54 protein-coding genes and 1 pseudogene (2 of these 55 running past the window's edge) are annotated in these 56,411 nt (G+C 72.8%); 28 read left to right on the top strand and 27 right to left on the bottom strand.

Annotated elements, in window-relative coordinates:
* On the top strand, positions 1-181 hold the 3' portion of the coding sequence (locus tag C1729_RS09160) for a helix-turn-helix domain-containing protein (protein ID WP_102509666.1). The gene continues 83 nt to the left of window position 1, outside the view; 181 of the gene's 264 nt are visible here — the last part of the coding sequence; its start codon lies beyond the left edge, outside the window; it ends in the stop codon at positions 179-181.
* Between the two features lie 86 nt (positions 182-267).
* On the opposite strand, the gene C1729_RS09165 is transcribed toward C1729_RS09160, so the two are convergent.
* The 5 genes from C1729_RS09165 to C1729_RS09185 all read right to left on the bottom strand — a co-directional run bounded on the left by C1729_RS09165 (position 268) and on the right by C1729_RS09185 (position 5,698).
* On the bottom strand, positions 268-684 hold the full coding sequence (locus C1729_RS09165; protein ID WP_129590712.1) for a CBS domain-containing protein: 417 nt from the start codon (positions 682-684) through the stop codon (positions 268-270).
* 123 nt (positions 685-807) lie between these two features.
* Positions 808-3,093, bottom strand: coding sequence for an ABC transporter permease (locus C1729_RS09170; RefSeq protein ID WP_102509668.1), 2,286 nt, complete (start codon positions 3,091-3,093; stop codon positions 808-810).
* A complete protein-coding gene (locus C1729_RS09175; RefSeq protein WP_102509669.1) occupies positions 3,090-3,791 on the bottom strand; it encodes an ABC transporter ATP-binding protein in 702 nt (233 codons plus the stop codon). The genes C1729_RS09170 and C1729_RS09175 overlap by 4 nt, the downstream gene beginning before the upstream one ends.
* A 49-nt stretch (positions 3,792-3,840) precedes the next feature.
* The gene (locus C1729_RS09180; protein ID WP_102509670.1) at positions 3,841-4,644 is read right to left on the bottom strand and encodes an AvrD family protein; all 804 of its coding nucleotides are present in this window, start codon (positions 4,642-4,644) and stop codon (positions 3,841-3,843) included.
* 559 nt (positions 4,645-5,203) lie between these two features.
* Positions 5,204-5,698: a CBS domain-containing protein gene (locus tag C1729_RS09185; RefSeq protein WP_102509671.1), complete on the bottom strand. Its 495-nt coding sequence runs from the start codon at positions 5,696-5,698 to the stop codon at positions 5,204-5,206.
* Between the two features lie 212 nt (positions 5,699-5,910).
* Here C1729_RS09185 and C1729_RS09190 point away from each other — a divergent pair, with 212 nt between their 5' ends.
* From C1729_RS09190 to C1729_RS09205, 4 genes are all read left to right on the top strand, one after another.
* Positions 5,911-6,387, top strand: a complete 477-nt coding sequence (locus C1729_RS09190) for an NfeD family protein (protein ID WP_102509672.1) — start codon at positions 5,911-5,913, stop codon at positions 6,385-6,387.
* A 135-nt stretch (positions 6,388-6,522) separates the two neighbouring features.
* On the top strand, positions 6,523-8,007 hold the full coding sequence (locus tag C1729_RS09195; protein WP_102509673.1) for a flotillin family protein: 1,485 nt from the start codon (positions 6,523-6,525) through the stop codon (positions 8,005-8,007).
* A 117-nt stretch (positions 8,008-8,124) separates the two neighbouring features.
* Positions 8,125-8,241 carry a DivIVA domain-containing protein gene (locus C1729_RS09200; protein ID WP_102509674.1) on the top strand — a complete coding sequence of 39 codons (117 nt, stop codon included), beginning with the start codon at positions 8,125-8,127 and terminating at the stop codon, positions 8,239-8,241.
* Positions 8,242-8,336: 95 nt separating this feature from the next.
* Complete coding sequence (locus C1729_RS09205) at positions 8,337-10,361, top strand: DivIVA domain-containing protein (protein WP_102510616.1); 2,025 nt, start codon at positions 8,337-8,339, stop codon at positions 10,359-10,361.
* A 59-nt stretch (positions 10,362-10,420) separates the two neighbouring features.
* Here the strand turns inward: C1729_RS09205 and C1729_RS09210 are convergent, their stop codons facing one another.
* Positions 10,421-11,386 (bottom strand): DUF5692 family protein, encoded by a 966-nt coding sequence (locus tag C1729_RS09210; protein WP_102509675.1) that lies wholly within the window; start codon positions 11,384-11,386, stop codon positions 10,421-10,423.
* A gap of 135 nt (positions 11,387-11,521) precedes the next feature.
* Positions 11,522-12,217 carry a TetR/AcrR family transcriptional regulator gene (locus C1729_RS09215; RefSeq protein ID WP_102509676.1) on the bottom strand — a complete coding sequence of 232 codons (696 nt, stop codon included), beginning with the start codon at positions 12,215-12,217 and terminating at the stop codon, positions 11,522-11,524.
* A gap of 162 nt (positions 12,218-12,379) precedes the next feature.
* Between C1729_RS09215 and C1729_RS09220 the strand changes: the two genes are divergently transcribed.
* The 3 genes from C1729_RS09220 to C1729_RS09230 all read left to right on the top strand — a co-directional run bounded on the left by C1729_RS09220 (position 12,380) and on the right by C1729_RS09230 (position 15,177).
* Positions 12,380-13,039 (top strand): hypothetical protein, encoded by a 660-nt coding sequence (locus C1729_RS09220; RefSeq protein WP_102509677.1) that lies wholly within the window; start codon positions 12,380-12,382, stop codon positions 13,037-13,039.
* 232 nt (positions 13,040-13,271) lie between these two features.
* The gene (locus C1729_RS09225) at positions 13,272-14,681 is read left to right on the top strand and encodes a hypothetical protein (protein WP_102509678.1); all 1,410 of its coding nucleotides are present in this window, start codon (positions 13,272-13,274) and stop codon (positions 14,679-14,681) included.
* 109 nt (positions 14,682-14,790) lie between these two features.
* Positions 14,791-15,177 (top strand): AAC(3) family N-acetyltransferase, encoded by a 387-nt coding sequence (locus C1729_RS09230; RefSeq protein WP_102509679.1) that lies wholly within the window; start codon positions 14,791-14,793, stop codon positions 15,175-15,177.
* 67 nt (positions 15,178-15,244) lie between these two features.
* Here C1729_RS09230 and C1729_RS09235 read toward each other — a convergent pair whose 3' ends face one another.
* The gene (locus C1729_RS09235) at positions 15,245-15,673 is read right to left on the bottom strand and encodes a hypothetical protein (RefSeq protein ID WP_129590714.1); all 429 of its coding nucleotides are present in this window, start codon (positions 15,671-15,673) and stop codon (positions 15,245-15,247) included.
* Positions 15,674-15,788: 115 nt separating this feature from the next.
* On the opposite strand from C1729_RS09235, the gene C1729_RS09240 reads away from it, so the two are divergent.
* The 4 genes from C1729_RS09240 (at position 15,789) to C1729_RS09255 (ending at position 18,370) form a co-directional block, all read left to right on the top strand.
* Positions 15,789-16,223: a hypothetical protein gene (locus tag C1729_RS09240; protein ID WP_129590715.1), complete on the top strand. Its 435-nt coding sequence runs from the start codon at positions 15,789-15,791 to the stop codon at positions 16,221-16,223.
* A gap of 13 nt (positions 16,224-16,236) precedes the next feature.
* A complete protein-coding gene (locus C1729_RS09245; protein WP_102509682.1) occupies positions 16,237-16,689 on the top strand; it encodes a hypothetical protein in 453 nt (150 codons plus the stop codon).
* Between the two features lie 326 nt (positions 16,690-17,015).
* Positions 17,016-17,456 (top strand): DUF6318 family protein, encoded by a 441-nt coding sequence (locus tag C1729_RS14340; protein ID WP_129590716.1) that lies wholly within the window; start codon positions 17,016-17,018, stop codon positions 17,454-17,456.
* The gene (locus C1729_RS09255) at positions 17,453-18,370 is read left to right on the top strand and encodes a PKD domain-containing protein (RefSeq protein WP_165375470.1); all 918 of its coding nucleotides are present in this window, start codon (positions 17,453-17,455) and stop codon (positions 18,368-18,370) included. Before C1729_RS14340 ends, C1729_RS09255 begins: the two co-directional genes overlap by 4 nt.
* Positions 18,371-18,464: 94 nt before the next feature.
* Here C1729_RS09255 and C1729_RS09260 read toward each other — a convergent pair whose 3' ends face one another.
* A complete protein-coding gene (locus C1729_RS09260; RefSeq protein ID WP_102509685.1) occupies positions 18,465-19,730 on the bottom strand; it encodes a VIT1/CCC1 transporter family protein in 1,266 nt (421 codons plus the stop codon).
* A gap of 224 nt (positions 19,731-19,954) precedes the next feature.
* Between C1729_RS09260 and C1729_RS09265 the strand changes: the two genes are divergently transcribed.
* From C1729_RS09265 to C1729_RS09295, 7 genes are all read left to right on the top strand, one after another.
* A complete protein-coding gene (locus C1729_RS09265; protein ID WP_102509686.1) occupies positions 19,955-20,392 on the top strand; it encodes a hypothetical protein in 438 nt (145 codons plus the stop codon).
* Positions 20,393-20,488: 96 nt separating this feature from the next.
* Positions 20,489-21,232, top strand: a complete 744-nt coding sequence (locus C1729_RS09270; RefSeq protein WP_207204593.1) for an HNH endonuclease family protein — start codon at positions 20,489-20,491, stop codon at positions 21,230-21,232.
* A 225-nt stretch (positions 21,233-21,457) separates the two neighbouring features.
* Positions 21,458-23,065 (top strand): ABC transporter substrate-binding protein, encoded by a 1,608-nt coding sequence (locus tag C1729_RS09275; protein ID WP_102509687.1) that lies wholly within the window; start codon positions 21,458-21,460, stop codon positions 23,063-23,065.
* Between the two features lie 137 nt (positions 23,066-23,202).
* Positions 23,203-24,300: an ABC transporter permease gene (locus C1729_RS09280; protein WP_242493776.1), complete on the top strand. Its 1,098-nt coding sequence runs from the start codon at positions 23,203-23,205 to the stop codon at positions 24,298-24,300.
* Positions 24,297-25,166, top strand: coding sequence for an ABC transporter permease (locus tag C1729_RS09285; RefSeq protein ID WP_102509688.1), 870 nt, complete (start codon positions 24,297-24,299; stop codon positions 25,164-25,166). Before C1729_RS09280 ends, C1729_RS09285 begins: the two co-directional genes overlap by 4 nt.
* Positions 25,163-26,857 carry an ABC transporter ATP-binding protein gene (locus C1729_RS15210; RefSeq protein ID WP_102509689.1) on the top strand — a complete coding sequence of 565 codons (1,695 nt, stop codon included), beginning with the start codon at positions 25,163-25,165 and terminating at the stop codon, positions 26,855-26,857. Before C1729_RS09285 ends, C1729_RS15210 begins: the two co-directional genes overlap by 4 nt.
* A 220-nt stretch (positions 26,858-27,077) precedes the next feature.
* On the top strand, positions 27,078-28,787 hold the full coding sequence (locus tag C1729_RS09295) for an amidohydrolase (protein WP_102509690.1): 1,710 nt from the start codon (positions 27,078-27,080) through the stop codon (positions 28,785-28,787).
* A gap of 115 nt (positions 28,788-28,902) precedes the next feature.
* Here the strand turns inward: C1729_RS09295 and C1729_RS09300 are convergent, their stop codons facing one another.
* Positions 28,903-29,460, bottom strand: coding sequence for a hypothetical protein (locus C1729_RS09300; RefSeq protein WP_102509691.1), 558 nt, complete (start codon positions 29,458-29,460; stop codon positions 28,903-28,905).
* A gap of 157 nt (positions 29,461-29,617) precedes the next feature.
* Here C1729_RS09300 and C1729_RS09305 point away from each other — a divergent pair, with 157 nt between their 5' ends.
* Entirely contained in the window at positions 29,618-30,262 is a 645-nt protein-coding gene (locus C1729_RS09305) for a 3'-5' exonuclease (RefSeq protein WP_165375471.1), read from the top strand.
* 75 nt (positions 30,263-30,337) lie between these two features.
* Here C1729_RS09305 and C1729_RS09310 read toward each other — a convergent pair whose 3' ends face one another.
* The 8 genes from C1729_RS09310 to C1729_RS09345 all read right to left on the bottom strand — a co-directional run bounded on the left by C1729_RS09310 (position 30,338) and on the right by C1729_RS09345 (position 38,638).
* Positions 30,338-30,826 carry a M15 family metallopeptidase gene (locus C1729_RS09310; protein ID WP_102509693.1) on the bottom strand — a complete coding sequence of 163 codons (489 nt, stop codon included), beginning with the start codon at positions 30,824-30,826 and terminating at the stop codon, positions 30,338-30,340.
* Positions 30,827-30,980: 154 nt separating this feature from the next.
* The gene (locus tag C1729_RS09315) at positions 30,981-31,361 is read right to left on the bottom strand and encodes a hypothetical protein (RefSeq protein ID WP_102509694.1); all 381 of its coding nucleotides are present in this window, start codon (positions 31,359-31,361) and stop codon (positions 30,981-30,983) included.
* Between the two features lie 2 nt (positions 31,362-31,363).
* Positions 31,364-34,453 (bottom strand): AAA family ATPase, encoded by a 3,090-nt coding sequence (locus tag C1729_RS09320; protein WP_102509695.1) that lies wholly within the window; start codon positions 34,451-34,453, stop codon positions 31,364-31,366.
* A complete protein-coding gene (locus C1729_RS09325; RefSeq protein ID WP_102510618.1) occupies positions 34,453-35,652 on the bottom strand; it encodes an exonuclease SbcCD subunit D in 1,200 nt (399 codons plus the stop codon). The genes C1729_RS09320 and C1729_RS09325 overlap by 1 nt, the downstream gene beginning before the upstream one ends.
* A 131-nt stretch (positions 35,653-35,783) precedes the next feature.
* Complete coding sequence (locus C1729_RS09330; protein WP_102509696.1) at positions 35,784-36,584, bottom strand: NYN domain-containing protein; 801 nt, start codon at positions 36,582-36,584, stop codon at positions 35,784-35,786.
* 177 nt (positions 36,585-36,761) lie between these two features.
* Positions 36,762-37,238 (bottom strand): aminoacyl-tRNA deacylase, encoded by a 477-nt coding sequence (locus C1729_RS09335; RefSeq protein ID WP_102509697.1) that lies wholly within the window; start codon positions 37,236-37,238, stop codon positions 36,762-36,764.
* Positions 37,235-37,930 carry a hypothetical protein gene (locus C1729_RS09340; RefSeq protein ID WP_102509698.1) on the bottom strand — a complete coding sequence of 232 codons (696 nt, stop codon included), beginning with the start codon at positions 37,928-37,930 and terminating at the stop codon, positions 37,235-37,237. The genes C1729_RS09335 and C1729_RS09340 overlap by 4 nt, the downstream gene beginning before the upstream one ends.
* A gap of 9 nt (positions 37,931-37,939) precedes the next feature.
* Entirely contained in the window at positions 37,940-38,638 is a 699-nt protein-coding gene (locus C1729_RS09345) for a SanA/YdcF family protein (RefSeq protein ID WP_102509699.1), read from the bottom strand.
* Positions 38,639-38,780: 142 nt separating this feature from the next.
* Between C1729_RS09345 and C1729_RS09350 the strand changes: the two genes are divergently transcribed.
* The 4 genes from C1729_RS09350 to C1729_RS09360 all read left to right on the top strand — a co-directional run bounded on the left by C1729_RS09350 (position 38,781) and on the right by C1729_RS09360 (position 44,718).
* Entirely contained in the window at positions 38,781-39,254 is a 474-nt protein-coding gene (locus tag C1729_RS09350) for a hypothetical protein (RefSeq protein WP_102509700.1), read from the top strand.
* A gap of 51 nt (positions 39,255-39,305) precedes the next feature.
* Positions 39,306-44,024, top strand: coding sequence for an ATP-dependent RNA helicase HrpA (gene hrpA / locus C1729_RS09355; RefSeq protein ID WP_102509701.1), 4,719 nt, complete (start codon positions 39,306-39,308; stop codon positions 44,022-44,024).
* 119 nt (positions 44,025-44,143) lie between these two features.
* Entirely contained in the window at positions 44,144-44,287 is a 144-nt protein-coding gene (locus C1729_RS14620) for a hypothetical protein (protein WP_165375472.1), read from the top strand.
* 26 nt (positions 44,288-44,313) lie between these two features.
* On the top strand, positions 44,314-44,718 hold the full coding sequence (locus tag C1729_RS09360; protein ID WP_102509702.1) for a hypothetical protein: 405 nt from the start codon (positions 44,314-44,316) through the stop codon (positions 44,716-44,718).
* Between the two features lie 18 nt (positions 44,719-44,736).
* On the opposite strand, the gene C1729_RS09365 is transcribed toward C1729_RS09360, so the two are convergent.
* The 3 genes from C1729_RS09365 to C1729_RS15040 form a co-directional block, all read right to left on the bottom strand.
* Positions 44,737-45,708, bottom strand: coding sequence for a hypothetical protein (locus tag C1729_RS09365; RefSeq protein WP_102509703.1), 972 nt, complete (start codon positions 45,706-45,708; stop codon positions 44,737-44,739).
* Positions 45,705-46,067: a GntR family transcriptional regulator gene (locus C1729_RS09370; protein WP_102509704.1), complete on the bottom strand. Its 363-nt coding sequence runs from the start codon at positions 46,065-46,067 to the stop codon at positions 45,705-45,707. Before C1729_RS09370 ends, C1729_RS09365 begins: the two co-directional genes overlap by 4 nt.
* A gap of 163 nt (positions 46,068-46,230) precedes the next feature.
* Entirely contained in the window at positions 46,231-47,040 is an 810-nt protein-coding gene (locus C1729_RS15040; protein WP_102509705.1) for a MerR family transcriptional regulator, read from the bottom strand.
* 72 nt (positions 47,041-47,112) lie between these two features.
* On the opposite strand from C1729_RS15040, the pseudogene C1729_RS15045 reads away from it, so the two are divergent.
* A pseudogene (locus tag C1729_RS15045) lies at positions 47,113-47,508 on the top strand (alpha/beta hydrolase family protein); the annotation flags it as partial.
* An 88-nt stretch (positions 47,509-47,596) separates the two neighbouring features.
* Here C1729_RS15045 and C1729_RS09385 read toward each other — a convergent pair.
* From C1729_RS09385 to C1729_RS09395, 3 genes are all read right to left on the bottom strand, one after another.
* Positions 47,597-48,496, bottom strand: a complete 900-nt coding sequence (locus C1729_RS09385; RefSeq protein ID WP_102509706.1) for a protein NO VEIN domain-containing protein — start codon at positions 48,494-48,496, stop codon at positions 47,597-47,599.
* A gap of 206 nt (positions 48,497-48,702) precedes the next feature.
* On the bottom strand, positions 48,703-49,329 hold the full coding sequence (locus C1729_RS09390) for a response regulator (protein ID WP_102509707.1): 627 nt from the start codon (positions 49,327-49,329) through the stop codon (positions 48,703-48,705).
* Positions 49,326-50,618, bottom strand: coding sequence for a sensor histidine kinase (locus C1729_RS09395; protein ID WP_102509708.1), 1,293 nt, complete (start codon positions 50,616-50,618; stop codon positions 49,326-49,328). Before C1729_RS09395 ends, C1729_RS09390 begins: the two co-directional genes overlap by 4 nt.
* A gap of 145 nt (positions 50,619-50,763) precedes the next feature.
* Between C1729_RS09395 and C1729_RS09400 the strand changes: the two genes are divergently transcribed.
* Complete coding sequence (locus C1729_RS09400; protein ID WP_102509709.1) at positions 50,764-51,828, top strand: ABC transporter permease; 1,065 nt, start codon at positions 50,764-50,766, stop codon at positions 51,826-51,828.
* Positions 51,825-52,538: an ABC transporter ATP-binding protein gene (locus C1729_RS09405; RefSeq protein ID WP_102509710.1), complete on the top strand. Its 714-nt coding sequence runs from the start codon at positions 51,825-51,827 to the stop codon at positions 52,536-52,538. The genes C1729_RS09400 and C1729_RS09405 overlap by 4 nt, the downstream gene beginning before the upstream one ends.
* A 271-nt stretch (positions 52,539-52,809) precedes the next feature.
* Here C1729_RS09405 and C1729_RS09410 read toward each other — a convergent pair whose 3' ends face one another.
* Positions 52,810-54,342: an APC family permease gene (locus tag C1729_RS09410; RefSeq protein ID WP_102509711.1), complete on the bottom strand. Its 1,533-nt coding sequence runs from the start codon at positions 54,340-54,342 to the stop codon at positions 52,810-52,812.
* 133 nt (positions 54,343-54,475) lie between these two features.
* Here C1729_RS09410 and C1729_RS09415 point away from each other — a divergent pair, with 133 nt between their 5' ends.
* On the top strand, positions 54,476-55,084 hold the full coding sequence (locus C1729_RS09415; RefSeq protein WP_102509712.1) for a thymidine kinase: 609 nt from the start codon (positions 54,476-54,478) through the stop codon (positions 55,082-55,084).
* Positions 55,085-55,121: 37 nt separating this feature from the next.
* Here the strand turns inward: C1729_RS09415 and C1729_RS09420 are convergent, their stop codons facing one another.
* Complete coding sequence (locus C1729_RS09420) at positions 55,122-55,949, bottom strand: AAC(3) family N-acetyltransferase (protein WP_102509713.1); 828 nt, start codon at positions 55,947-55,949, stop codon at positions 55,122-55,124.
* A 440-nt stretch (positions 55,950-56,389) separates the two neighbouring features.
* On the bottom strand, positions 56,390-56,411 hold the final stretch of the coding sequence (gene nagB, locus C1729_RS09430; protein WP_102509715.1) for a glucosamine-6-phosphate deaminase. It continues 761 nt past the right edge of the window; only the last 22 of its 783 coding nucleotides appear in the window; its start codon lies off the right edge, out of view — the gene reads right to left on this strand; it ends in the stop codon at positions 56,390-56,392.

Raw genomic sequence — 56,411 nt, forward strand, 5'->3', positions numbered from 1 at the left:
CGCCCGCGGCATGACGCTCCAGGAGCTCGCCGCTCGCACCGGCATCACGCGCGCCAACCTCTCCGTCCTCAAGAACGACCGCGCGCGGGCCATCCGGTTCAGCACGCTCGTCGCCCTGTGCGACGCACTCGCGTGCGACGTCGGCGACCTCCTCGTCGTCGAGCGCGACGGCGCCGCCTGACCAGTCACCACCCTGAAGCGACTCGTAGGGTCCCGGCACACTCACGCAGTGTGCTGACGCGCTACCAGTTCCGGGGGGTGCGGGGGTCAGGCCCGCCAGCGGGTCGTCACCGCGTCCGCGAGCGCCCGCACGAGCGTCGGCACGGTCACCACCTGCCACACCGCGCCGTACACGACGACGTCGTCGAACCGCCGAGCCTCCGGACGCGCCATCGCCAGCCGCACGACCTCGACGACAGGCATCGTCTGCGGCACCGCGAGCGGACTGCGGTCGACGACCTCCCCCACCTGCCGGCGCGCGAGCAGCGCGCGACCATAGCCGAGGGTCCCTGCGCTCACAGCCGTGTGCCGCTCCCGCGAGATGAGGCCGATCCACCGCGGGTCGTCGCTGTCGCACACGGCGACCGACGTGACGCTCTCCGGTCTGAAGAGCTCGGCGACGACGGGGTAGAGGGTCGTCGCCTCGACGACCTCGATGGGCACGGCGAGCCGGCCGACGGGCACGTGCGGCACCCGCGGGCCCGCGCGGCGAGCCCTCCGACGCTCGCCGAGACGGTGAGGGTCCGCCCATGAGCGGGCCCTCACCGTCTGAGCGAGCGTGCGTGAGGAGGGCCGTCGGCCGCGAGCTCACTCGACGCCCTTGAGCGCCCCCACCATGTCGACGCGCGCGATCCGACGGCCCAGGAGGAACGTCGTGAGCAGCGAGAACCCGGCGGCGATCGCCATCGCGACGGCGACGCTCACGAGCGTGATCTGCGCCGTGTACTCGATCCGCGGCGTCGAGAACGTCCCGACGTACTCCCCGAGGAACCACAGCCCCGCAGGGATGCCGACGGCCAGCCCGAGCACCGTCGCCGTGACGTTCTCGCGCGCCGCGAGCCGCCGCAGATCCCCCGTGCCGAAGCCCAGCACCTTGAGCGTCGCGTAGTCGCGCACTCGCTCAGTGAACGCGAGCGACCCGAGGCTGTAGAGCACGATGACGGTGAGGAGGATCGCGAACACCCGGATGAGCATGAAGATGCCTCCGAGGTCCGTCACCATGTCCGACGCGACGGTCTCCTGGTGCGACCGTTCGAGGACGCGTGTGACGTCCGCGTCGGCCGCGAGCACGTCGAGCGGGGCGTCGTCGCCGACGAGCAACGTCGTCGGCGCGAACGTCTGACCGAGCCGCTCCCACGCCGCGCGCGTGAGCGTCACGCCCTGCGGGGCGCTCGACGCGAGGAGCTCGTCAACGACGACGTCGACCGTGCCGCCCCCTGCGGGCATCGTGAGCGTGAGCGTGTCGCCCGCACGGACGCCGAGGCGTTCCGCGGTCGCCTCGCTCACGGCGGCACCCGTGAGCCGTGCCGGCTCGCCGTCGACCGCCGTGAGGTGCACGAACGTCCCCTCGTCGAGGACGGTGAGGACGCGGTCGAAGGCGTCGGACGGCGCCGTACGGACGACGGTCTCCTGGACGACCTGAACCCGTCCCGCGGTCGCGGCCAGGGCCGCGACGTCCGCGCCCGGCGCGAGGGAGAGCCGCGCCGTGTAGCGGGCCTCGTCGACGAACGCCGACGTCACCTGCCCGTTCATGCTGTCAGCCATGCCGAAGCCCGCGAAGAGCAGCATGAGGCTGCCGCCGACACCGACGACCCCCATGACGAACCGCGTGACATTCGTGCCGCTGTCGCGCCACGCCCAGCGCGAGCCGTAGCTCGTGCGGGACCACCAGGCGGTCGCCCGCTCGAGCAGGATGCGGCGGCCCTGCGCGACGCCGGGGCGCATCTGGTCGGCAGGCGCGCCCGGGAGCGAGGGACGGGCCGCGAGGTAAGCGCCGAGCACGCAGACGCCGACGACGATCGCCGCGACGACGAGCGGCACGGGCGTGTACGCGACGCGCCACGTGGGCGCGGAAAGCATGGCGCGCTGCGTCCCGAGGACGTACGTCGACATGGCCGGAGCGATCGCGAGACCCGCGACGGTACCGAGGCCGCCCGCGACGAGCCCGTACGACGCGAAGTGCGCTCCGATGCTCGCGGCGGGAAAGCCGAGGGCCTTGAGGACGGCGATCTCGCGACGCTGCATGTCGACGAGCCGTCGCGTCGACGTGTACATCGCGAGGATCGCGAGGAGGACGAAGATGAACGAGAAGAGCACCGAGAGCTCGCGGATCTGGTCGACCCGGTCGAACGCGGTCGACACCGCGTCGGCCGTCGTGCGGTCGGTGACGCGCAACGACGTCGTGGCGGTCGCGTCGGCGACACGTGCGGCGAGCCCGTCGGCCGCCTCCGGTCGCGCGGCGACGCGCACGACGTTCGGCGCGGGCACCACCCCGACGAGCTCGGTGACGAGGTCCTCGGGGACGAGCGCGTAGGACTCGGTCGCGGGATCCGGTGCGACGAGCGCGGGCGTGCCCGTGTAGTAGAGGTGCTCGGGCGAGAGGATCGTCCCGAGGATCGCGACGTCACGCGTCGTGCCGCCGATCGTCAGCGGCAGAGTGTCACCGACCTCGAGCCCGCGCACGTCCGCGAACGGCTCGGCGACCCAGACGCCGTCGGCCGTCGCGGACGGGGCGAGGCCGGTGCGCACGACGGGACGCGAGAGCGTCCTCGCCGTGGCGCCGACGACCTCGAGCTCGAGGTGCGTGCCGCCGGTCGTCGCCGCGAGAAGGGTCGCAGGCTCGGCGTGCGCGACACCGTCGACGGCGGCGACCGCGGCGACCCCCGCCGGGCTCGCATCGGTCGTCCTCACCCACACGTCGGCAAGATCGGTTTCGGCGGCGTACGCGTCGAGCTGCGTGCGCAGGCCGTTCCATGCTCCTTCGAGCCCGGTGTAGACGAGCACGGACAGCGCGGACATGAGGAGGACCGCGACGAACTGCGACCAGTGGCGGCGGACGTCGCGGCGGAGCTTGAGGCGCAGGTGGTGGCTCACCAGTCGATCTCCTCGGGCGAGGCGGGCGACTCGTTGCGCCGGTCCTCGCGGACCGAGCCGTCGTGCAGGGTGATGACATGGTCGGCGATCCGTGCGATCTCCGCGTTGTGCGTGACGACGACGACGGCGGTGCCGCTGCCGTCGGCGATCGAGCGCAGCAGCGTGATGACGGAGCGTCCGGTCTCCGAGTCGAGCGCGCCGGTCGGCTCGTCGCACAGGAGCAGCGGCGGACGCTTGGCGAGCGCTCGAGCGATCGCGACACGCTGCATCTGACCGCCCGACAGTTCGGCGGGGAAGGACTGCTCGCGGCCGCCGAGGCCGACCGACGCGAGGGCGTCGGCCGGCGCGACCGCGTCGCGCGCGAACTGTGAGCCGAGCCCGACGTTCTCCGCAGCCGTGAGGTTGGGCACGAGGTTGTAGTGCTGGAAGACGAAGCCCACCTTGTCGCGCCGGTACGCGGTGAGGCCGCGGTCGTCGAGCGCGGTGAGGTCCGTCCCGGCGGCGTCGATGCGCCCCGAGGTCGGGGTGTCCATGCCACCGAGGAGGTTGAGCGCGGTGGACTTGCCGGAGCCGGACGGTCCGAGGACGACGGTGAACGCACCCGCCTCGATGCTGAGGTCCACGCCGTCGAGCGCACGGACCTCCTGCTCACCGACGGGGTAGACCTTGCTGACGTTCTGCAGCGTGACGAGACTCATGGTGCCTTTCGGGGGTGGGGCTGGCGTGGTGGGGCGGTACGGCGCCGTGTCAGAGGCGGGTGAGGAGCGCCGCGCGTTCGCGCAGCGGCAGCCCGAGCCGCGTCATCTCGTCGAGGAGATCGCGGTCGGAGAGGACGCGATAGCGCTCGGAGACGGGCCGATGGCCGTCGGGGTCCATGGGAACCTCGGGCCTCAGGTGGATGACCTGGTCGTACGCGTCACGCGTGTGGAGCCGTGCCAGGGCACCGTAGGCCGCGACGTAGCGGCGCAGGAACGGGAGTGCCGGGAGCGTGAGGACCGGCTTGGAGACCTGCTGGAGCAGCGGGGCATCGGGATTGAGGCCGATGCGCGCCCGGACGGCCGCGTAGGCCCACTCGCTGAGGACCGAGCCGTCGGAGACGAACCCGCTCGTGCCGGCGAGCCGTTCCTCGGCGCGCAGCCGGACGCGCATGGAGCCGACCGTGCCGCTGCACGTGAACCGCGCGTCCGTCGGGTCCCAGCTGACGGCGACCGCCACCGGGACGTCGGCGAGGTCCTCGGGGCCGCCTGCGGCCGCGCGGATCTCGACGTGCGTGACGTCGAGGTGCCGGACGTCGACCGGCCCGCTCTCGAGCGCGCGCTCGAGCGCAAGTGCCGTGAGGCAGACGGCGTCGACGGTGCTGAGGTGCCGCTCGACGGTTTCGTGGGCCTTGTGGGACCAGGCGCCGTCATGGACGACGCTGCCCCGGCAGCGCGCGCCGCTGAGGTCGACGTGCTCGGCGCGGACCTCGTAGCGGGACCGGCGGTGTCCGTCCCCGAAGTGTCGCTGGGTGCGTTCGCCCAGGGCATGGTCGATCGTCGCGTAGTGCGTCACAGCTCCCCCTAGCGTGTGTCCGCCGCGCGGGAGCACATGGTGCTCGCGGTGCGCGCGGTGCGCGCGACAGGATCTCGATGCTATGTCGGGAGGAGGTGCTTTTCCCCTGAGCAACGGATAATGAGACGGTTAATCCTTCAACTTCATATCGTCGTAGGTGGGACCGATATTCCGATTCACCACGGGGGTCGCTCGGCGCGCGTCGACGACGTCCCCAGGGAGGCCAGCGCCGTCCGGGTCCGCCCACGGGCGGACCCGCACACTCCCACCACGGTCGCAGGCCGCGAGCGCGCACCCCACCGCGGCCCGACGCGGCGCGCACCCCGCGACGCGCACGATCGGAGCATGAACGCTCGCAGCTCCGACCGTCTCGTCGCCCGCGGTCTCACCCAGGTCTACGGCGACGGCCCCTTCTGAGGCTCACTCCCTGCCCACTCGTAGGTCCGGAGCACCGTTCGATGGTGCTCCGGACCTACGAGTCGCCCCCCTCGGGCGACTCGTCGCGGCCCTGCACCTTTCGATAGTGCTCCGGACCTACGGGTCGCGGAGGGCGGGGCCGTCAGGCTCGCCAGTGACGCGTCACCACGTCCGCGAGCGCACGCACGAGCATCGGCACGGTCACCACCTGCCACACCGCACCATGAACGACGACGTCGTCGAACCGCCGCGCCTCCGGGCGCGCCATCGCGAGCCGCACGACCTCAACGACAGCCATCGTCTGCGGCACCGCGAGCGGATCCCAGTCGACGACCTCACCGACCGGCCGCCGGGCGAGCAGCGCCCGCCCGTACCCGAGCGTCCCTGCGCTCACCGCCGTATGGCGGTCGCGCGAGACGATCCCGACGCGGCCCGGCTCCGCCGCGTCGCACACGGCGACCGACGAGACGTTCTCCGAGCGGAAGAGCGCGGCGACGACCGGGTAGAGGGTCGACGCGTCGACGACCTCGATGGGGACGGCCAGGCGGCCGACGGGCACGAACGGGTCGTCGATCCGGTCGATCGCAGTCTCACGACGGCGGCCGCCGACGTGCGGGGCGATGGTGCGAGTGATCACGCGACGATCCTGCCGCCCGCGCCCGCACCGAACACCCGGTTCGACAGCATCTCGCGGTCCCGTTCACCGTTCCGCCGGGCACCTGTCACCCTGACCACAGGTCGTCGTCGCCGCTCGTCGTCCACGAAGATCGCCGGGTCCCGCGCGCCCCGCTCCCGCCTCCGCTATCGTTCGGGCCCTAGGGGAGTTTCACCCAGGGGGAAGAGAGTTTCATGACGGCCTTCATCATCATTGGCGCCATCGGGCTGCTGCTCGTCGTCGGTTCCATGCTCCTCGGCGAGTTCATCGAGCTCGGCGACGGCGCGCTCTCGAGCACGGGGCTCGGCGTCGGCGCGATCGTCTTCGGCGCGATCGGCATCATGACGACCGCCAACGACCTGCCGACCGCGCTCGTCTACGGCGGCTCCGCCGTCGCCGGCGTCGCCGCCGTCTGGCTCTCACAGCTCGTCATCAAGCGGCTCCAGGCGACCGAGGACGGACAGCCGCTCCAGCTCGTCGGCATGACCGGCGTCGCGAAGTCGGACATCACCCCGCAGCGCGGCGAGGTCTTCCTCGACGCCCCGCAGGAGATCGAACGCCGCATGGCCTGGTCCGACGCACTCATCCCCGAAGGCACGCGCATCGTCGTCGTCGCCCAGGAGGGCTCCCGCGTCAAGGTCACCCCCGGCGACAGCGCCACCACCGCTTGACCTCCCCGCGACGGCTCGCCGTCGCACGTCGGGCACGCCCGACGCCGCCGCACCCGCGCGCCTCCCGGCGTGCACGAGCACCGCCCCGGCCGACGTCCGTCAGCCGGACCGCACCGCCACGGAAGGACTCCCCGCATGCCCGCCAGCAGCACCGACTCCAACTTCTGGACAGTCGTCGGGGTCGCGCTCCTCGCGATCGCGTTCCTCGCGATCGTCACCTTCATCGCCAAGCGCATCCGACGGGTCCCACCGAACGAGGCACTCGTCATCGTCGGCCGCGGCGCGGGCAAGAACCAGCCCGACATGATCGGCGGCCAGCGCGTCGTCGTCGGCGGCCGCGTCTTCGTGTGGCCGATCCTCCAGCAGGGCTTCCCGATCTCCCTCGAGCAGCGCCAGATCGGTATCACCGTCGAGGGCGTCGACAAGAACCGCGTGAAGATCGCCATCAAGGCGTCCATCAACTTCAAGGTCCGCGGCGACGACGACGGCGTGCGCCGTGCCGCCCAGCGCTTCCTCTCCCAGCAGGACGCGCTCACCGAGATCATCAAGGAGTCCCTCGAGGGCTCGCTGCGCTCCATCGTCGGGGACATGACGATCGAGCAGATCATCTCCGACCGCAAGGGCCTCTCCGACCGCGTCGTCGACTCGACGAAGACGGACCTCGCCGAGCAGGGCCTCCAGGTCGACCTCCTCAACATCTCCGACATCTCCACCCCCGGCTCCGACTACCTCGCGAACCTCGGACGTGCCGAGAACGCGCGCGCCCGCCAGGTCGCCGAGGTCTCGGAGGCCGAGGCCCGCCGCATCGCCGAGTTCGCGGTCATCGAGGCCGCCGAGCAGATCGCCGAGCGTCAGAAGGCGCTCGACCTCAAGAAGGCGACGATCAAGGCCGAGACCGACCGCGCCAACGCCGAGGCCGACGCCGCCGGCCAGCTCGCGCGCGTCGAGCAGGAGCGACTCGTCGCTCTCCAGCAGCGCGAGGCCCTCACCGAGCAGGCGAAGGTCACGGAGGAGGAGCTCGACATCTCCGTCCGCAAGCCCGCCGAGGCCGACGCGTACGCCGCCGTCCAGAAGGCCAACGCCGAGCGTGACGCCGCGAACGCCGCGACCGAGGCCGACGCGTTCAAACGCACGACGATCGCCCAGGCCAACAAGACCGCCGCGATCCAGGACGCCGAGGCCGCCGCCGAGTCCGTGCGCCGCGCCGGTGAGGCCGAGCGGGACCGCCAGGTCGCGCTCGCCGCCGGTATCCGCGCCGAGGGCGAGGCCCGCGCGGCCGCGACCGAGGCCGAGGGCCGCGCCGAGGCCGCCGCGACCGACGCCAAGGCCGAGGCGCTCAAGAAGTACGGCGAGGCGGCGCTCGCCCAGGAGCTCATCACGCGCCTGCCCGAGATCATCCGTGCTGCGGCCGAGCCCATGGGTTCCGTCGACTCGATGACCGTCATCTCGACCGACGGCGCCTCCGCGCTCACGAAGAACGTCACGAACGTCCTCGGCGAGGGCCAGCAGATCGTCAAGGACCTGCTCGGCATCGACCTGTCGGCGCTCATCGGTGGCGTCGCGGGCAGCGCGCTCGCCCACACCAAGGGCGACACGAAGGACACGGCGCCCAGCGCCTGACGCTCGAGCGACGGCGCCCGACCCCCCGCGCGGGGTCGGGCGCCGCCGTCATTCCCGATGTCGGTGCCGGGCGCTACGCTCGCCCCACCGACATCGGCGACGACCTGAGGAGCTCACGTGCTGACGTCCGACGACCTCATCAGTAGGAAGTTCACGGCGACGAAGTTCCGCGAGGGCTACGACATCGTCGAGGTCGACGACTTCCTCCGCAAGACTGCGGGCGTGCTCGGCTGATTCCACCCGCCTTCGACCCGGCCCGTCCTACGCGGGACCGCATCCCGTCGGTACTATCGCTTGACCACACGGTCCACGACGTCAGGGGACACCGCATGCTTACCGCCGCAGATGTGCGCTCTGCGCGCTTCACCGCGACCAAGTTCCGGTCGGGCTACGAGATCGCCGAGGTCGACGCACTCCTCGCGCGTGCGGCCCGCACCCTCGAGCACCTCGAGCAGGGCCTCACGGTCGAGAGCGACGGCACGCCGCTGCTCACGCCCGACGACCTGCTCCACGCGCGCTTCAGCCCGACCGAACTCACCGAGGGCTACTTCGTCGACGAGGTCGACGACCTGCTCGACGGGATCATCGACTCGCTCAACACGTACATCGGCCGTGCCACGCGCGGCGAGCCCCTCGTCCAGCCCGCGCCGTCCGCCGCCGCGGACGACATCGAGGCCAACGATGGCCGCGGTGACGCTCATGAGGGTGACGCCGGCGACGCAGCCGACGCCGGTGAGGTCGTCCAAGACCACGCCAGCGCCGAGGCCGTGCACGAGGCGTCCGCCGGCTCGACGGCCACCGTCGACGCCTGGGCCGTCGCCCTCCAGGAGACCGCGCCCGCAGCCGCTCACGAGACCTCAGTGGATCCCACTCCAGTCGACACGGTCGCCGAGGACGAGCCGTTCCCGTCGGCTCCCGTGTGGAGCCCGCCCGCGAGCACCGACGTCACTCCGGCGTGGGACGCACCGGCCGCACCCGTCGCGGAGCCGCAGTCCCCGCCCCCGGCCGACACCGCAGGGCCATTCGACACGACGCGGTCGTTCGCGACCGCCGAGCGGCCCGAGGACCTCGCGCTCAGCGCGAACGTCACCCCCGTGACGCCCGCCGAGGACCTCGATCCTGTCGCATCGCTCGCAGACACGACGGAACCGGGGGCGTCCGAGGACCTCGCCGACGGGTCGGCCGTGGCTCCGGACGACGCCTGGGCCCAGCCCGCCGAGCCTTCGTCCGCATGGGCGGCACCCGAGCCCGTCCGCTGGACCGCACCGGAGTCCGACGACGCACCCGAGTCCGACACGGCGCCCGACGCCACGGCCGAGACCCGCGCCGACGACCTCGTCGCCGCGGACGACGCCACGGCCGAGGTGGGCACCCCCAGCGACCCGTGGGCCCCTCCTGCCGCCAACGCCCCCGGCGCCGACGTCAACGCCAACGACGACGCACCCGCTCCCTGGGAGCCGGGCTTCGTGGCTCCCGCAGCCCCGGTAGCCACTCCCGACTGGGGCTTCAACGCGCCTGCGGCGCCGGTCGCCGACGAGTGGTCGAGCGCACCGGCCGCACCGCTCGCAGAGGCCAGCGCCGACGAGGCCAGCGCCGCCGGGGCGCTCGCCCCGCACACGACGACCCCGCTCGAGCCTGCCGCCGAGCCTCACGACGAAGACCTCGTCGACGACTCCCTGCTCGCGTCGACCGACGAGTCGCCGTGGGCGAGCCTCGACGGCGACGAGCCGATCGCGCTCGACCTCGACTCCGAGGTGCGTGACGCGGAGAGCGCCGACGCCGAGTTGCCGGCATGGCTCACGGACGCCCAGCCCGAGATGGCGTCGGCCCCCGAGCCGGTCCTCGAGGCACCCGTCGTCGACGAGCCCGCGACCGACACGCCCGCCGCGGACGCTCCAACGCGCGTCTCCGCGTTCGCGTTTGCCGCCCAGCCCGCGGACACCGACCCGGACCTCGACGCCCCGACGGTCCTCATGGACGCGGTCCAGGCACCGGACGCCACGGCGGTCGCGCCGGAGCACGAGCCAGCGGCCGTCTCCGCACCGGTCGACATCACGTCGGCCCCCGTCGCCGCGCCGACGTTCGACGCGCCGACGTTCGACGCGCCGACGTTCGACGCGCCGAACACGTCGGTCGAGGCCCCGGACGCACCCGCGGTCGCCGAGCACGCGCCGTACGTCGCCCCGGCCGAGGCTCTCGACTCGCAGGGCTTCCTGCGCCAGCTGACGTTCGCACGTGCGACGTCGACCGGCTCCGCGAAGGACTCGATCACGCTTGTCGGCCCTGACGGCCGCGTGTTCTCCGCGGTGGGCGTCCGCAAGACGCCCGAGGGTCTCGTCGTCGACCTCGGCTGAGGTCACCCGCGCCCGCGCCGTCGGACGCACCACGCACGCGGGACATGACCCGCGCGGGATCAACCCACCGGAGCCGCCTCAACCTCCTCGGGCTGCGAGCCCTCGGGCGCGGGACGCTCCGACGCGACCGCCTGGTACGCGGCGAGGTGCGTGTACAGCTCGTCACGGAGCGGGTGGCGACGCTTCACGACGATCGTGCGGACCTGGTAGACGACGACGGCGATGTTCGCGAGGAGCGAGAGCAGGCTCACCGTGAAGAGCGCGGTCGGGTCGTGCGACGCGTCGACCGCGAACTTCGAGTCGGAGACGAACGACGGCACAGCCATCGTGAACATCATCCAGAACGCGAGCGTGTGAGCGCGGTGCTGGAGCCAGCCGCCCTTGCGGAGGAAGAACGCTGGGATGGTGCACGAGATGAGCAGCGCAGCGCCCGCGTAGAACGCGTGGTCGCCGACGCAGTTGTAGACGTACGCGAAGTTCCACAGGTCGTACGCGATGATCCAGAACCACAGCATGTCGGGCCACACCATGTCCTGGAAGCGGTCCTTGGTGACGAAGATGCCGACCCAGCCGCAGATCGTCACGAGGTTGAGGATGCCGGCGATGCCGTTCATGTAGTTCCACGGACCGCCGACCATGAAGACGCCGTCGTGCATGCCCTGGAGCCCGGCGACCTCGAAGTCGCGGACAACGGCCTCGGCGATGTTGAGCGCGAGGATCGCGGGCGGGAACCACAGCGCGTACTTGTTCGCCGCGATGCGCTTGTTGTAGCGGATGAGCATGAAGCCGATGCAGCCGGCGAGCGCCGAGTACACCTTGACCCAGTGGAACCACGTGCCGGTCGAGGAGCCGGCTGCAGCGGTCGTCGGCCACACGAAGATCGTGAGGATGATCGGCAGGACAATGAAGATCGCGTAGGCCGCGACCTTCGACCAGCGGACGAGCTCGTTGAGCCCGATGAGCACCCCGAGGACGAGCAGCCACATGAGGGCCGAGTACCAGGGGATCGAGTCGAACAGGAACACCTGTCACCACTCCTTGGGACGGGGCGGCGTCGGCGCCGCCGTGAGGGTGGTGCGCCGCCCCTCGCGCGTCGTGGTCCAGGCGCACCCTGGGTGGACCTCGCGCTCATCGGCGCCGGCATGCCGGCGCGCTGCGTGTCAGTCGTCGGTCGCGGCCTCCGGCTGGGTGCGTGCGTCTGCGGTGAGCGCGGTGCCGTCGGGAACTTCGCCGTCGGGGACGTTGCCGTGCCCGACCCTCGCCTCGGGCTCGAGGCGGAGCGCCTGGCGGACGAGCGCGACGAGGAGCGCGTCGTCAATGCCGGGCGTGTTGCGGGCGAGCCCGACGAGACCGTAGACGAGGACGTAGAACGTCTCGCGGACGTGGTCGATGCGGATGCGGTGCCGTGCGGCGTAGGCGCGGACCGTCGTCTCCTCGAGGCAGTCGACGATCGCGCGGACCGCGCGGTCGAGGAACGCGTTGTACATGCCGGTGGCCTCGACGCGTTCGAGATCGGGGCGGATGGGGTCCATCGCGCGCAGGTGGGTGCGGAAGAGTGCGATCGCGGTGACGAGGGAGCCCTCGACGTCGCCGGTCGTGCGGGCGGCGTCCCAGGCGCGGACGGACGTGACGAAGTGGTCGACGTAGCCGTCGAGCACCGCGTCGACGAGGTCGTCCTTGCTGGGGAAGTAGTGGTAGACGAGCGTGCGGGCGACGCCGACGCGGCGGGCGACGTCGGCGAGCGTCGTGCGGGTGAGGCCCTGCTCGGCGAAGAGCTCGCGGGCCGCGGCGACGAGCTCGTCGGAGCGGACGTCGGGCGCGGTGCGGGGGCTGCGCGGGGCCTTCTCGGTCGTCATGCCGACGACGCTAGCGGCGTTATTGACGGTGCGTCAATAGCGTTGTCGCAGGTGGGGACGTTGGTCCCACCAGTCAGGGCGCGCTTCGCCCCCTCTCGACGGATTGACAGGTGAGGACCTCCGGACCTCGTGCCGGACGCAGCGTTGTGATGCGATAGGGGCATGGTCCGACGCCCCTCCCTCCGTGCGGCGCTCACGACGGGCGCCATCCTCTCGTCCCTCGCCGTGCTCCCCGTCCTGCGGACGTGGGCGATGCAATGGGGCTCGACCGAGGCCGAGCTCGACGCGACGCTCCCCGGCGACGAGCTCACCCCGGCCGCCGACCACGTCGTCACGCGCGCGGTGACGATCGACGCTCCCCCCGACGCCGTGTGGCCGTGGCTCGTGCAGCTCGGCGAGGGCCGCGGCGGCTTCTACTCCTACGACGTCCTCGAGAACCTCGTCGGCCTCGGCATCCGCTCGACCGACCGCATCGAGTCGCACCTCCAGGACCTCGCCGTCGGGGACCGCGTGCACCTCGCCGAGGACCTCGCGCTGCGTGTCGCCACGCTCGAGCCGGGGCGCGCGCTCGTGCTGGCCGGACTTCCGGAAGACGACGACCCGGGTGCCGAGATGCCGTTCCGGTTCACGTGGGCGTTCGTGCTCGACGAGCCGGCGGCCGGGACGAGCAGGCTCGTCGTCCGCGAGCGCTACGAGTACGTGCGTCGCAGCGCGGCGCTCGTCGTCGAGCCGGTGACGTTCGCGAGCTGGCTCATGACGCAGCAGATGCTCCGCGGCATCCGCGCGCGGGCGGAGCGCCCGCTCCCGACCCCCGCGAGATAGCGCTCCCCCGACGAGATAGCGCGAGACGCACGCTATCTCGACCGACAAGCGCTATCTCGCGAGGGGGACCGGGGGGTTAGGGGGTGGGGTTGAGNCCCCCGGGCCGCACGCCCCGGCCGTGCCGGCACCCTGCGCACCCTCGCCCCACGGCGGGCCTCCGCCGGCACCCCCCGGCGCAGCCTCCCCCGGTGCTGCTGCCGGTGCCGCGTCCAGCGTGGCCACCGCTGCTCCCATGGCGGCCTGGCAGGTCGCGGTCGCAGTCCTCGCCGGCCTCATGCTCGTCGGCGGCACCACCTGGGCCGGCCTCGCCGCGTCCGGCGCGCTCACGGACGGCGCACCGAGCACGGCGCCCACGTCGCCCGTCGTCCCCACGAACCCGACGACGACGCCGCAACCGGACGCGACCCTGGCACCCGACCCCGCGCCGACGGCCGAGCCCGAGGCGCCCACCGTCCGCGTCGACCACACCGCGACGCCGACGACGTGGCGCCTCACGTCGCGCCACGTCGCAGGCGAGGACGTGCAGGCACCCGTCCTGTCCGCGCTGCCCCCGGCCGACCCCGCCGTCCCGCTGCCCGCCCGGACGGTCCTCACGGTCTCGACGGACGTCGCGTACCTCGCAGGCGTTGACCTAGCGACGGGCGACGTCGCGTGGCGTCGGTCCCTCGACCGCGGCGTCGCACGGTGCTTCCTCGTCGACGACGCACGTGCCGGCTGCATCGGCTGGAACGACGACGGCGTGTCGACCGTCACGCTCCTGTCCCTCGCCGACGGGACCGTGCTCGGCGAGTCACCGGTCGACGCATACGCCGTCCTCGGGCTCGCGGCTCACCCCGACGGCGTGCTCGTCGCGGGTCAGAAGGAGTGCGAGGCGCTCCTTGCCGTCGTGCCCGACGCTGGCGGGCCCGCCCTGCGCAGCGAGCTGACGCGCATCGCAGGTGAGGACGGCTGCGGGTCGGACATGATCGGCGGGATCGAGGTCAACGACAGCCTGGTCCACGTCGGCACCTACCCGGGCGGTGTCATCGCCGACCGGATCACTCTCGAGACCCTCGACGTCGCGTTCGGCCACAACGCTCCCCTGCAGCTCGAGGGCGCCGACGGGTGGACGCACGACGATGGCACCTCGGTCGTCCTGACGACCGGGGCCGTCGACGAGGTGAAGCTCTCGGGGGCACGCCTCTCTCACTACCGCTGCACGACCGCGCCGAGCTTCGTCGCCGTCGGTACGGAACGCGTACCGCTCGATGGCTCGCCGCGGACGCCCCTGCCGCCGGCCGCGATCGAGCACGACGGGATCACCGTGGCAGCATGCGACTGGGGCTTCGTCGTCGACTCCCAGTCGAGCGAGATGACGACGCCGTCGCGCGTCATCGACGCCGCGGGCACCGAGCTCTGGAGCGCCGACCTCCACGGTGCACAGACGCTCGTAGCCGGTCCGGACGCGCTCGTCATGTGGAGCTGGTCGAAGCTCATCGGCGTCTCGACGAAGGACGGCACGGAGCTCTGGTCCGTGGACGTGCCGGAGTCTTCCGTCCCCGACGGCCCGATGGACGCGCCGCTCTCCCTGCCGATCGGCCAGGCGGTCCTCATGCAGGGCGGGTCAACGATCGAGGCCCTCGTCTTCCCGGCGGTTCCCTGACCGGAGAGGCACGCGGGACGGCGCCGATCGACCGCGTGCGTCTCGCGGACGACCTGCGCGTCCTCGGCCTGCACCCCGGCGACGACGTGCACGCTAACTCGCTCACGCCGTGCGACGCGGCGAGCCGCTACGGGCGGCTCGCCGACGCGTCCTCCTGCTCGGCGGCGTCACGCACGCGTCGTCGACGTCGCTCCACGGCGTCGAGGAGCGGGCGGGCGTGCCGCACCACCTCCAGGACGCGCCGACCGAGGGCGTCGTCGTGCTGCCCGACGGCACGGAGGTCATCGTCCGCGGGCGCCTCCCCCTGTGGGGCTGGAACCGCGACTTCGAGCGCGTCGCGGACCCGCTGCTGGCCGCGGGCGTGCAGCGCAACGGACGCGTCGGCGACGGGACGGCCGTGCTCGTCGAGGCGCACGGGTACCTCGACGTGCTCGTGCCGCTGCTGCGCGCGGACCCGACGTACCTGCTTGCGGAACACGAGCGGGCGCGTGCGTGAGCCTCCGAGGAGACGTTCGATAGCCGATCCGCCCATCGCACATGTGCGGATCGGCTATGGAGGACCCTCAGTCCCTCTCGAACCCGGACTGCCCGAACCGCAACTGCGTCGCGTTCTCCCTCACGGTTCGCACCTGTTGCTCGGAGAAGCCCTCGGGTGCGCGCGCGCTGATCTCGATGCGCACCTCGAGCTCGACGCCGTCGACGACGGCGAGGTGCTGGATGACCTCCTGCGTGAGGTTCGCGAAGTCGGCGGCGTAGCGCTGTGGGTTGAGCGTCTTGACGCCGAAGAAGCGGCGCAGGACGTCGACGGGCTGCGGCACAGGCGTGGCCCGCGGTTCGGTCCTTGGTGCGCCCGCGTGGTCAGGCCCGTCCTGCGACGGATGCGGCAGGGGCACGTCGCCGATGTCGTCCGACGACGGTTCCGCGGGCGTCGCGTTCTCGGCGACCTCCTCACGGCGTCGGGCGAGCGCAAGATCCGGCCGGACGATCATCATGTCGTCTGGGATGTGCGACGGCTCCGGCTAGTCCCCGGGGAGCCACAACCACTCGGGGTGCCCCTCCTCGTTGCGGCCGCGCGCGAGCGCGAAGCCCGAGCCGGTCGCACCCGACGTGCCGCCCGCACCGCTGCCGGGCGTCGACGACCGCTCGACGACGGCCCACGTCGAGGACGTCGAGGTACATCTCGCACTCGTTGACGCACTCACGTCAACCCTCGGGACCGACGAGGTGTCCGTCGCTGCGATCGAGCTCCTGCGCGAGACCGCCGCCGAGGCCGTGGCGCTCCAGGCCGCCGTTGACCGCAAGACGGTCCAGTACGAGCAGGTGTCAGCCAGCCTCGCGTCGCTCCGGGAGCAGCGGGCCGAGGACCGCAAGCGGCTCGAGGACGAGCAGGTCGAGCACGCCGACCTACGAGCTCCTCGAGAGGGAGCGCGCGGCGGTCAAGGCGCTCCGCAACAGGCTCAGCGCCGACGGCCGAGCCGAGGACGCATGGCGCGACGTCGCTCCGTCCAAAGCCAGCACGCCGACCTTCTCCGGCTTCGCTGACCTCCTGGAGCAGATGGGCACCCTCGACGCACTCGTCTGGACGGGCGACGAGAAGGCCACGATCGACCTCGACGTCCACGATCCCGTCGCGCGTTGGGCGGGCAAGACCTGGGAGATCCTGCTCGCGCTGCAGGACTACGCCGTCGAACGCGTGGCGGGGCGCGCGCTCAACGTCGACCAATACCTGAACCACACCCCTCCCCACCTCCACGGGTACTCCGCCAACCGGCATGCCGTCGACGAGAGCAAGTCGGTGCAGGCCAGCGCCAAGCACAGCGCAGCGCGGATGCTGCGCGTGCCTAGGCACGTCGACGCGAGCGGGCGCATCTTCATGGGTGCCCACTTCGAGATCGCGCAGTCCGGCCTCATCAGCCCCCGCATGCACTACCTCGACAACGTCCACCGCGACGGCAGGCTCTACATCGGCTACATCGGCCCCCACCTGCCCACCGACCAGACGAACTGAGGCGCACCGAGCAGCCGTTATCCACAGGCCGCGCCACAGGTCGCGACCATCCGATTCCTCACCTACGTTCGGGATGATTCTGCTCCCCCGTGAGGATGACGATGCGCACACCCTTCCAACATGCCGAACGCTGCCCTTCACGCCGGACGACGTTCATGGCCCCGTCAGACTGGCGGCCGCGCCGCCCCGCGCCCCTCACCGTCGGGATCGCCGTCGTTTCTGCCATGCTGCTCGGGGCCTGCTCCTCCCAGGCACCCGTCACCGAGCAGACCTCGACGACGCCAACGCGAACCGCTCCATCCAACGCACCGCCCACGTCCCCGCCTTTGGAACCCGCTCCAGAGCCGACGAGCACCCTGCCCACACGTCGCAGCGAGTCCTCGTGGGAGGTCGTCGAGAGCTTCTTCGACGCGTACACCTACGGCCTCCAGACCGGGGACTCGTCGCGACTGAAGGCGTTGTCGTCCGCCACCTGTGCGTCGTGCGCGAACTTCATCGAGGACATCGAGGCCCTTGGCGCCCGCGAGGTCGTCGGCACCGGTGGCGCTTTCTCATTCCCGCAATCCATCGGGCATCAGAGCAAGTACGCGGAGAGGTTCGTCTGGGAGGTCCACTACCGCCAGGCGCCCATCATCTACACCCTGTCCCATCCTGACGAGAAGACTTCTGCGCCAGCTGCCTCGCACGTTCTCTTCGTCGAGCTCACCGAGACCGCGGACGGATGGGTAGTTTCTGGTGTCGCCCGAGAGGTCAACGACGAGTCATGAAGCGCACACTCGCGGCCCATCGGCACCAGGCCGCTGCCTTCTCCGTCGCGATCTGTCTCGTCGCTCTCATGAATGCAAGCAGGCCCGTGGCCGCGTCGGCCGTGGTCCCGGTTACGGAGGTGCCGGACATGTCGGCACGCTCGACCGACGACGAGATCCAGGTACGGGGTGAGCGCCACCCAGTGACGGACGCGCCAGCCACGGACCCGGGTCCGCCGGAGAGCGAGCGTCAGGCCGAGGTTTGGGAGCCCGCCGACTGCGTGCTCCTCGCGGGCGCCGACCCAATCCTCGACACCTGGTGCTCCGGCCCCCAGGACGTCGACCTCTACGAAATCGGCTGCCCCAACGGGACCGCCTTCGCCTGGCCCCTGAAGATTCGCACCCGTCCCGACAGCAACGCCGCATGGGGGCCCTGGCGCCTCATCAACTCCCCGTGCATCGAAGCCGACCCGGACGACGTGGCGACCGCGGACCCGATCGCCGACGAGCTCGCCCGCGATATCGTCACGCTGAAGATCCCCGCCAAGCACGCCCGCATCGCGCCCATCACCGACTGGTTCGCCGTCCAGACGCCCATGACCTACTACACCGACGCGGGCACGGAACAGCTCAATGTCACGGTCCTCGGGACCGCCGTCGAGCTCGAGCTCACCCCGACGTCCTACGCCTGGGACCCCGGCGACGGCTGCAAGCCCGTCCACGCCACCAAGCCCGGCAAGCGCTACCCGGACCAGACGACCACGCACACCTACACGAAGGTCGGGACCTACCGCGTCACCCTCACGACCACGTGGCACGGCCGATTCCGCATCGCCGGCACCACGACGTGGCACGACATCGAGGGCACCGGCACGACGACGCACACGACGGCGCCGTTCGAGACCCGCGAGATCCGCTCGGTCCTCACCAGCTGACAACCGTCGATAGCCGATCCACACACATGGAGCGTGCGGATCGGCTATCGAGAGGCCGGGTCAGCGGAGCGGCCAAGTCAGCGGAGCGGCCCCGTCAGCCGAGCGTCGTCCCGAACGCCAGGCCCAGCAGGTACGTCACCGCGGCGGCGCCGTAGCCGATGGCGATCTGGCGGAGCGCGCGCGTCCAGGGCGACGCCCCGGAGAGCACGCCGACGGTCGCCCCGGTGCCGAGGAGGACGATGCCGACGAGCACGGCCGCGACGATCATCGCCGCGCCGCCGGTGAGGCCGAAGAAGTACGGCAGCAGGGGCACGATCGCACCGCTCGCGAAGAGACAGAAGCTTGAGATTGCCGCACCCCACGCGCTGCCGAGCAGCTCGGCGTCGGGCCCGACGGTCTCGACGTCGTCGACCGTCGGGTCGTCGGGCGCTGCGTCGACGGCTGCGCTGTCGGCGGCCCGCGAGACATCGGCGATGCTCGCGGCCGCGCCGGGTGCGACGGCGTCGTCGGCCGCACCGTCCGCTGCGGGCGCCTCGGCGCGCGCCACGAGCTCCGCCGCGTCGGCGCGCGCGACGAGCGCGAGCGTGCGCCGCGCCTTTGCGTCCGCGGACGCGGGGTCGAGGCCCCGCGCCCGGTAGACGAGCGCAAGCTCGTTCGCGTCGACGTCGAGGTGCACGAGTGCCTCGCGCGCGTGCGGCGACGGCTGCGACGCTTTGGCGAGCTCGACCTGCGAGCGCACGGACACGAACTCGCCGGCGCCCATCGACATGGCGCCCGCGAGCAGTCCCGCGACGCCGGTCGCGAGGACCGTGCCCGTGCCGACGCCGGTCGCGCCGATGCCGAGGATGAGCGCGAGGTTCGAGACGAGGCCGTCGTTGAGGCCGAAGACGGCGGCCCGGAAGTTGCCGGACATCTCGATGCGACCGCGGGTCGCGAGCGAGCGGACGACCTCCTCGTGGATGCGTTCGTCCGCGGCCATCTGCGGGGTCGCGTCACGGTCGAGCTCGTACGCGGAGCGCGACTCGGCGTGCTGCGCGAGGGCGAGCGTGAAGACGGAGCCGAAGCGTCGTGCGCCGAACCCGAGGAGCCGTGAGTACGTCGAGCGACGCACGGACGCGGACCGCTCGGGGCCGAGGAGGGTGCGCCAGTGCTCGGCGTGCCGACCCTCGGCGTCGGCGAGGTCGAGGAGGATGTCGCGCTCGACGCCGGTACGCGCGGCCGCGAGGTCGCGGTAGATCGCGGCCTCGGCGAGCTCGTCGGCGAGGTGGTGGCGCCAGCGGCGCACGTCACGCGCCGAAGGTTCGGCAGGCGCAGGGGGCCCCTCGGGCGCGAACGTGGGGTCGGGGAGGGCGTCAGGCATGCCTCCATGGTCGCAAGCGGCCCGCACCCGGCGGCCGCACGCAGAGATCCGGGCGCCCGCACTTGAGGACGCGGCCCGGCGACGCCGTCCCACGATACGAGCGGGGACGTTGGTCCCCGTGACGTTTCTGTCCGAAAGGAGGAAGATCGCTACGTGCGCGTCCTGCGCACCTCTGCCGCGCCCGGACGGCGCGGCACCGCCATGACGACGGCAGGGGGCCGCACGTGAGCGAGGTACTCGTCCGTCCACCATCCGGGGCGCAGAGAGCGAAACCCGTCCTCTGGATCGCGATCGCGGTCCTCGGCCTCGAGGTCAGCGCCGGCCTCGTCGCCGTCTCCGTGCTCTCGTACCGCGCGGTGACAATCGCCGGGTTCAGCCAGAGCCCCGGAAGCGACGCACTCAGCCGGACTGCGGTCATCGTCGTCATGCTCGCGCTCGTCAGCGCGGCCGGCGCGATGGCGGCGGCGATCCTCCGCCACCGCATCCGTGGCGGGCCCCCCTCGCGCCTACTCGTCGGTGCGGCCGCGGCGGTTCTCGTCGCGCACGTGCTCGTTGCGCTCGGGTGCCTCGTCCGCGCGGAGTGGGCGACGGCGACGGCGGTCGTCGTCGCAGGGGTGACCCTCGGCGGTGCGTGGGCGCACTGCCTGCGCCACCGTCGCTGACAGAACCACCTGTCCACAGGCTGCGCACGGCGACGCTCGTCCACGGATCTCGACGTCACGGTCGCGCGGGCGGCGGCGACGCGCTTGGCTCACGTCGTGCCCACCGTCCCGGCCGCCGTCCGGCCTGCTCTCCGCGCTCCACGCCCCGTCGTGCTCGTCGCGGTGTGCGTCGCGCTGCTCGCGCTCGCTTGGTGGGTCTCGGTGCCGTGGCGCGCACCCGCCCGCACCTACCCCGTGACCGGGGCGGAGCTCGCCGCGGCGCGCGCGTCGCTCGCGGCCCTGCCGGAGCTCACCGCGGAGCCTCCCGAACCGTATGCGCGCACGCGCTTCGGCACCCCGTGGGCGGACGTCGACGGCAACGGCTGCAGCACGCGTGAGGACATGCTCGCGCGCGACCTAGTTGATGCGGTGAGGGACGACGACGACTGCACGGTCCTCACCGGCACGCTCACCGACCGGTACACGGGCCAGGTCCTGCCGTTCCGGAGGGGCCCGACAACGAGCGCGCGCGTGCAGATCGACCACGTCGTCGCTCTCGCCGACGCGTGGCGCACGGGCGCCTGGGCGTGGGACGACGCTCAGCGCGCCCGGCTCGCGAACGACCCGACGAACCTCCTGGCGGTCGACGGCCCGACGAACGAGGACAAGGGTGCGCAGGACGCCTCGACGTGGCTGCCGCCGTACGCGCCGTTCCGGTGCCAGTACGCGGTCCTGCGCGTGCGGGTCCGTGCCGGGTACGGGCTCGCGCTCGCGCCCGGCGAGCGCGAGGCGCTCGGGCGGGCGCTCGGGACGTGCGACGTCGCGGAGATCACGGTGACGGAGGAGGCGGCGCGGCACTAGAGTCTCCGTCCGTCACACCTTGCGTGTCGCACATCCCCGCCCGCCTTCTGGACTGTTCCAGTAGAGATTGGGTCGGGAGCCCGCGCCTCGCTACTTTTCCGCCGACGCGCGGGCCCGTCCACCCCGACGGCCAGAGAGTCTCACCGGCCCGCCCGGAACCCGCGCACGCCCCCCACCACCCGGAGCAGGGACACCCTGACCGTCACGAAAGGACTCGACACCTCGATGTCCACGACCCGCCGCCGCACCCGCGGCGCCCTCGCGACGACGCTCGCGCTCGGCCTCCTGGCGCTCGCTGCCTGCGCCCCGTCCGGCCCCGCCCCGGGCTCCACGACCACGCCCGCACCCGTGACGACCGACGCGTCGAAGGAACTCGACCAGCTCACCGTCGGCCTCGCCGCGAGCGCCGAGACCCTCGACGTCTCGACGTCCGGCCTCATGGTCGCCTACACGATCGCCGCCGTCGCCCAGGAGGGCCTCGTCGCGATCGACGACACCGGCGCGATCGTCCCCGCGCTCGCCGAGACGTGGAACACCGACGACAACACGTCGTTCGTCTACACGCTGCGCGACGCAACGTTCTCCGACGGCACGCCCGTGACGACGGACGACGTCATCGCGTCGATCAACCACTACCGCGACGGCGAGAAGGCCCCGTCGACCGCCTACTACTGGCCCGCGGTGAAGAGCGTCGAGGCCACGGGCGAGCGCGAGGTGACCATCACCCTCGAGGCACCGTCCGCGACGTTCGCGTGGACGCCGTCCGCCGCCGCAGGGCTCTTCGTCGCACCCAAGAAGTGGCTCGAGTCCGCCGGCACGATCGGCTCCCCCACCGACCTCCTCGTCGGCACCGGGCCCTACACCATCACCGAGTTCGTCCCCGGCTCTCACGTCGCCGCCGAGCGCAACGAGAAGTACTGGGGCTCCAAGGGCCGCGCCAAGACGCTCCGCCTCGACTTCATCACCGACGACAACACGCGCCTGCTCGCCTTCCAGGACGGCTCGCTCGACATCGCGTTCAACGTGCCCGTCGACCAGGCCGACCAGTGGTCGAAGGTCGAGGGCGCGCGCCTCGAGACCGTCGACGACAACTCGTGGCAGGGCCTCATGTTCAACCCGGCCACCAAGCCGTTCGACGAGCCAGAGGTCCGCCGCGCCTTCGCCCACGCGATCGACCGCGACGCGATCACAACGGGCCTCCTCAAGGGCAAGGCCACCCCCGCGACAGGCATCACCGCGCCCGGCCAGCTCGCGATCGGCACGAGCGCCGCCGACGCCGAGGCCGCGGTCGCCCAGCTGCCCGTCGCCACGTTCGACCTCGACGCCGCACGCGCCGAGCTCGCGAAGTCGTCGGTCCCCTCGGGCTTCACGACGACCCTCGCGTACCCCGACTCGATTCCGGCGCTCGGCCGCGCCTCGCTCGCGATCGCCGAGCAGCTCAAGCAGATCGGCATCACGCTCGAGGTCAAGCAGATCCCCGTGAGCGAGTGGTCGAATTCCTTCGGCAACGGCGAGGGCGTCCAGTGGATGAGCTACACGCCGCCCGTCCCCACCGACTGGCCCACCGACTGGCTGCTCGGCGAGGACAACCCCGAGGGCTTCGCCGACGAGACGATCACCGGCCTCCAGGCCGAGGCCGCCGCCGCGACGACGCCCGCCGAGCGACTCGCGAAGGTCACCGAGGCCACGAAGCTCGCGCTCGAGCAGCAGCTCTTCGCGCCCGTCTACTGGGGCACGTCGACGACCGCCGTCGGCAAGCGCGTCGCCACCGAGGGCTTCTCGCAGTACTTCTTCCAGACGCCCTGGCCGACGCGCGTCGTGCCGACCGCCTGACGCACCCGCTGGACACAGCACGTCACGCACAATGGGGGTGGCCCGCCTGCGGGCCACCCCCATTGTGCGNCGCGCACCCGGCCCCCGGGATCGCACCCCGCCGCCCTCCACCCTCACCGGAGCCGAGAACCGTCACCGTGCCCGTCGCCCGCTTCCTGCTGCGCCGCCTCGCAGCGCTGACCGCCCTCCTGGTCACGCTGTCGTTCATCGTGTTCTCGCTCCTGCACGTCGCACCGGGCAACCTCGTGAAGAACCTCCTCGGCCCGCGGCCGGCCACCCCGGAGGCCGTCGCGGCGATCCGCGAGCGCTACCACCTCGACGAGCCGTTCCTCGCGCAGTACGCCCACTGGCTCGGCGGGGTCCTGCGCGGGGACCTCGGCGTCTCGGCACGTTCGGGCACGGACATCACGACGGTCCTCGGCGACCGCGTCGGTCTCACGCTCCTCCTCGCGGGCCTCGCGGCACTCCTCGCGATCGGGGTCGGCGTGCCGCTCGGCATCCGCGCGGCGCAGCGCACCGGCTCGCTCACCGACCGGCTCATCACGGGTTCCGCGGTCGTCGGCGTCTCGGCGCCGGGCTTCGCCGTCGGCCTCCTGCTCCTCTACGTCTTCGCGGTGATGCTCAGCTGGTTCCCTATCTACGGCACGGGTGAGCCCGGCCTCGACCGGCTGCGGCACCTCGCGCTGCCGGCCGTCGCGCTCGCGCTCGGCACGGGCGCGATGGTCGTCAAGGTGACGCGCACCGCGGTCGCGCGAGAGCTCCAGCAGGACTACGTGACGTTCGCGCGCTCGCGCGGCGTGCCGGAGCGCGTCGTGCGCCGCACGTACCTGCGCAACGCGTCCGTGCCGGTCGTCACGAGCGCAGGGCTTGTCGTCGCGGGGCTCGTCGGTGGGTCGGTGCTCGTCGAGAGCGTCTTCGCGATCCCGGGGCTCGGTGTCCTCCTTGCCGACTCCATCACGTACAAGGACGTGCCCGTCGTCCAGGCGATCACGCTGCTCGTCGCGGCGACGATCGGCGTGACGACGGCGCTCGTCGACCTCTACACGGCCGTCGCCGACCCGCGCGTGCGCCGCGCGACCGTCGGGCACGGCCGCGGTCGCGGCGCCGTGGGCGCCGTCGCCGACCCGACGCTGCCCGATGCCGCCCTGCCGACGTCCGCCCAGCCCGACGGTTCCCTGCCCGGCGGCTCCCTGCCCGGCGGGACGCCCGGACCCGGCGCGGGAGGTGCCGCATGACGACGACGCTCCCCACCGAGACCGGCCTCCGCGCCCGCCTCGCCCGCGCGACCCGGCGCCTGCGCCGCGTCCCTGGCACGGTCACCGTCGCCGCGCTGCTGCTCCTCGCCGTCGCGGTCCTCGTCATCGTGCCCGTCGCGCCTCACGCATTCGACCAGGACGTCCTCCTCGGCGCGACACCCGCCGGGACGCCCGGGCACCCGCTCGGAACCGACAGCCTCGGGCGCGATGTCCTCGCGCTCACCCTCGCGGGCGCGCGCTCGGCGATCGTCGGACCCGTCGTCGTCGCGCTCGGCTCGATGCTCCTCGGGATCGTCCTCGGCACGCTCGCCGGGTACCGCGGCGGCTGGATCGACGCGGTCGTCTCCCGGTACGTCGACCTCACGCTCGCGATGCCCGCGCTGCTCCTCGCGATCGTCGTCGCGGGCGTCGTCGGCGGCGGCTACTGGATCACGGTGCTCGTCCTCGTCGTGCTCTTCTCGCCGAGCGACATCCGCATCGTCCGTGGCGCCGTCCTCCAGCACGCGCACCGGCCCTACATCGAGTCGACCCGCGTCCTCGGGCTGCCCGCGTGGCGCGTCATGTGGCGGCACCTCCTGCCGAACGTGCGCCCGCTCGTCCTCACGACGATGTTCCTCAACGTCGCGTACGCGCTCGTGTCGATGTCCGGCCTCACCTACCTCGGGCTCGGTGCCAGCCCCAGTGCCGCCGACTGGGGGCTGCAGCTCTCCGACGGCCGCGACCTGCTGTGGACAAACCCCGCCGCGTCCGTCGTCCCCGGGCTCGCGATCATCCTCGTCGCCACGGCCGTCAACCTCGTCGGCGACCACCTCTCCGAACGCCTCGACCGCGGGGAGGACGCATGACCGACGCCGCCCTCACGCTCACGGGCCTCCACGTCACCGCGGGTGCCCGCACGATCATCGACGGCCTCGACCTCACGGTGCTGCACGGTCGGACGCTCGGCGTCGTCGGCGAGTCGGGCTCGGGCAAGACCATGCTCGTCCGCGCCCTCACGGGACTCCTGCCCGCGGGCGTCGCCGCAACCGGCACGTACGAACTCGCCGGCGCACGCGTCGACCTCGCGGGCAGTCCGCGCGCGTGGGCGCGCGTGCGAGGCCGTCGCATCGTCCTCGTGCTCCAGGACCCGTTCACGTCGCTCGACCCCATGCAGCGCTGCGGCACGCAGATCCTCGCCGGACGCTCCGGGGAGCACGGGTTCCGCGCTGTGCGCGGGCGACGCGCGGACCGCGACGCCGAGGTCGCCCGGCGCCTCGCCGAGGTCGGCCTGCCCGCGCACGTCGGCCGTCAGTACCCGCACGAGCTCTCGGGCGGCATGCGGCAGCGCGTCGCGCTCGCCGCGGCGCTCGCCGCGGACCCCGACGTCCTCCTCGCCGACGAGCCGACGACCGCGCTCGACGTCACGACGCAGCGCGAGATCCTCGACCTCCTCGCGCGCATCCAGGCGGCGCGCGGCATGACCGTCGTCCTCATCACGCACGACCTCGCGCTCGCCCGCGAACGGTGCGACGACCTCGTCGTCGTCCGCGCGGGCGAGATCGTCGAGCGCGGGCCGGCCCGCGAGGTCTTCGAGAACCCGCAGCACCCGTACACGCGCCAGCTCCACGAGGCCGCCGCGGGGAGGCTCCGCGAGGGTGCGGCCGTCGGCGACGGAGCGCTCCTGCGGGTCGAGGGGCTGCGCAAGACGTTCCACGGGGCGACGGCGCCCGCGGTCGACGACGTGTCGCTCACCGTCGCGCCCGGCGAGTGCGTCGGCGTCGTCGGCGAGTCCGGTTCCGGCAAGACGACGGTCGCGCGCATCGTCGTCGGGCTCGAGACCGCGGACGCGGGACGGATCGTGTTCGCGGGCGACGGTGGCGCGTCAGGTGCTGAGCGCGTCGCGTCGCATGCGTCGGGCACAGGTGCGTCAGACACGTCGTCGTCGGGCACGTCGTCGTCGGCACGCGCCGAGCGCCGGCGCGCGAAGCGCCGGAGCGGCCTCCGCGGCACGGGCCGCGACCCGCGCGACGTGCAGATCGTCTTCCAGGACCCGTACTCCGCGCTCAACCCTGCGCTGACGGTCGGCGCGATGCTCGACGAGGCTCTCGCGGTCGGGCCGCGGACGCGGACCGTCAGCGAGCTGCTGACGATGGTCGGCCTGCCGACGTCCTACGCGCGGAGGCTGCCCGCACGGCTCTCGGGCGGTGAGCGGCAGCGTGTCGCGATCGCGCGCGCCCTCGCGCCGGAGCCGCGGCTGCTCGTGTGCGACGAGTCCGTCTCGGCGCTCGACGTCTCGGTGCAGGAGCAGATCCTCGACCTGCTGGCTGCGCTGCGGCGGGACCTCGGGCTGACGATCCTCTTCATCTCGCACGACCTCACGGTCATGCAGCAGGTGACGGACCGGGTGTACGTCATGCGGTCGGGGCGGGTCGTCGAGTCCGGGCCCACGTCGCGAGTCCTCGCGGAGCCCGAGCATCCGTACACGCGGTCGCTGCTCGCGGCGGTCCCCGGGGCTCCCATCCGCTCGACGCCGTTACCCCCGCCGTCCGATAGCTGATCCGTACACGTCACATGTCCCGATCCGCTATCGATCGCCGCGCCCAGGCTCCCGATCGCCTCGCGTAGTGGTCCGATAGCCGATCCACATACCTGAGCCGCCCCGATCGGCTATCGAGCCACATTCCCGTCCGATCCCTCTCCCGACGGGTTGACGCGTTCCCCCGTTCCATGGGTGGATCGCATCAATCCGCCGAGGAACTTCAGTCCTGGAGAGCGCCTTGACCAGCCAGCCCGCGCCCGACGTCCTCCTCGTCGGCGGCCACGTCTTCACCGCGACCCCCGGCGACGACGCACCCGCCGCCGCCGCGGTCGCCCTCACCGGCGAGCGCATCACGGCCGTCGGACCCGACGACGAGCTCCGGGCCCTCGCAGGCCCCGCGACACGCATCGTCGACGTTACCGGCCGCCTCGTGCTGCCCGGCTTCCAGGACACGCACGTCCACCCGATTCTCGCCGCGGGCATGGACGCGCGGCTCAACGTCCTCGACCAGCCCGACCTCGCCGGCACGCTCGACGCGATCGGCGCGTGGGCGGCCGCGCACCCCGAACTCGAGTGGGTGACGGGCTGGGGTTGGCAGGCCGACCACTTCGACGGCGGCTTCCCGACGCGGCAGCAGCTCGACGCGCTCGTCCCGGACCGCCCCGCGTTCCTCCACCGCTCCGACGGTCACGCGTCATGGGTCAACACGCGCGCGATCGAACTTGCAGGCCTCGACGACGATGGCTCGGGCCGCCCGCCCGCGGACCCGCCGGGCGGCTACGTGCAGCGCGACGCCGACGGCCGCGCGACCGGCGTGCTCATCGAGTGGGCGACGGGCCTCGTCGAGAAGCACGTGCCCGACGCGCCGCTCGACGACCGCCTCGCGCACCTCCTCGCGGGCCAGCGCGCGCTGCTCGCGCAGGGCATCACCGCGTGGCAGGACGCCTCCGTGCGGCCCGCCGAGCAGGAGGTCTACGAGCTTGCCGACTCCCGCGGCGAGCTCGTCGCGACCGTCGTCGGAGCGCTGCGCTGGGAGCACGAGCGCGGCTTCGAGCAGGTCGCGGAGCTCGTCGAGCGTCGGGCGGCGATCGAGGAGCGCGCCGCAGCGCGCGGCGCCCCGTCCCGCTTCCGGCCGACGAGCGTGAAGATCATGCACGACGGCGTCGTCGACGGCTCCCTCACGGCCGCGATGCTCGACCCCTACCTCGACGCCGACGGCACGGTGTCGACGAACCGCGGCGACTCCTACCACTCGACCGAAGACCTCGACCGGCTCGTCACCGCGCTCATGGCCGAGGGCTTCCAGCCGCACTTCCACGCGATCGGCGACCGCGGCGTGCGCGAGTGCCTCGACGCGGTCGGGCGGGCGCGCGCGTCGCTCGGCCGTCACGCGCCGCACCACGACGCGTCGGGCCGCGACGTGCGGCCGATCGTCTCCCACGTCCAGGTCGTCCACCCCGACGACCGCGCGCGCGTCGCCGAGCTGGGGACGGTGATCTCTGCGCAGCCCCTGTGGGCGAACTGCGAGGACGTGCAGACCGAGCTGACGATGCCGTTCCTCGGCGAGGAGCGCTCCGCGTGGCAGTACCCGTTCGCGTCGCTCGCGGCCGCCGGCGCGCCGCTCGCGGGCGGCTCGGACTGGCCCGTCTCGACCGCCGACCCGCTCCAGGGCATCCACACGGCCGTGACGCGCAGGCTCCACGGCGAGGACCGCACCCCGCTCTACCCCGAGGAGGCGCTCCCGCTTGCGGAGGCCGTGCGGATGTACACGTACGGCTCGGCCGTCGCGAACCACCGGGAGGACGAGTCGGGGCAGGTCGCGCCCGGGCTGCTCGCGGATCTTGCGATCATCGACCGCAACATCTTCGCGGCGCCCGCCGACGAGATCGGCGCAGCACGCGTCGTGGCGACGTGGGTCCGCGGGGTCGAGGTCCACGCTGCCTACTGACGGCGCGCCGCCCGCGTCGGCGCTCTCACCTCGCCGGACGCGCGTGGCGCCTCGCCAGCGCGGCGCCTCACCGAGGACCGATTGACGCTGCGCACCCGTTCAACAGGGGAAGGCGTCAATCCGTCGACGCAGCGGGGGGCGCGGACGCGCGGGTCGGCGCGAACGGCCGGGCGCACCACGGCAGCGCGACGACCACGGCGGCTGCTGCGACCGCCGCGGACACGAAGACACCCGGCAGAGCCTCCCCCGCGAAGGCGTCGGGCGCGACGCCCCACCACACAAGGACGCAGCCGGCCGCCGAGAGGCCCGCGAGCGCGAGCCGGAGCGTCAGCGGCAGGACTCCTGCGTGCCGGCGTGCCACACGCTGAACCGCCGGGGTCGACGCCGCCGCGACGACGAGTCCCGCCACGATGCCGATCATCGAGCCGAGGGCCAGCCCCGCACCCGCGTAGTCCGATCGCAGAAGCGTCGCTTCAGCGCCGATCGCGCCCGCGGCCGCGCCGCCGAGCGCACCGAGCGTGAACGTCCGGGCCGCGACGTCGAGCTTCCGGTCCCGCACCGGGTCGACGTGCGGTCCGCCGGAGAGCACAGGCTCGGTAAGGACGCCGCGCGCGGCCTCGCGGCGTTCGCGCGCCGTCCGGCGGAGTGCAGGCCCGTTCGCGTCGTCCGTCATGGCCTGATCCAAGCAGCGCCCCGACGACGACGTCCACCCCCGAACATGTGCCCGCCCAACGCCCCTGAGACGCCCTCGTCACGACGGACTGACGCCGCGCTCCCGTTCGATGGGCGGGACGCATCAATCGGTCGGGGCGCCGTGGCAGGATCGGGGCGTGCCCTACGCCGTCATCGACACCGAGACCACAGGTTTCTCGCCCGCCAAGGGTGACCGCATGCTCGAGATCGCCGTCGTCCGGCTCGACGACGCGGGCGAGGTGCTCGACACGTGGGAGACGCTGCTCGACCCGGGGTGCAGCGTCGGGGCGACGCACGTCCACGGGATCACGGCGGCGGACGTCGTCGGCGCGCCCGTCTTCCGTGAGGTCGCGGCGCACGTCACGGGGCTGCTCGCGGGGCACGTCGTCGTCGGGCACAACGTCGACTTCGACCTGCGGTTCCTCACCGCGGAGCTCGCGGCAGCGAGCGTGCCGTTGACGCTCGGCGGCAAGCTGTGCACGCAGCGGCTCGCGGCCGACTACCTGCCGGGGCCGAAGCGCACGCTCGCGGTGTGCTGCGAGCAGGCGGGGATCGTCAACGATCACGCGCACTCGGCGCTCGGGGACACGCTCGCGACGGCCGAGCTCTTCGCGTTCTACCTGCGGCACCATGGCGGCTCGCCGCCGTGGGCGGCGGCGGTCGCGCGGGCTGCCCACGCCTTGCCGGGGACGGACCTCTTCGCGGCGCTCACGGCGCCTCCGCTCCCCCGCACCCACACCCGCACCCGCACCCGCACCCGCACCCACTCTCCCGCGAGATAGGTGATTCACGCCGAGATAGCGCCTGTCGAGCGCTATCTCGGCGGTAGACCGCTATCTCGCGGACGGGTGGACGCGTCAGGGTTGGTACGTCCAGTGCCAGGGCTCCTCCGCGATGGTCTCCGCGAAGCCGTGGTCGGCCGCGTGCTCGCGCATCCACTCGACCTCTTCCCAGTCGAGCGTGAGGTCGACGCTCAGACCCAGCCCGTGCTCCGACGTCCCCGGCGCGGCGGCGCGTCCACCCTCGGAGAGCAGACCGAACTCCTCGACCATCGCCACCTGCGCGTCGTAGTCGCGATACGCGGAGTTGACGGTCCACGTGACGTCGGCCTTCTTCGCGGCCTTCTCGAGCCTGCGGAACGCGGCGGCGGCGTCCTTGCGCAGCTCGTAGCCACCACCGATCGACGTGAGCTCGTCGGCCGTGAGGCGTCCATTCTTGTCGGAGCGGCGGGCGAGCTCGGTCGTGGGGGCGTCAGCCTCCGCGGTCGCGGAGCGCACGAGGGGGGGTCCGCCGACGGCGACGACGAGCAGGACGATGACCGCGAGGACGCGGCGGACGAGGTGCATGCGGAAACCGTAGCGCGAGTGAGGAGTCGGACAGATCCGCCCTCGGTATGACTGCGACGCGTGATCGTCCACCTGGGTCGCAGCGGGTCGACGACCCGGCAGGGCCGACTTTTCGCTCGGCCGGCCGCCGTTCCACGCGGGGGCGTGCGTCAGATCAGGTGGGATCGGGTGCGGCGCCGGGCCACCCGGTGGTGTCGAGGACGTGCGCGGCGACGCCGGGTCGGTCGAGCTCGGTGTGGAGCGCAGCCACGACCGCGCTGTTGCCGCACCCGGAGACGACGACGCCCTGCGCGCCGTGCGCGCGGTGGACGCCGATCATCGCGGCGAGGCCAGCGGCCTTGACGCGGAGGTTCGGCTCGTCGTCGGCCGGTGCGGGACGGCACATGCCGAGGTCGTCGGTGTCGATGCGGCCGACGTGCATGTCGCGCTCGAGCAGCGTCGCGTACGTCCAGTACGAGGCGTCCGACTTGCCGGATCCGCCCGACCCGACGAGCCAGTGGACGGGGAAAGTTTGTGCGTCGGGGATCGCAGCCATGGTCAGACCCCGGCGACGACGTCGAGCGTCGAGGATCCGTCGGGGCGGCGCCGCACGGAGATGCGGTCGGCGATCGCCTGCTTCATCGCGTCGACGTGGGAGACGACGCCGACGGTGCGCCCGCCGGCCTGGAGGTGGCTGAGCTCGGTCATGACGAGCTCGAGCGTGTCGGGGTCGAGCGATCCGAAGCCTTCGTCGACGAAGAGCGTGCCAAGGTCGATGCCGCCGGCCTCCGCGGTGACGACGTCGGCGAGGCCGAGCGCGAGGCACAGCGACACGTAGAACGTCTCGCCGCCGGAGAGGGTCGTGGGCTCGCGGTCGTCCTCGGTCGAGTGGTCGCGCACACGCAGCGCGAGGCCGAGGCGGCGGCCACCGCCCTTCTCTTTGGCGTCGGAGCGGCGCAGTTCGTAGCGGCCGGATGACATCTGGCGGAGCCGGTCGTTGGCGGCGTCGAGCACCTCGTCGAAGCGGCGCGCGAGGACGTACGTCGAGAGGGTGAGTGCGGCGGCGTTGTCGGACGTCGACGCGTCGGCGAGGTTGGCCATGCGGATGACGGGAGCCGTCGACGCGTGGATGCCCACGGCGGCGGTGACGGCCGCGACGACGTCGGCGGCGCCGCTGCGGGCGCGGGTGAGCGCGTCGTCCGCGGTGGCGGCCGCGGCGACGGCCGCGTCGCGCCTCTCGCGGGTCTCGTCGAGGGCGGCTTCTGCGGCCTCGAGCGCGGCGGTCGCGGTCGCGGTGTCGACGTCGGCGGGGAGCGCCGCGATCTCGGGCTCGGCGAGGGCCGCGCGTTCCGCGGCCACCTGCTGCTCGTACAGCGTGGTCGACGACTCAAGGGCCTGGACTGATGTGCGGTCGAGGACGGCGGCACGGGCTTCGTCGGCGCTGCTGAGCTCGGCCTCGGCGAGCGCGTCCGCGAGCGCGGTCCGCGCGGCATCGAGCGCTTCGCTGGCGAGCCGTGCAGCGGTCTGGGCGGCGGCGACCGCGGCGAGGAGTCCCTCCTGCTCGACGAGGTCGTCGTGGACGGCGGCGAGCGTCGGCGGTTCAGCGTCCGGTGCGGCGTGCTCGGCCCGTGCCGCGGCCACCTTGTCCGTGTCGGCGACGAGGGTCGCACGGTCGGCCTCGATCGAGGCCTCGGCGGTGGTCGTGGCGTCGCGCGCGGCGTCGACCGTGGTGCGCAGCGCGGCGGTCGCGGCGTCATGGGCGGCGATCTCGCGCGCGAGGGTCTCGGCGTCGCGCGCGGCGGCGGTCGCAGCGGCGAGGGCGCCGGCCGCCGCATCGACGGCGACGTCCGCGGCGGTGGCGTCGAGTCCGCCGGTGCGCTCGACGAGCGTCGCGCGCTCGGCGTCGAGCGCGGAGCGTATGTCGCGCGCCTCCTGGGCCTGAGCCTCAGCAGCGGCGCGGGCGTCGGCTGCGGCCTCGACCTGCTCGGGCGAGACGTGGTCGTCCCCGAGGGGCGCGGGGGCGGGGTGCTCGGTCGATCCGCACACGACGCACGGCTCGCCGTCGACGAGGTCGCGTGCGAGCTCGCCGGCGATTCCGTCGATCCGTGCGAGGCGCAGCGCAGCCTCGCGCTCGACGGCACTCGTGGCGGTCGCGAGGCGGGTGGCGAGGACGGGGTCGGCCTCGGCGATGCGCTGGTCATGGCGGGCGCGCGCGTCGACCGCGCGTCGAACGGCGAGCGCTGCGGTGTGGTCGGCCTCACGTTGCGGGACGAGCGCGGCGCCCTGCTGCGCCTCACCGAGGCGTTCCGCGAGCGCGGCCCGCTCGGAGGGGCGTGCGGCGAGCGCCGCGGCGTCGGCCTCGGCGGTCTCACGCTGGCGGGCGACGGCGGCGACGCGCTTCTCGAGCGTTGCTGCTCGCTCCGCGAGGCTGGCCTCGAGGTCGACGAGGTGCTCGAGCTTGGTCGCAGCGGTGCCGCGCGCGGCAGCGAGCACTGCGGCGTCAGCGTCAGGGGCTGCGAGGAGCGCGGCGACGACGGGGTGCTCGCGTGCGCTCGCGAGGACGTCGTCGTGCGCGCGCATCGCGGCGACGTGCGCGGTCGTGCTCCTCTCGACATCGTCGAGACGGGCGACGACGCCCGCGGCACGTCGGGCGGCGGCGAGTCGCGCGACGTCGTGGGCCTGCTGCTCGGCGCGCGCCTCGAGCTCGGTGAGGCGCCCGGCCGCGGACTCGCGCCGTGTGACGAGGGCGAGCGAGGACCGTGCGAGACGGGCGACGCCCTCGCGCTCGGCGTGCGCTGCTGTCGCGGTGTCGCGGGCGGCGAGCGCGAGGCTGTGCTCGGTCTCGAGGCGGGAGAGGGGCGCGGGGACGAGCGCGACGAGCGCCTCCGAGGGATCGGGGGCGGCGGCGAGCGCGCGGGGCTCGGCGGCGGCGGCCCCGGCGAGGCCGCTCGCGGACGCTGCGGCGGCGGGCGCGATCTGGGCGTCGGAGTCCTTGCGGGCGGCGAGCGCGGTCTTGCGGGCGTCAACGAGTCTGCTCTGGACGCGCTGGTAGATCTCGGTGCCGAAGACCTTCTGGAGGAGCGTCGAGCGGTCCTCGGGCCTGGCGCGGAGGAAGCTCGCGAACTCGCCCTGCGGCAGGACGATCGTCTGGACGAGCTGCTCGCGGGTGAGCCCGACGATGCGCGTCATCTCGGTGCCGACCTCGTCGGCGCGCCCGGAGAGGAACGTGCCGGGGGTCTGGTCGCCGAGGTCGCGGCCGAGGTCGAGCGCGTCGAGGTCGGTGGTGGACAGCTCCCAGAGCTTGGCGGTGGCCTGCTGCCTCGTCGTACCGGTGCCGCGCTGCTTGGGACGGTCGTAGGCGGGGCTGCGACGCACGCGGTAGATGCCGGCGCCGGTCTCGAGGACGAGGTCGACGTACGACTCGGTGCCGGGTCCGACGTGCGTCGAGCGGAGCCTGTCGTCGCTCGCGGCGTCGGCGGCGACCTTGCCGTAGAGGGCGTAGACGATCGCGTCGATGATCGTCGACTTGCCGGCGCCCGTCGGGCCTTCGAGCAGGTAGAGGCCGCTCGCACCGAGGCGTGCGAAGTCGATCGTGTGGCGGTCGGGGTAGGGGCCGACGGCCTGGAACGTGAGGGTGTGGAGGCGCATCAGGCGCTCACCTCTGTGCGCTGCGCGGCCTCGAGGGCGTCGCGGAGGACGGCCTGCTCGGCGCCGTCGGGCGCGCCGCCGCGGACGTGCTCGACGAAGCCGCAGCACACGTCGAACGGGTCGGAGGCTGCGGTGACGGTGCGCGGGCCGGAGGCCGCGCCGCGGTCGGGCGGGTCGTGGAGGATGACGAGCGCGTGCGGCATGACGTCCTTGACGCGCGTGACGAGATGCTCGGGACGTTGCGCGTCGGTGACGGTGACGCGCACCCAGTCCGCGGCGTGCGCCGCACCGAGCGCGCCCGTGATCTCGTCGAACGTGCCGCGCACGTCGGCGAGCCCGCGCGGGACGGGTGCGGGCAGGAGCTCGGGCTCGCCGACGACGCCGCCCGGGCCGAGCTCGACGAGGACGGTCGACTTGCGGTGGTCCTTCTCGGAGAAGGAGTACGCGAGGGGCGAGCCTGAGTAGCGGGCGACGGTGCGCGTGCCGTCCGGCCCGTCGGCGACGGGGACGCGCTGCGGCCCGTGGAGGTGGCCGAGCGCGACGTAGTCGACGCCGCGCAGCACGCCGGCGGGCACGCTGTCGACGCCGCCGACGCGGATGTCCCGCTCCGACTCGCTCGCCTCGCCGCCGACGACGAACGTGTGGGCGGCGAGCACTGCAGGGACACGCGCAGGATCGGCGGCGCGTCGCGCGTCGAGGTCCGCGCGCACCCGGGCGGTCGCGGCGGCCGTCACGGCCTCGTGCGACCGGGCGAGCGGCTCCCCACCGGGCTCGGCGAGCCGATGGCGGGCGTCGTCGGGGTCGAGGTACGGCAGGGCGTACACGTACGCGCCGACGCCGCCGTCGCGGTCCCGCAGGACGACGGGCGTCCCGACGTCCGCGACCGCCGCGCGCACGTGGAGGCCGTCGCGCATGAGCTCGGCCCCGAAGCCGAGGCGCGTCGCGGAGTCGTGGTTGCCGGGCGTGAGGACGACCTGCGTCACCTCGGAGAGGCGCCGCAGCACGTCGGAGAGCATGCGGACGGCCTCGACGGGCGGAATCGCACGGTCGTAGACGTCACCGGCGACGACGACCGCGTCAACCTCACGCTCACGCACGGTCCCGACGAGATGGTCGAGGAACTCGGCCTGGTGCCCGAGCAGGTCGACGCCGTGCAGCGTGCGCCCGAGGTGCCAGTCGGAGGTGTGGAGGATCCGCATGCGCCGCACGCTACCCCGAGCCCCCGACATTCCCCGAGGCACCCCACGCCCCACCGCAAAATCCGAGCAGATGGCTACTGGCAGCAACCATCTGCGCGAACTCTCGCGCGGGGGGCGTAGGCGTCCCCGGATCAGTTGTGCGTCGGGCCCGTCTTCCCTGTCCGACGGACTCGCACGTACACGGCCGCCCCCGCCCCCTTCTTCAGCTCGAGCGTCGGCTGCGCCTTGAGCAGGAGGTGAAGCTGGGCGAACCCGTGTTGCTTAGGTGTGAAGGACGGGCGCAGCGTCTTCATCGTCGAACCGAGTTTGCCGAGATGCACCCACCCGTCCTCATCTGCGGCACCGCTGATCGCTGCCTTGAGAAGATCGATCGGGACGGGAGGTCGCTTCTTCATCGGAGTCGCTGCTGGTTGCGCGGCCGGAGCGACGGCAGCGGAGGGTGCGGGTCTCGTCGCCGCGGCAGCCGGTCGCACGCGTACGGCGGCCGCTCGCAGCTCGTCGAACGCGATGAACGCGTCGCAGGCCGCGACGAAAGCCGTCGGGGTCGACCGCTCGCCGAAGCCGTGGACGATCTTTCCGCTCTCCCGTAGGCGCGACGCGAGCCGCGTGAAATCGCTGTCGGAAGAGACGATGCAGAAGCCGTCAAGGTCAGCGGTGTGCAGCAGGTCCATCGCATCGATGATGAGCGCAGAGTCCGTCGCGTTCTTGCCCTGCGTGTAGGCGAACTGTTGGATCGGCTGAAGTGAGTGCTCGAGGAGCACGGACTTCCAGCCGCCGAGCCGCGAGGCGGTCCAGTCCCCGTAGACGCGCCTCACGACCGCCCTACCGAGGTTGGAGACCCTCCCAAGGAGCGGTGCGATGATCGCTGACGACGCATTGTCACCGTCGATGAGCACGGCGAGGCGTGGCTGCTGATTCCGTGAGCCAGTCATGAAATCCCCCTGTAGACCGGTCATGTGGTCCGCGTCCCCACGCTACAGAACGTCGAGGTGCGGTAGTAGCGGCTCGCCGGCGGAGACGTGGACGACCCCGTCGGGCTGCTCTTCCCACCGCAAAATCCGAGCAGATGGCTACTGGCAGCAACCATCTGCGCGGAATCGTGGTGAGGACTAGAGCGGATCCGTGACGTCGGCGACGGTCGCGTCGAGCACGCGCACGAGGTCGGCGCCGTCGACGGTCGCGGCCGTGCCGTGCGCGCCTGCGCCGATCGATACCTGCCCGACGACCCGTGCGTCGGCGACGACGGGCCAGGCGGTCGTTGCACCGAACGGGGTGATCGTGCCGCGCTCGTAGCCTGTGACCTCGAACGCCGTCGCGGCGTCGGGCATCGACATGCGCGAGACGCCGAGGAGCTCGCGCAGCTTGGGCCAGGAGATCTGACGGTCGCCAGGCACGAGGACGAGCAGGAAGTCGCCCTCGCCGCGTCTCACGACGAGCGTCTTGATGATGCCCGACGGTTCCACGCCGCGTGCTGCGGCGGCCTCGGCGAGCGAGGACACGCGCCCGTGCGTCGTCAACGTGAACGGGATCCCGGACGCTTCGAGAGCTGCGCGGGCGCGGGAGGCGCCGTCGGGGGAGGTGGTCATGCGTCGGATCCTCGACGATCGAGGTCCGGGGCCTGCCCGCCCGCGGGTGTGCTGGCTGTGCGCCCGGCGCGCGCGCTCGTGTCTGTCCCGTCGGCGCGAGAGTCCCGTGGGAGGCGGGGAAACTCCGCGAGCTGCGCCCGACGCGCCCTCACAAACAGCACCACGAGCACGATGAGCGCCGCGAACGCGAGCATGACGACGATCTGCCCGTACATGACGGTCCCGCCCGACGCGACCCACAGGTCGAGGTTCGACGGCGGCTCGACAGGCAGCAGCGACCCGTCCGACGCGGTCGCGGTCGGCGTCGGCGTCCCGTGGATTTCGCCGCGCGCCGCGGCCTCCTGGGCTGCAGCGGTCCCGGGCGCGAGCAGCATCGCGACACCCCACGGCAGCCCGACGGCCCAGACGACGGCGAGCACGAGGTAGCGCATCGGCACGAAGCGCCGGTTCATGCGCAGCGGCGACGCGTCGGACGTGAACCCGCGCAGCGCGATGGTCACGCCGACGGCGTAGACGACGACGAACGCGAGCAACCAGCCCTTCGTCAGCTCGGACTCCTCGTCCTTCACCCACACGACGAGCGCGAGGAGCGGCAGCACGAGGAGCAGGAGCCCGACGGTCGCGTCCCCCGGCGCGGGCGGCGTGCAGCGCTGGCCCGTGCGGGCGCAGGTGGCGGGGCGGTCGACGCTCATGCGCCGAGACTACCGAGCGCCGAGGACGTCGGTGACGCCCGGCTCGTCGGACCAGGGTCGCGCTGGATCGCGCCCGACGAGGGCGTCGACAGCGGCCTTCCACGACGCGAGGAGGTCGCGCACCTTCCACGCGGCGAGCTTCGACGGTTCGACCGATGCCGACGACACCGCGACCCCGACGGCGTCGATCCCCGCGGCCCGGGCGGAGAACAGGGCGCGCGGCAGGTGGTAGTCCTGCGTGACGACGATCGCGTCCTCGACGCCGAAGACGGTGCGCGCCCGCACGGCGGAGTCGTGCGTGTCGAGCCCCGCGAAGTCCTGGAGGACGACGCCCTCCGGCACGCCAGCACGCACGAGGTAGTCCTTCATGGCCGTCGGCTCGTCGTACCCGACGGTCGAGGAGTCCCCCGAGACGAGCACGCCGCGCACGACGCCCCGCTCATAGAGGTCGACGGCCGCGTCGAGTCGCCGCCCGAGGTACGTCGACGGCGTTCCGTCGGGCCGCAGCCCCGCGCCGAGGACGAGCGCGACGGTCCGCGGGGGTGCGTCGGCAAGGTCGACGACGTGCTGCCGCCCGCTCGCCTGCACGACGGCGACGGGTGCGACGACGGCGACGACGCCGACGCACGCGGCGACGAGGAGCGCCCGGCGCAGACGGCGGCGCGGTCGCGCCTCGGGGACCTCGACGAGCTCAACCAGGGACGTCATGCGCACCATCCTGCCCGGTCCGCGTCCGGAACACGCGGGTACGGACCTTCCTGCGCAGGATCTCCGCAGGTGTGCCGCTCCAGTGTCGGCGGCCCCGACTAGGCTCGGTGGTGCCTCGCCGCCCACTCCTCACGGAGGACCCATGACCGCCCGTCGCCTCACCGCTCTCGCCGTCGCCGCGCTGTTCGGCACGTCCGTGCTTGTTGGCTGCTCGGACGACGGGTCGTTTTCGCTGCCGTCGGGCGACCAGCTCAAGCAGATGGTCGACTCGGGCACGCAGCGCGCCCAGGAGCTCAGGGCGAAGGCCGACGAGGCCCGCGCGAGCCTCGAGGGTCTCACCGGAGACCTCAAAGGCACGGCCGAGAAGGCCTTGAGCGGCGCGCAGGGCGCCGCCGACCAGGCCCGCGCCGCGCTCGAGTCCGCGCAGTCCGCGAAGGGCGACGCGGAGGCGAAGGTCACCGACGCTCGGGAGTCGCTCGACAAGGCGAAGGCGGACCTCGACGCGGCCCGTGAGCGTCTGGAGAAGGACGACTCGGCAGCCGGCAAGGCCGCGAACGACGCGCTCGCGAAGGTCGAGACCGAGCTCGAGAACCTCCTCGGGAACCTCAAGGGCTGACATCCTGGGGCGCTCCTGGGGAATCGAGGTTGCGCCACCCTGGGAGAATGGGTGCCCGTGAGCACACCGACCGGATCCAGCGCGCCCGAGGGGCGTCCCCGTCGGGGTCGCGGCGGACGCGGCCGCGGCCCGGAACACGGGTCCTCGCAGGGCTCGTCGCAGGGCCCGTCGCAGCGTTCGTCGCAGGCCGGCGGCAAGGGTCGCGGTCGCGGTCGGCGCGACACGTTCGACCGCGGGGTCCTCGACGCGCGTGCGCTCGCGCGTGCGGCGCGTGCCGCGGAGATCCGCGCGCTCGTCGACGTCCCCGCGATCACGTACCCCGAGAACCTCCCGGTCTCGGCGCAACGTGAGGAGATCGCGGACGCGATCCGCGACCACCAAGTCGTCATCGTCGCGGGCGCGACGGGCTCGGGCAAGACGACGCAGCTGCCGAAGATCCTCCTCGACCTCGGCCGTGGCCGGGCGGGCCAGATCGGCCACACGCAGCCGCGCCGCCTCGCGGCACGGACGGTCGCGGAGCGCATCGCGGAGGAGATCGGCGACGAGCACACGGGGCCCGACGGGCAGGTGCGGCGGGGTCGCACGGGCGGCGTCGTCGGCTACCAGGTGCGGTTCACGGACGAGAGTTCGGACCGCACGCTCGTCAAGGTCATGACGGACGGCATCCTCCTCGCGCAGATCCAGCGCGACCCGCTGCTGCGGACCTACGACACGCTCGTCATCGACGAGGCGCACGAGCGTTCGCTCAACATCGACTTCCTCCTCGGCTACCTCACGCAGCTGCTGCCGCAGCGGCCGGACCTCAAGCTCGTCATCACGTCGGCGACGATCGACTCCGAGCGGTTCGCGGAGCACTTCGCGTCCGTGGCGGCCGACGGCACTCGGGTGCCGGCACCCGTCATCGAGGTGTCGGGCCGCACGTACCCGGTCGAGATCCGCTACCGACCGCTCGTCGAGGACCTGCCTGATCCGGCGGAGGACAAGGGCACGTCGACGGGCGCGGTCGGCGGCGGCAAGGCCGCGAAGAAGAAGCGCCCGGCCAAGGCCGTCGAGCGTGACCTCATGACGGGCATCTGCGAGGCCGTCGACGAGCTCTTCGCGGAGGGCCCCGGCGACATCCTCGTCTTCCTCTCAGGCGAGCGCGAGATCCGCGACGCGGCCGACGCTCTGCGCGGGCACCTCGGCGACCGAGTCGACGGGCGCGGCACGCCGCTGTCCGTCGAGGTCGTGCCGCTCTACGCGCGCCTCTCGGCGGCCGAGCAGCATCGGGTCTTCGAGCCGCACGGCGGGCGTCGCGTCGTCCTCGCGACGAACGTCGCGGAGACGTCCCTCACGGTGCCGGGCATCCGCTACGTCATCGACCCGGGAACGGCGCGCATCTCGCGCTACTCGAAGGCGACGAAGGTCCAGCGGCTCCCGATCGAGCCCGTGAGCCAGGCGAGCGCCAACCAGCGCTCGGGGCGGTGTGGGCGCGTGGCCGACGGCATCGCGATCCGCCTGTACTCCGAGTCCGACTTCGAGGGGCGCCCCGAGTTCACCGACCCCGAGATCCTGCGGACGTCGCTCGCGAGCGTCATCCTCCAGATGATCTCGTCGGGCGTCGCGAACGGTCCTGACGACGTCGCGGGCTTCCCGTTCGTCGACCCGCCCGACGTTCGCGCGGTGCGTGACGGCGTCACCCTGCTCACGGAGCTCGGGGCGCTCGCCGACGGCGCCTCGCTCACCGCGACCGGGCGCACGCTCTCGCGCCTGCCGATGGACCCGAGACTCGGCCGCATGATCATTGAGGGCGCGCGACGCGGCGTGGGCCGCGAGGTCCTCATCGTCACGGCGGTCCTCTCGATCCAGGACCCGCGCGAGCGCCCGACGGAGCAACGCCAGCACGCCGACCAGCTCCACGGCCGCTTCGCGGACCCGACGTCGGACTTCCTCACGTACCTCAACCTCTGGGAGTACCTCAAGGAGCAGCGCCGCGCCCTGTCGTCGTCGGCGTTCCGCCGCCTGTGCAAGGCGGAGTTCATCAACTTCCTGCGCGTCCGCGAGTGGCAGGACCTCGTCGGGCAGCTCAAGGACATGGCGGAGCAGCTCGACCTCGAGATCAAGCCTGCGTCGCGGGCAGTCGTCGCCGACGGCTCGTCGTCGGGCGTCGTGCGTCGTTCCGCGCCGGGGGCGCGGGCGCTGTCCGTCGCCGAGGCGATGGCGGAGGCCGCCGAGAAGGCAGGCGAGGCCCGCGAGACCGAGACGCACCGTTTCCGCTGGGACGGTGACACGATCCATCGTGCGCTGCTCGCGGGCATGCTCTCGCAGATCGGCATGCAGCAGGTCACCGAGGTCGGCGCGCAGCGGCCGGGCAGGCCTGCGCGCGAGGACCGTCGGGCGGCGCGTCAGGCGCGCAACGAGTACGTGGGGGCCCGCAACGCACACTTCGCGATCTTCCCGGGCTCGCCGCTGTCGAAGAAGCCGCCGGCGTGGATCATGGCGGGCGAGCTCGTCGAGACGAGCCGCCTGTGGGCGCGCGAGGTCGCACGGATCGAGCCCGAGTGGGCCGAGGAGATCGGCGCCCACCTCGTCAAGCACGTGTACTCCGAGCCGCACTGGTCCTCGAAGCAGGGGGCGGCGCAGGCCTTCGAGAAGGTGCTGCTCCACGGCCTGCCGATCGTCGCGCAGCGCAAGGTCCTCTTCTCCCGTGTCGATCCGGAGGGGGCGCGGGAGATGTTCCTCCGCAAGGCGCTCGTCGAGGGGGAGTGGAGCACGCGCCACGAGTTCTTCGCGCGCAACCGGGAGCTGCTCGACGAGGCCGAGCAGCTCGAGGCGCGCACGCGTCGTCGTGATCTCGTCGTCGACGACGACACGCTCTTCGCGTTCTACGATGCGCGCGTGCCCGCGGACGTCGTCTCGGCGCGGCACTTCGACCGCTGGTGGAAGGACGCGCGCCGCACGGACCCGGAGCTGCTGACCTTCACCCCGGAGTTGCTCGTGCCCGAGGCCGGGGACGTCGATCTCGCGGACTATCCGGACACGTGGGAGCAGGGCGACCTGCGTCTTCCGCTCACGTACGAGCTTTCTCCCGGCCAGCAGACCGACGGGGTGACGGTGCACGTGCCGCTCGCGGTGCTCGACCGTGTGGTGCCCGACGGCTTCGACTGGCTCGTCCCGGGCATGTGGACGGAGCTCGCGACGGCGACGATCCGCGCGCTGCCGAAGCCGGTGCGCGTGCAGCTCGTGCCGGCGCCGGACGTCGCGCGGGACGTCGTCGCGTGGCTGCGCGCCCACGAGGCCGCGTGGGCGGACCTCACGCGCGCAGGCGACATGGCGCCGTCGTTCCACGAGGCGTTCGCGCGCGCGGTGCGCGCGCTGCGCGAGGTCGTCGTGCCCGACGACGCGTGGGCGAGCGTCGCGCTGCCGGACCATCTGCGCATGCAGTTCCGCGTCGTCGACTCACGCGGGACGATCGTCGACGAGGGCGCCGACCTGCTCGCGCTGCAGCGCCGGCTGCGCTCGCGCACGCAGGCGGAGGTGCGGACCGCGGTCCGCACGGCCCTGGCGGACGCGATCCGCGAAGCGGGCACCCCGGCCCCCTCCGGCTCCCCCGCCGGCTCCGCCTCCCCCTCCGCTCCGACTCGTAGGTCTGGAGCACCATCGAACGGTGCTGGAGACCTTCCAGTCGACCCGTCTGATCCGACTCGTAGGTCCGGAGCACCATCGAACGGTGCTGGAGACCGACCAGTCGAGGAGGCGGGCGTGCTGCTCGCCGAGCAGGAGCGGCTCACCACGTGGCCGACGCTCACCTCACCCACCGGCGAGCCCGTCCCGGGCGACGCGCTGCCCGACGAGGTCGTCACGCGCCTCGGCGCAGGCCCGTCGGCCACGACCGTCCGCGGGTACCCCGCGCTCGTCGTCGAGCTCGCGCCGGCACGCGCGAAGGGCACGTCGTCGGGCGGGTCCGCAGCGGGCGGCAAGCGCCCGGCGGGCGCGCAGGGCGGCCGCAACGTCGAGTCCGTCGCTCTCCGCATCCTGGCCGACCGCCGACGCCAGGCCCCCGACCACGCGGCGGGCGTGCGCGCACTGCTCCTCGCGGAGACCGGCCTGCAGACGCAGCGCGTGACGACCCGGTGGACGGGTCAGCAGGCGCTCACGCTCGCGTCGAGCCCGTACCGGAGCACCGACGCCCTCGTCGGCGACGTGCAGAAGGCCGCGATCGCCGCGCTGACGTCGGGCAGCGAGCCGGGCGTCCCCGAGGCGTCGACGATCCGCTCGCGCGAGGCCTACGAGGTCGCGCGCGGCGTCGTCCGCGAGCGCCTCGAGGAGCGGGTCCACCAGATCGTCGGGCACGTCGTCGCGGCCCTGGCCGCGGCGCGCGAGCTCGACACGCAGGTGCGCACGTCGACGAGCCTCGCGCTGCTCAACACGCTCACGGACGTGCGCGACGACGCGGCGCGGCTCGTGTTCGACGGCTTCGTCACCGCGACCCCGCCCGAGCGGCTGCGCCACCTGCCGCGCTACCTGCGCGCGGCCTCGCACCGCCTCACGAAGGCCGAGCAGAACCCCAACCGCGACGCCGAGCTCGCGTGGAAGATCCGCGACGTCGAGGACGTCTACGACCAGGCCCGCGCCGCGTACGCGGCGGGCAAGCCCGACGACGCCCGCCTCGCAGCGCTCGAGGAGGCGCGCTGGATGCTCGAGGAGCTGCGCGTGTCGTTCTTCGCGCAGCAGCTCGGCACGGACGGCACCGTCTCGGAGAAGCGGATCCGGGCGCTGCTCGCGGGCTGACCGGCGCACGATCCCGGACGGTGAGCACGCCTCACGCCTCCGCCCCGGCCGGGCCACGCAAGCCGCGGGCCCCTCGCGACACAGACAAAGTGCAGTCCACATCGTCACAGGAGGCCAGCATGCGCACCCATCGGATCGTCACCGTCGTCGTCCCTGCGACTGAGATCCCCGGCGAGGCGACGCTCGAGGCCGGCGCCGACGACCTCGCCTCTCAGGCGACCACGCCGCTCACTCTCGTGGCTACGTCCGGGGAGGCGTCGTGAATCGGCGCGGGTGTGCGGCGATCGCCGTGACCGCACTCCTTGCCCTGGGTGCGTGCGCGGGCCCGACGGCCACCGACGGACCGCGAGTCGCCGCTACGTGCGTCGGGCCTCAGATCCGGCTCGACGGCGCGCCGACGGCCGACGTCGCCCCCGGCGACGTCATCACGGTCACCGGGGCACTCTTCTACTCGACGTGCGACGACGTCGGTCCCGGCTTTGGCCCCCGCACCCCGTATGGTGCGCTGACGCTCACGGCGGTCGTCGACGGCGCCCGGTTTGAGGTCGGCACCGTCACTCCCGACGCCGAGGGTTCGTGGACCGTCGACTGGCACGTCCCCGAGGGCGCGGGCGGCAGTGCCACGGTCGAGGCCGACGACGGCCGGTGGACCATCAGCCTCGACACGAGCGGCGCGCAGCTCGTCGACGGCTGACCCGGTTGCCGCGGCAGCTCAGCGCGCGCGTCCCGCAAGCGTCGCCAGCAGCGCCGCGCCTGTCGCGGCGTCGTCGACGGTGACGACGTAGCGTCGTCCGCCGGTCGCCCGCACCTCGATCCCGTCGCCCTTGCGCAGCACCATGCCGATGCTGCCGTCGAGGGCGGTGCGGATGCCCCAGCCGCCGAACTCGCCCATGGGGTCGACGCGGACGACGCTGACGTCCTCGATCTCGTCGAGCGGCACGGTGATCCGCGGCCAGGGGAACGCGGTGCGGGCCATGAGGCCGCGCGCGTCGATGACGACGGTCGCGCTCAGCAGCATGAGCAGCGGCGTGAGCCCGACGCCGAGGATGAGGCCGATCCACCAGTCGGTTGCGATTCCGAGGCCCACGGAGGCGACGGCAATCGCGGCGATGATGAGCCACGCGTGCCCCTGGCGGGTCGTGCGGACCCAGGTCGCGCGGGTGTCGACGTCGAGCGGGAGCGTCGTCGTCGTGGCCGGGAGAGCCGAGTGGGCGGGGCGGTGGGGGTCGCGTGGGACGACGCTCGCGGCGGCGATGCCGGCCGCGAACGCGATGGCGAGCGTGACGACGACGCCCCCGCCGATGCCGGTCGCGTCGCGCGCGTCGGTGAGTCCGCGCTGGGCGTCGAAGGTGACGACGAGTATCCCGCCGAGGAAGATCGCGAGCCATACGGCGATGCCGGCGACGAAGCGTCGGGTCATGGCGGCCTGCCCGGCGAACGTGCCGAGCGCCCACATGGCGACGGAGAAGAGGACGACAATGGCGGAGAACGTCACGAGCATCCCCGCCGCGGAGCCGACCTGGTCGACGCCGTCGTTGCTCCAGTGCGTCGCGACCTCGGCGGGCAGCTCGTCACGCCAGCCCCCGACGACGAGGAGCGCGGCGGCGAGGACGAGGAGCGGGACGACGAGCGTGAGGAGTGCTGTGATCCCGCGGTGCGGGACGGTGCGCGTGGTGGAGGTCATCGCAGTGCTTCCTTGACGAGGGCGGTCGTGGTGCGGGGGTCGAGGCCGAGCCGGCGGGACTCGGCGACGAGGGTGTCGATCGCGGCGCGGAGGCGCGCGTCGCGGAGCCCGGCGTCGTCGGCGCGCGCGGCGACGGTCGCGCCGCGGCCGCGGCGGAGCTCGACGAGGCCTTCGTCGCGGAGCTCCTGGTAGGCGCGCAGGACGGTGTGGAGGTTGACGTCGAGGCTTGCGGCGACGTCGCGTGCGGGGGCGAGGCGGTCGCCCGCGGAGAGCGTCCCTGCGGCGATGGCGGCGCGCAGCTGTGCGGCGAGCTGCTCGAAGAGCGGCTCGGGCGCGGCGGGGTCGATCGTGAGGAGCACACGCTCATCGTAGTTGTTACCATACAACTAGAACAAGTGCCGACGGATTGATGGCTTCCCTCATCGAATGGGGGGAAGCCATCAATCCGTCGGGGAGCACGTTCCTCCTGCGACACCGTCGGGGAGCGCGTTGCTCCCGCGGCACCGTCGGGAGACGGCCCTCCTACCGCGGCACTACCGGAGCCGAAATCTCCAGGACCGGACCATCCAGGCCGAGCCCCCACGTCGGCAGGTACGACTCCCGGTTGTCGCCGACGACCGCCAGCGCCCCGTCCCCCGCCGCGAGCGCCACATGATCGTGGACCGCGACGATGAACGACTGGTCCGCCGCCTGGTCCTGGTCGAGCGCCACGACGATCTCCCGGCCGGCCTCCTCGGCGACGAGAGCCATGCCCGGCGGTGGCACGCAAGGCGCCGCGACCGGCACCCGCACGGTGAGGCGCGCAGCCGAGTGCTCCGTCGCGCGCTCGTGGTACTGCACCGACGGCACGCCCGCGAGCGTCGCCCCCGTCTCCGTGAGCGCGACGAACAACCGGTCGGTGAGCGCCGGGATGAGCCCCGCGAGCTCGCCGAGCGTCGCCGAGCCTCCGAGCGTGAGAAGCAGCCGCGCCGGTACGTCCCGCACCTCGTGCGGGACGTCGAGCGCAGGCTGCCCCGCGAGCACGGACCGCACGTACCCGGCGGCCGCGAGCCGCCCCTCGAGCGACGCCCACACCGCACCCCACAGCTCGTCGAACTCCGCGACAGGATCGGCGGCGTCGAGAACCGTCGCGACGTCCGCGAGCGACACGTCGAGCGCCCGCAGCAGCGTGATCGTGCGCCCGCGCACGACCTGCTCGGGCCCGTACGCGCGCGGCGCACCCTCGCCCGTGCGCGTCGCGTCGAGCAGTCCGCGATCCGTCCAGAGCCGCACGGCCTTCTCGGACACGCCGAGCGTCCGCGCGAGGGCCCCGACCGTCAATGTCGTCGTCATGCGCACGACGCTAGGCCCTGCCCCAGGGGCAGGCGCAAGCGTGCGCAGGGGCGCCGCGCGGTTCGCGCTCACCTTCTCGCGCTCACCGACGCGGCCGCGGCCCGTGCCGACGTCGACGAGACACGCACGGCCGCGATGGGCGGGTTCTTCGGCGGGTACATGGCGAACTGCGTCGCGGGGCACACGGACCGCTTCCGGGCGATCGTCTCGCATGCGGGACTGTGGTCGCTCGAGCTGTTCCTGCCGACGACCGACCACCCGTCGTACTGGGCGCGGGAGATGACCCCGGAGATGCGTGCGGCGTGGTCGCCGCACCGGTCGGTCGGTGCGATCCGCACGCCCATGCTCGTCGTCCACGGCGACAAGGACTACCGGGTGCCGGTCGGCGAGGGGCTCTCGCTCTGGTACTCGCTGCTCAGCGCGTCGGTCCTGCCGCAGGCCGACGACGGCACGACGGCCCATCGGTTCCAATCGGTTCACGTCGCGTGCACCGATCGGCTATCGGCACTTGCGAGGGCGCCGGGGAGCAGCTCAGCCGAGGACGCTGCGGCGCGGCTCAGCCCAGGACGACGCGGTGGGCCTCGGCCGACGACGCCTTGCGCGCCGCCTTGCCGTCGAGCTCCGTGACGACGGACTCCTTCTCCAACACGTTCGTCACGACGAGCAGCCGCCAGCCCTTGTCCTTCTTCGCAGCCTTGAGCTCGCGTCGGGTGAGGCTCACCGACGGGTCGGGCCCGACCTTGCCACGCACCTCGACCCGGATCGTCTCCTTGACGCCCTCGACCTTCCGCTTGAGCTCGAGGTCGTACCCGTGGCCCGGCTCGTCACGTACGTCGTCGACAGGCTTGAAGCCGAGTTTCTTGTAGTGCTTGAGCGCGGCCTTGAAGGCACGCTTCTCGACGCGGGCGCCGAGTGCGGAGGCCGTGTAGGGGGACGTGACGCCGCCCGCGCCGTCGTCGACGTCGTCGCGGCCGGCGAGCACGAGCAGCGCGTCGAGCTCGGCCTGCGTGAGCGCGACCGGAGCGGGCTGCGGCTCCGTCACGGCTGTCGAGGCTGCGAGCACGGCGTCGTCGCCGGCCTGGTCGAGCGTCACCGGCATGTCCCAGAAGGTCACGGCGATCCGCACCCACGTCGTGCGCTCGTCCGCGCGCGGCCGGTCGAGCCACGCACCGGGGTCGCTCGCGACGTCTCGCACGACCGTGTCCGTGATGCGGCCTGCACCCCAGAACCCGGCATCAACCTTCGACGAGCCCCTGTCGACGTAGAAGATGACCGCGTCGCCCTCGCGCATCGCGGCGGCGGGCGCCAGCGAACCGATCGGCAGGCTCCAGAAGTCGTCGAGGCCGCGCTTCGCGAGCGCGACCTCCGGCTTGCTGCGCTCCGGGCTGCAGGTGATGACCCAGGCTCCGACCTCAGGGGCGTGAGGCTCGGGCTGCTCGGTGCTCGCGTTCGACATGGTCTGAGACTAGCCGTCCGTGCGGCCGTCGTCGGGGGACCGTCGGGCCCTGGTCGCAGGCGGCGCCGTGAGGCGCCGCCTCGATAGCCGATCCGTACGCCCCCGGCGTCCGGATCGGCTATCGACGGCCTGGCACCACCCCTCGTTCGCGGATTGACGCGTCCCCCCGTCGGACGGGTGGGACGCGTCAATCCGTGGGGAGGGTGTCAGGCGCGGAGGATGCCCCGGTCGCGCGCCGTCGTCACGGCGGCCGTGCGCGAGTCGACGCCGAGCTTCGTGAACACGTGCGCGAGGTGCGACTTCACCGTCGCCTCGGAGAGGAAGAGCCGCCTGCTCACCTGCTGGTTCGTCAGCCCTTCGGCGACGAGCGCGAGCACCTCGGTCTCGCGCGCCGTGAGCTGCGTGCCGGGGGTCCGGACGCGCTCGACGAGGCGCGTCGCGATCGCAGGCGCGAGCGCCGACGCGCCCGCAGCGGCCGCGCGGACGGCGGCCACGAGCTCCTCGGGGGGCGCGTCCTTGAGGAGGTAGCCGACGGCTCCGGCCTCGAGCGCTGCGAGGATGTCGGCGTCGGTGCCGTAGGTCGTGAGGACGATGACGCGCGGGGTCGGGCCGGCGGACGTGATCGTCGCGGTCGCCTCGACACCGCCGGCGGGGCCGTCGCCGAACTGCAGGTCCATGAGGACGACGTCGGGCCAGGCCTCGGCCGCGAGCCGGACAGCGTCGGCGGCGGTGGGGGCCTCGCCGACGATCTCAAGGTCGGGCTCGGTCTCGAGGAGGGCGCGGACGCCGGCGCGGACGACAGGATGGTCGTCGGCGAGCAGGATGCGGATCATCGGGCGCCACCTTCTCGTGCAGAGCTGTCCACAGACACCCTCACGGCGACGGCCGTCCCCAGCCCGGGTGTCGACTCGACCGTGAGCACACCCCCGAGCGACCGCGCACGCGCGCGCATGCCCGGAAGCCCGAACCCTGAGTCGGCACCCGCACCGCGCGCCAGAACCGCGTCGGCGTCGAAGCCGCTGCCGTCGTCGACGACGTCGAGCGCGACCTCGTCGTCCATGAACGAGAGCGTCACGTCGACCCGCTGAGCGCCCGCGTGCCGGCGCGCGTTCCCGACCGCCGACTGGGCGATCCGCAGGATCGCCTGCTCGGCGTCGGGCCCGAGCGGACCCGCGTCACCCGAGACGTGCACGTGGACGCGCGGCCCGTCAGGTGCGGCGGCGAGCCGCTCGAGGGCATGCACGAGTCCTCCGGCGTCGAGGTCGGGCGACGTCCAGGCACGCACGAGCCGACGCGCCTCGACAAGGTTCTCCCCGGCGGTCTCACGCGCCTGCGTGACGTGCCGGGCTGCTGTCGCGACCTCGTCTGCGATCCGCGGATCGGCGCCCGCCACAGACCCGCCCGGGGCGTGCGATGCCGCGGCGTCGTCGAGGATCCGCTCGGCCGCGCGCAGCAGCAGCTGGATCGACGAGAGACCCTGGGCGAGCGTGTCGTGGATCTCGCGCGCGAGCCGCTCACGCTCCGCGAGCATGCCCTCGTTGCGGGACGCGGCCGCAAGGTCCTCACGCGCGACGGACAGCTCCGCGATGAGCACGCGGCGCTGCTCGCTTTCGCGCGCGAGCGCCGCATGACCGTGAACCGCGGCGGCCGCGAAGGCCGCACCGAGCACGGGCCCGAGGACGGCGCCGACGTCGAGCTGGCCCTCATGCAGCCCGTACGCACCGACGGACGCGCCGACGAGCACCGCGAGCGTCACCGCGCCCACGAGCGCAGGCAGGACCTGGAGCACGAGGAAGAAGAGGGGGAACGCGAGCCACACGGCCTCGGGCGTCACCGCGAGCAGCGCGATCCACAGGGCGACGATGACCGAGAGCCACGCCGTCGCAGCACGCCCCCGCCCCGGAGCTCCGCCGCTCGGGTGCGTGCCGGGCGGAACGAGCCGCAGGTCCCCGCGGAGGATGCCCGCAGCGTCGACGAGGCCGATCGCGGCCGCGAGCGCCGCGACGGCACCCGCCCCGGACGTCCCGAGGGCGCGCACGACGACGAGCACGAGCAGCAGCGCGAGCACGAGGTGCGGGCCAGCACGCAGCACGAGCGGAACGGGGCGGAGGTCGGAGATCACGGCACCACCACCCTAGGCATCGGCCGTGCGCACGTCATCGTCCGTTCGGACGATCCGAGGACCCCGCCGCGGCCGATGCCCGCGAGGGGGCTCGAGGCGGAGGCTCGAGGGGTGCGTGGCGCCGCGCCCGCACGGGGAGGAACAAATGTACGTCGCATGGCGGGACCTGCGTGCTGCGCGTGGCCGCTTCGGTCTCGTCGGGACGGTCGTCGCGCTCGTCACGGTGCTCGTCGGGCTCGTCTCGGGGCTCACGGCCGGCCTTGCCCGGGAGTCGACGTCCGCGATCGCGGACCTGCCAGCGGACCGGATCGTCCTCGCGGCGCCCGAGCCAGGCGAGAAGGCGTCGCTCACGACGTCGGAGCTCGACACTGCGACCGTCGACGCATGGCGCGCGGTCCCCGGGGTCGCGGGCGTCACGCCGGTGACGGTCGCCACGACGCGCGCCACGGGCGGACGTCGGGCGTCGGTCACGGTCATGGGCGCTCCGGAGGGCTCCGCAGTCGCGCCGGGTGTCGCACCCGGTCGCGTCGTCCTCTCCGAGAGCGCGGCCGAGGATCTTGGTCTCGCTGCCGGAGGCACGCTGACGCTCGGCGGTGCCGAGCTCACGGTCGCTGCGGTCGAGGGTGACGCGTCCCTCAGTCACGTGCCGGTCGTCTGGACGGTTCCGGCCGACGTGCCCGCCCAGGGCCGTGCCGACTCTGTCGCTGCGACGTTCCTCGCGGTGACGCTCGCGGACGACGGTCTCGACACCGCGGCCGTCGACGCCGGCCTCGGCACGTCGACGACGACGGTCAAGGGTGCCCTCCGCACGATCGGTGCTTTCACGTCGGAGAACGGCTCGCTGCAGATGATGCAGGCCTTCCTGCTCGTGATCTCGGCGCTCGTCGTCGGCTCGTTCTTCACGGTGTGGACGGTGCAGCGTGCGGGTGACGTCGCGGTGCTGCGCGCGCTTGGCGCGTCGACGCGCCTGCTCCTGCGGGATGCGCTCGGTCAGGCGCTCGTCCTTCTGCTTGCGGGGACGGGCGTCGGCATGCTCCTCGTCGTCGGTCTGGGCGCGGTGATCGCCAACGTCGTGCCGTTCGTGCTGAGCCCTTCGACCATCCTCGTGCCCTTCGTGGCACTCGTCGTCCTGGGTCTGGCGGGCGCAGGTCTCGCGGTGCGCCGCGTGACGTCCGTCGACCCCCTCACTGCTTTGGGAAGTGCCCGATGAGCCTCGTCCTCGACCACATCACTCTCACCTACCCCGATGGCGCGGAGCGCGTCACGGCACTCGACGATGTCTCGCTCACGGTGCCGGACGGCACGGTTGCGGCGGTCGTCGGGCCGTCGGGCTCGGGGAAGTCGAGCATGCTCGCGGTCGCGGCGACGCTCGTGCGGCCTGATGCGGGCACGGTCCGCATCGGTGACCTCGACGTCACGGGGCTCGACGAGGCGGCACGGACCGCGGTGCGGCGCACGCACGTGGGGATCGTCTTCCAGCAGCCGAACCTTCTCGCGTCGCTCACGGCGCTCGAGCAGCTCGAGGTCATGGCGGTGCTCGACGGTCGCCGGCCGGCGTCGGTGCGGGAGCGTGCGCGCGAGCTGCTCGGCGCGGTGGGGCTCGCCGATCAGGCGGGCCGTCGGCCGCACCAGCTCTCGGGCGGTCAGCGTCAGCGGGTGAACATCGCGCGGGCTCTCATGGGGTCGCCGGACGTGCTGCTCGTCGACGAGCCGACGAGCGCGCTCGACCATGAGCGGGGTGCGGCGGTGCTGGATCTTGTCGTGCGGCTCGCGCACGAGCGCGGCGTGGCGACGGTGCTCGTCACGCACGACCATTCGCAGCTGGGTCTGGTCGACGAGATCCACGAGATGCGCGACGGCGTCCTGTCCCCGGCGGATCTCCCGGTCGCGAACCTCCCGGTCGCGGCGGCAACCGCCTGACCTTGCATGCCGATAGCCGATCGGACCACCACAGGTGTCCCGATCCGCTATCGAGCGGGCTCGATTCCGGGGCTCGGCCCCGGGGCCTGGTTCCGGGGCCTGGTTCCGGGGCCCGGTTCCGGGGCCCGGCTCCGGGGTCCGGTTCCGGGGCGCTCGATAGCCGATCAGTACACATGCAGCGTCCCGATCCGCTATCGAGCGGGCCACCCGCCCAAGAGCAAAGTCCCGATAGCCGATCCGTGCGTGTGACGCGCACCGATCGGCTATCGACCTACGAGGCCGCTTCGTCGGGGTGCCCTCCTCCGGGCGCGGCCAGCAGCGAGTGTCGCCGCGAGTAGGAGAGGTAGACGACGGCCCCGACGACGATCCACGCGAGGAACCGGAGCCACGTGAGGACCGTGAGGTTGGTCGTCAGCCAGATGCACGCGAGACCTGCTAGCACCGGGAGAACGGGCGACCACGGCACCTTGAAGCCGCGCTCGAGGTCCGGTCGCGACCGGCGGAGCAGCGGCACCCCGAAGCACACGAGGATGAACGCCGAGAGCGTCCCGATGTTGATCATCTCTTCAAGGAACCCGACGTCCGCAAGGCCGGCGATCGCCGCGACGACGACGCCCAGCCCGACCTGCAGCGCGACGGGCGTGCGGAAACGCGCGTGCGTGACGGACAGCCCGCGTGGCAGCAGCCCGTCGCGGCTCATCGCGAAGACGACGCGCGCGAGCCCGAGGAGGAGCACCATGACGACGCTCGTGAGGCCGACGAGGATGCCGAGCGAGATGACCTTCCCAGCCCACCCCGCCCCGACGAGCACGAATGCCGTCGTGAGCGAGGGGCTCTCGGACACCGCGAGCTCTGTGTAGGGGACCATGCCGGTGACGACGACGGTGACGAGCACGTAGAGGACGGTGACGAGCGCGAGCCCGCCGAGGACGCCGCGCGGGATCGTGCGTTGCGGATCGCGGGCTTCCTCGGCGGTCGTCGCGACGACGTCGAAGCCGATGAACGCAAAGAAGACGAGTGCTGCACCCGAGAGGATGCCGAGCGCCCCGTACATCGACGGCTCCTGCCCCGTGAGGAACGCGACGAGCGGCTGGTGAAGCCCGGACGCCCCGTCCTTGGACTGCGACGGCGGGACGAACGGCGTGTAGTTCTCGGCCTTGACGTAGAAGAAGCCGGCGACGATGACGAAGAGGGTGATCCCCACCTTGAGGATCGTCAGCACGGAGTTGACGCGCGTCGAGAGCTTGGTGCCCAGGACGAGCAGAGCCGTGAAGACGGCGACGATGAGCACGGGCGCCCAGTCGAGCGTCAGGGGACCGACGTCGACGCGGGTCGGCAGTCCGATGCCGAACAGGCCGAACGCGTCCCCGAGGTAGACGCCCCAGAACTTCGCGATGACGGCGGCGGCGAGCAGCATCTCGAGGATGAGGTCCCAGCCGATGAACCAGGCGACGCCCTCACCGAACGTCGCGTACGAGAACGTGTAGGCGGAGCCCGCGATCGGCAGGGTCGAGGCGAACTCGGCGTAGCACATGATCGCGAGCCCGCACACGACGGCGGCGATGACGAACGAGACGATGACGGCGGGCCCGGCGTGGTGCGCGGCAGCGGTGGCCCCGACGGAGAAGATGCCAGCGCCGACGGCGACAGAGACACCGAGGACGGCAAGGTCCCACGCGGTGAGGTTCCGCTTGAGGGAGCGCGTCTCGTCGTGGCTCGTGGCGATCGCTTGCTCGACGCTCTTGCGCCTGCCGAGGCTGCGCAGGAACGACGGTGCTGCGGGTCGCGCGTCATGGGTGGGCATACGTCCTCCTCCGGGCGTGGGAACCATCTTTGCTGCCGCGTGCCCCGAGCGCGAGGGCTGCGCGCACATCCGTGGGCAACGGGACGCGGAGGGGCGCTGTGGTCAGGTGTGCACCGATGGGAGAATCAACCCCATGGCCAAGCTGTACTTCCGCTACGGAGCGATGAACTCCGGCAAGTCGACGTCGCTCCTCCAGGCCGCGCACAACTACGAGGAGCGCGAGCACCGGATCCTCCTCGCGAAGCCGGGGGTCGACACGAAGGCGGGGCGTCAGATCCACTCGCGTCTCGGCGTCGTGCGTGAGGTTGACTATCTCGTGGGCGCGGACGACGACGCGTACGGGCTGTTCCAGCAGCACCGCTCGGCGGTCCAGCTCGCGAGCGGCCGCGACGTGTCCTGCCTGCTGCTCGACGAGGCGCAGTTCCTCACGACGCAGCAGGTCGACGATCTGCTGCGCATCGCGGTCCTCGATGGCATCCCGGTGATCTGCTACGGCATCCGGACGGACTTCCGCACGGAGGCGTTCCCTGGGTCGCGCCGCCTGCTCGAGATCTCGCACTCGCTCGAGGAGCTCAAGACGATCTGCCGCTGCGGCCGCAAGGCGATCTTCACGACGCGTCGGATCGACGGTCGAGCGATCTTCGACGGTGCGCAGGTCGCGATTGACGGGGGTGCGGAGGTCACGTACGAGGCCGTGTGCGCGGCGTGCTACCTCGCGGAGTCGGGTGGCCGCCTCCCCTGACGGGGAGGTGGCGTCACCCATTGACGGGGAGGCGGCGTCACCCGCCGACGGGCCGGCCACCCCGGTTCTCGACGAACCATCGTGTCGCGAACTCCACGAGGTCGCGCACGGGGACGACGACGACGTCGGCCGCCCCGATCCGACCTGCCCGCACGAGCGCTGGGTGGGTGTCGCGGAACTCCGCGCCGCACGCGGCAAAGTCCTCGTCGGCCGGGAGGACCTCGCGCCACGTCACCCAGCGCCGTTCGCCGTCGACGGTCATAGGCGCCCCCTGGTCGACCCACTCCTGGCCGGGCCACACCGTGCGGTTCTCGGCGAGGTGGAGGGCGGTGCAGCTCTCGAAGCCGACGCCGAGCAGGCACACGAGCGCGTCGAGGTCTTCGAGCGCGCGCAGGGGGGGGCGTTCGCCCGCCGAGTCGTCGAGGTCGTGGACGGCGACGACACGGCCGGCCAGAGGGCCGTGGGCGGCCACGGACCGCTGCGGGTGCCCGGAGCGGAGCACGCCCGGCCAGGTGCGGAAGAGCTCGGCGACGGCCCCCATGGTGCGGGTCGGGGTACGGGCGGGGTCGTAGGCGGGCAGCTGTTCCCGGATGCGGGCGTAGGCCGCCGGGTCGACGGCGGGGTCGCGGAGGAACGCGGGGTCGCACAGCTGCCACGACTGGGTCGGCATGACGACGGTGCCGGTGGGCCCGGCGGCGTCGAGGATCCCGCGGAGCAGCGCGTCCTCGCCGCCGACGACGTTCCCGACGCGTCGCATCGAGGTGTGGACCATGACGACGCGTCCGGCGATGCCGAGGTCGCGCAGCGTCCGGGTGACGTCATCCGTGGTCACGAGGTCGTGGGGCAGCCCGTCCGTCGTCGTCATCCCCAACAACTACCATTCCGACGTCCGCGTCCGCCACTGCCGTCCTGCGGCTCTGCGTCCTGCGGGCTCAAGGTTCCGCGTGGCGCAGCCGCGGAAGGGCGGCGGTCCCGGGGCGCCGCGCACGGGCTCGTCGTGCACGGAGGACGTCAGTCGTCCGAGAGGCGCTTCCAGGTGGCGAGCGCGGGGCCGATCACGCTGGCACGCTGACCGAGCTCGGCGACGACGATCTCGGGGACCGTCGCGACCCTCACGGATGACGACGTGCCCGAGCTCGCCCGCCTCGACGAGGAGCGCACGGCAGGCGCGTTCGATCGCGTCGAGCGTGGCATCCCCGTCCGAGCCCGCGGTGGGCTCGTGCGACGCGGCGTGCACCGTTCCCGCGGGGTCGACAAGCTCCCCGCGGATGTTGGTGCCGCCCACGTCGAGGGCGATGACAAGGCTCACAGCGCCTGCCACTCCGGC

The organism is Sanguibacter massiliensis (assembly GCF_900240335.1).
Classification (GTDB): Bacteria; Actinomycetota; Actinomycetes; order Actinomycetales; family Cellulomonadaceae; genus Flavimobilis; species Flavimobilis massiliensis.

What these genes read in the sequence shown, in the direction of transcription:
- C1729_RS09175 (WP_102509669.1), bottom strand. Translation starts at nt 3,791, where the DNA reads ATGAGTCTCGTCACGCTGCAGAACGTCAGCAAGGTCTACCCCGTCGGT.
- C1729_RS09190 (WP_102509672.1), top strand. Translation starts at nt 5,911, where the DNA reads ATGACGGCCTTCATCATCATTGGCGCCATCGGGCTGCTGCTCGTCGTC.
- C1729_RS09195 (WP_102509673.1), top strand. Translation starts at nt 6,523, where the DNA reads ATGCCCGCCAGCAGCACCGACTCCAACTTCTGGACAGTCGTCGGGGTC.
- C1729_RS09205 (WP_102510616.1), top strand. Translation starts at nt 8,337, where the DNA reads ATGCTTACCGCCGCAGATGTGCGCTCTGCGCGCTTCACCGCGACCAAG.
- C1729_RS09215 (WP_102509676.1), bottom strand. Translation starts at nt 12,217, where the DNA reads ATGACGACCGAGAAGGCCCCGCGCAGCCCCCGCACCGCGCCCGACGTC.
- C1729_RS09220 (WP_102509677.1), top strand. Translation starts at nt 12,380, where the DNA reads ATGGTCCGACGCCCCTCCCTCCGTGCGGCGCTCACGACGGGCGCCATC.
- C1729_RS09225 (WP_102509678.1), top strand. Translation starts at nt 13,272, where the DNA reads ATGGCGGCCTGGCAGGTCGCGGTCGCAGTCCTCGCCGGCCTCATGCTC.
- C1729_RS09235 (WP_129590714.1), bottom strand. Translation starts at nt 15,673, where the DNA reads ATGATGATCGTCCGGCCGGATCTTGCGCTCGCCCGACGCCGTGAGGAG.
- C1729_RS09245 (WP_102509682.1), top strand. Translation starts at nt 16,237, where the DNA reads ATGGGCACCCTCGACGCACTCGTCTGGACGGGCGACGAGAAGGCCACG.
- C1729_RS09255 (WP_165375470.1), top strand. Translation starts at nt 17,453, where the DNA reads ATGAAGCGCACACTCGCGGCCCATCGGCACCAGGCCGCTGCCTTCTCC.
- C1729_RS09260 (WP_102509685.1), bottom strand. Translation starts at nt 19,730, where the DNA reads ATGCCTGACGCCCTCCCCGACCCCACGTTCGCGCCCGAGGGGCCCCCT.
- C1729_RS09275 (WP_102509687.1), top strand. Translation starts at nt 21,458, where the DNA reads ATGTCCACGACCCGCCGCCGCACCCGCGGCGCCCTCGCGACGACGCTC.
- C1729_RS09285 (WP_102509688.1), top strand. Translation starts at nt 24,297, where the DNA reads ATGACGACGACGCTCCCCACCGAGACCGGCCTCCGCGCCCGCCTCGCC.
- C1729_RS15210 (WP_102509689.1), top strand. Translation starts at nt 25,163, where the DNA reads ATGACCGACGCCGCCCTCACGCTCACGGGCCTCCACGTCACCGCGGGT.
- C1729_RS09300 (WP_102509691.1), bottom strand. Translation starts at nt 29,460, where the DNA reads ATGACGGACGACGCGAACGGGCCTGCACTCCGCCGGACGGCGCGCGAA.
- C1729_RS09310 (WP_102509693.1), bottom strand. Translation starts at nt 30,826, where the DNA reads ATGCACCTCGTCCGCCGCGTCCTCGCGGTCATCGTCCTGCTCGTCGTC.
- C1729_RS09315 (WP_102509694.1), bottom strand. Translation starts at nt 31,361, where the DNA reads ATGGCTGCGATCCCCGACGCACAAACTTTCCCCGTCCACTGGCTCGTC.
- C1729_RS09320 (WP_102509695.1), bottom strand. Translation starts at nt 34,453, where the DNA reads ATGCGCCTCCACACCCTCACGTTCCAGGCCGTCGGCCCCTACCCCGAC.
- C1729_RS09325 (WP_102510618.1), bottom strand. Translation starts at nt 35,652, where the DNA reads ATGCGGATCCTCCACACCTCCGACTGGCACCTCGGGCGCACGCTGCAC.
- C1729_RS09330 (WP_102509696.1), bottom strand. Translation starts at nt 36,584, where the DNA reads ATGACTGGCTCACGGAATCAGCAGCCACGCCTCGCCGTGCTCATCGAC.
- C1729_RS09335 (WP_102509697.1), bottom strand. Translation starts at nt 37,238, where the DNA reads ATGACCACCTCCCCCGACGGCGCCTCCCGCGCCCGCGCAGCTCTCGAA.
- C1729_RS09340 (WP_102509698.1), bottom strand. Translation starts at nt 37,930, where the DNA reads ATGAGCGTCGACCGCCCCGCCACCTGCGCCCGCACGGGCCAGCGCTGC.
- C1729_RS09345 (WP_102509699.1), bottom strand. Translation starts at nt 38,638, where the DNA reads ATGACGTCCCTGGTTGAGCTCGTCGAGGTCCCCGAGGCGCGACCGCGC.
- C1729_RS09350 (WP_102509700.1), top strand. Translation starts at nt 38,781, where the DNA reads ATGACCGCCCGTCGCCTCACCGCTCTCGCCGTCGCCGCGCTGTTCGGC.
- C1729_RS14620 (WP_165375472.1), top strand. Translation starts at nt 44,144, where the DNA reads ATGCGCACCCATCGGATCGTCACCGTCGTCGTCCCTGCGACTGAGATC.
- C1729_RS09365 (WP_102509703.1), bottom strand. Translation starts at nt 45,708, where the DNA reads ATGACCTCCACCACGCGCACCGTCCCGCACCGCGGGATCACAGCACTC.
- C1729_RS15040 (WP_102509705.1), bottom strand. Translation starts at nt 47,040, where the DNA reads ATGACGACGACATTGACGGTCGGGGCCCTCGCGCGGACGCTCGGCGTG.
- C1729_RS09385 (WP_102509706.1), bottom strand. Translation starts at nt 48,496, where the DNA reads ATGTCGAACGCGAGCACCGAGCAGCCCGAGCCTCACGCCCCTGAGGTC.
- C1729_RS09390 (WP_102509707.1), bottom strand. Translation starts at nt 49,329, where the DNA reads ATGATCCGCATCCTGCTCGCCGACGACCATCCTGTCGTCCGCGCCGGC.
- C1729_RS09400 (WP_102509709.1), top strand. Translation starts at nt 50,764, where the DNA reads ATGTACGTCGCATGGCGGGACCTGCGTGCTGCGCGTGGCCGCTTCGGT.
- C1729_RS09405 (WP_102509710.1), top strand. Translation starts at nt 51,825, where the DNA reads ATGAGCCTCGTCCTCGACCACATCACTCTCACCTACCCCGATGGCGCG.
- C1729_RS09410 (WP_102509711.1), bottom strand. Translation starts at nt 54,342, where the DNA reads ATGCCCACCCATGACGCGCGACCCGCAGCACCGTCGTTCCTGCGCAGC.
- C1729_RS09415 (WP_102509712.1), top strand. Translation starts at nt 54,476, where the DNA reads ATGGCCAAGCTGTACTTCCGCTACGGAGCGATGAACTCCGGCAAGTCG.
- C1729_RS09420 (WP_102509713.1), bottom strand. Translation starts at nt 55,949, where the DNA reads ATGACGACGACGGACGGGCTGCCCCACGACCTCGTGACCACGGATGAC.